Origin of the sequence: Micromonospora andamanensis, assembly GCF_016863495.1 — a bacterium.
Classification (GTDB): domain Bacteria; phylum Actinomycetota; class Actinomycetes; order Mycobacteriales; family Micromonosporaceae; genus Micromonospora; species Micromonospora andamanensis.
In genome coordinates this window covers 57672-114840 of sequence record NZ_BOOZ01000014.1, presented here as the reverse complement: position 1 = coordinate 114840, position 57169 = coordinate 57672, and the positions used below count along the sequence as shown (strand labels likewise).

Here is a 57169-nt window from a genome sequence, read left to right as displayed (position 1 = left end):
CACCGTTCAGGTGCACGACGAGGGCCGGGCCGCCGTTGAGCAGCGTGACGGCCGCGGTCAGCTGGCCCGGCACCTTGCGGAGACCACCGAGGATCATGCGGGCCACCTTGTCGGCGCCGACGATCGGGCGCGGCACCGCCTGCCGCACCCCACCGCCGTCGGCGACCAGGACGACCTCGGGGGCGAGCACGTCGAGCAGCTCCTGGAGATCGCCGGTCTCGACCGCCCGTCGGAACGACTCCAACGCCGCCCGGGTCTCACCCGGGGAGACCACCTCGCGGGGACGGCGGGCGCTGACGTGCTGCCGGGCCCGGTGCGCGATCTGGCGTACGGCCGCCGGGCTGCGGCCCATCGCAGCCAGGTCTCCTGAAGGACGTCCTCGGCGTCGGCGGCCGATCCGAGCATCTCGTACGCGACGGTGAACAGCAGGTTGCGGTGGGCGACGAAGGCTTCGGTCGCCGGGTCGGCGGCGGGGTCACACACTGCCTCGGCCTCTCCTTCGTGCGAGGTCGGTGCCCGGCCACGGCCCGGCCTGACCGTGCCGCGCACCGACGGACTAGACCGTCCGCTCCACTGTGGTCGGCGCGTTGTCACGCCCGGTCCGCAGCACCTGACGGCGCTTGTCATCCTTGAACGGCCAGCGGTACGAGCCGGGCTCGCGTGCCTCGTGCGCCAACTCCTTCAGCATGGACCTGATGGCGTACTCCTTGAGCGTGGCGGCGAGCCGGCCGCCGAGGTAGAACCCGTTAGCGGTGTCGTCCCTGCCGGCGACCTGCGCGGTGGCGGCCCGACGGCCCAGCCCGATGCACTGGCCGAAGAACCCGATGTTGATCGGCTCGGGTTGTGCACCGGCGATCCGACGGAGCACCGTGTCGGCGGCGTGCGCACCGAGCGGACGCGCGGACTGGCAGCTCATCCGCAACGGCCGGTCCGACGGCGCGACCGCGTCACCGGCCCCGACGATGCGCACGTCGTCGACGCTCGTCAGCGTCTCGTCGGTGAGCAGGCGACCCAGTGCGTCGGTGCGCAGCCCGCTGCGCACGGCCAGGTCCGGCACGCCGAACCCGGCCGCCCAGACGGTGACCGGGCTGACGAGTTCGCGGCCGTCGCCGAGCCGCACCGCGTCGGACGTCACAGCCGTCACCGTCGTGCCGGGGCCGTCGAGCACTGTCACCCCGAGTGCGGCCAGTCGCCTGGCGACCGACCGTCGACCCCGGGGATGCAGGTACGGTCCGAGCACACCGCCGCAGACCAGGGTCACCGCACGGCCCGTCTCCGCCAACTCGGCGGCGGTCTCGATGCCCGTCGCGCCGGCACCGACCACCGTCAGCGTGGCCGTCGGCGGCGCGGCGGCGATTGCCGTCGCCAGTCGCTGTGCCTCCTCCAGGGTGGCGACCGGGTAGGCGTGCTGCGCCGCCCCGGGGACTCCCGGGTCGCCGCTGCCACTGCCCACCGCGTAGATCAGATGGTCGTAGTCGATGGTCCGGCCGGATCCGGTGGTGATCCGTCGCCCCGCCGCGTCGATCCCGGTGGCGGCGTCGACCACGAGCCGGACGCGGTCGGCCAGGATGTCCCGGTAGTCGGCGACCGCCTCGGCGGATCCGCCGGCCACCTGGTGCAGGCGTAGCCGCTGGACGAAGTGCCGCCGGGGGTTGACGAGCGTCACCCGCACGTCGGCGCGCCGGGTCAGCCGGTTGGCGGCCATGACACCGGCGTACCCGCCGCCGATGACGACCACGTTCGTGTGCTGGTTCATGGTGTCTCCTTCGCGTCAGGGTTCGGCCTCAAGACACCGCAGGACCGACAGCTGTGATGTCGCGTGAGGCAGGTCACGTCGCCTGCGTGGAGGTGGACCGCTCGCGGGCACGTCCGCCCTCGGGCGGATTGACCGGCCCCACTACGCTCGCCGCATGTCACATCCGGCACCGGAAACGGGCTCCGACCGCGGGTTGGTGTGGGCCTCCGAAGAGGTGACCGACCGCATCGCGCAGGAGGTCAGCCCACAGCCGGGTCTGTCGAACAGGATCGCGCTGGCGGTGCCGACCGCCTTCGTCCTCGCGTGGCCGCCGGCCTTCCTCGGGCTCGCGCTGACCACCCTGGTCGCGCCGTCGGCGACCGACGACGCCAGTGTCTGGCGGGTGGCGTTCTGGGCCCTGCAGTTCGCCGGACTGACCGCGCTCGCGGCGGCGGTCAGCGCGGCGCTGCGGCGATCGGTCGAGCCCGAGGTGGACTCCTCACCCTGGCGGATCGCGCTGCGGATCGCGGGCCACGCGCTGGTCACCGTGGCGTGCGCGGGGCTCGTGCTGGCCCTGGCCGGGCTCTCCGCCGGTCAGATCGCCACGCTGGCGGCCGTGCTGGTGGTGGTGCTGCACCTGCTGCCGATGACCGTGGCCCGACTGCTGTTCCGGTTCCGTCGGCGCGGCGCGGCCGGCCCGGCGGCCTGACCGGGGTCAGCGTACGGGCAGGGTGGTGGCGAAGTCGGCGACCCGCGCGGCCAGCGGCCCGGCGGCGCGTACCCAGGTGAAATGGTCCAGGGCGGTGCCCGGCGCGCCGTAGCGCTCGCGCTCGACGGGTGCCGCGGTCAGCTTCGCGCAGAGGCGGTCCAGCGTCGGGTGCGGGGTGTACTGGTCGCCGTCGACGCTTATCGCCAGCACGGGCGTGCGGATCCGCCGCACCGCCGCCTCGGCGTCCACCCCGTCCACCTTGGGGAAGCGTCCGGTGCGGGCGGTGTGCGCCCAGTCGCGGATCACCCCGCGCGCCTGCCGGCCACCGAAGCCCCACCCGGGCCAGACCCCGAGCAACCGGGCCGTGGCGGCGATGCCCTGGGATACCGGCAGCAACCCGTACCGCCGGAGACCTGTGAAGTCACGCCAGTAGGGGATGCCGACCGCGATGAGGGCCAGCCCGTCCACCTCGTGCCCGCCGTGCAGGGCCAGGTGCAGCACGGCGGCCTGGCCGCCGAGGGAGTGCCCCAGCACCACCGTCCGCCGGCCGTCGAGCCGGGGCTTGAGCGCCGCCCGTACCGCCCCGATGTCGGCGGCCAGTTCCGCGTAGCCGTACCGGCAGGCGCGGCTGGGCGGGGGAGTGCTCTCGCCGGTGCCACGCAGGTCCGCCACGACCACGGCGAGTCCGGCGGCGCGCAGCGCGGCGGCGAACGGCCGGTAGTAGCGGGCCCGGACCCCCATCGCCGGGGCGATCAGCACCACCGGGGCGTCGGTCACCCCCTCGGGTTCCGGGTAGACCTGGACGCCGAGGCGGGCGCCGTCGACCTGGACGAACTCCTGCTGGTACTCCACCGCGTTCACGACCACAGGTTACCGGCGGGTAGGTAGTCGCCGGGGGCCGCCCCCGCGCGGGTCGTCGGCCCGCCACGCACGGATCGGAACGACGGTGCCCCGGAACCCGTTCGGGTTCCGGGGCACCACGACCCGGGTTCGGGCCGGTCAGGAAACGCCTATCGTGCCGTTCGAGGCGCGTACGCAGGCGACCGAGCGGGCCGTGGCGGTGGCCGCGCCGGAGAGGCACTGGCCCAGCACCTGGTGCCCGGCGGCGTTCGGGTGCCACGACTCCTGGCAGGTCTGGAAGTAGCTCACGCAGGTGTTGGCGATCCGCTGGATGGCGATCTTGTCCTTGCCGGAGAGGCTTGTCACGAAGGTCCCGTTCGGCGGGTTGTCCATCAGCCGGATCGGGGTGGCCAGGGTGCCGGTCGGGCTGTTCGTGTTCTCGCAGAGCCGGGCGCCGTCGAAGGCCCGCTGCACGTTGAGGTAGACCAGGTCGGTGCCGGTGAACTCGGCGGCCAGGGTGTCCCGGGCGGAGCGCACGATGCTCCCGAGGCCCTGCGAGAACCGGTGACCGGGCGCGAGACTCGCCCGGTGGATCGGGCAGCCGGACGCGTACCGCTCGGCGCCCAGCGCACGGAACTTGTCCCGGGTGTCGTCCCGGCTGTCCTCCGAGTGGTACGTCGGGGCCAGGTCCAGCGGCAGCGGGTTGGTGTAGTCCTGCAACACCACCCGGTGCTGGCCGTCGGCGTCCACCTCCCGCAGGGTGGTCAGGATCTGGCGTACCGCCGAGGTGGTCTCCGCCGTCGCGGCGGTGAGCTGCGCGGCGGTGGCCAGGTCGGCGTCCGTGCAGGGCTTCTGCTCCACCGGCCCGCCCAGGTACGCCCAGAACTCCCACCAGCCGGTCCAGGCGTCGGCGATGAACCGGTTGGCGCACTTCTCGGCGACCCCGCCGAAGGTGAACGAGCTGTTGTTCGAGCCGAGCCCGATCAGCACCAGGTCGATGTCGTGGGTCTGCGCGACCGCGCGGAGCTGGTCGAGCTGGGCGGCGACCTGCCGCCCGTTCGTCCGGGCCGACGAGGCGGCGGCGATGTCGTGCGGCTGGCCGCCGGAGCAGGCCAGATTGAACCGGTTCTGGATGCCGGGCAGCGTCGCCTGGTGCAGTGAGGCGTTGGCCGAGCGGTGGCAGAAGAAGGCGTCGTTGTTGGGGGCTGTCCATCCCGGGAAGCCCCGCGCGACGCCTGTCGCGTCGACCACCGGCTGGTAGGCGCCGGCGCCTTCGCCGCTGATGAAGCTGTCGCCGAGGGCCACCGCCGCGGTGGGTGGCGCGGCCGAGGCGGCGGGGGCCGCGACGGCGGGGGAGAGGGTCGCCGCGGCGACGGCCAGGGCCATCGCGGCGGCGGTACGACGCAACGCGGACATCGGCATCCCCATCCGTTCATGGAAATATGAAAGATCTTCTGGTGCGGTGATGAGATCACGCACGTGTGACGAACGTCAACAGTGGGAAACATCTGTGACGGGCGGTTCGGCAGGGGCCGACGGGGCTGCCGCGATCGGCCGTCCGGGGCGGACCCCGACCAGCGCCGGTGGGCATAAGGCCGGCGACCGGGGTGTTGACCGCAGCAGGTCCGCCAACAGCGGCCCTCGGCGTGCCGGGCGGGTGTCCGTACAGGTTGTCGGGGCGTGCGGCTACGCTCGCTGCGGCGTGTCCGCGCCGGGCCGACCGCCGACGGCGCGGGGAAGCACATCGCCGAGACCGGGGAGTACGACCAGTTGACCGCAGAGCCTGACACCCTGTATGGGGCCGACGACCTCACCCACCTCGAGGGGCTGGACGCCGTCCGCAAGCGGCCCGGCATGTACATCGGCTCCACCGACAGCCGTGGCGTGGGTCACCTCGTCAACGAGATCCTGGACAACTCGACAGACGAGGGTGTCGCCGGCCACGCCACGAGCGTCGAGGTCATCCTGCACGCCGACGGCTCGGTGCAGGTCGACGACAACGGCCGGGGCATCCCCACCGACGTGCACGCCCGCTCCGGCATCTCCGGCGTCGAGCTGGTGCTCACCCGCCTGCACGCCGGAGGCAAGTTCGGCGGCTCCGGTTACAAGACCTCCGGCGGCCTGCACGGTGTCGGCGCCTCGGCGGTGAACGCCCTGTCCCGCCGCTTCGACGTCACCGTGCGCCGGGGCGGCAAGGTGCACACCATGTCGTTCCGGCACGGCGTGCCCGGCATCTTCGACGGCGACGGCCCCGACGCGCCGTTCACCCCCGGCCCCGGGCTCCAGGTCGTCGGCGCGGTGAAGCGCGGTCAGCGCACCGGCACCTCGATCCGCTACTGGCACGACCCCCGCTACTTCGAGACCGGTGCCACGCTCGACCACGACGCGGTGCGGGCCAAGTTGCGGCACACCGCCTTCCTGGTCCCCGGCGTCGGCTACACGTTGCGCGACCGCACCACGGAGGAGCCCACCGAGGAGCGCTTCCACTATCCCAACGGCCTCACCGACATGGTGGAGTTCCTCGCCCCGGCCGGCGACCGACCGGTTTCCGGCACCCTCCTGGTCACCGGCGAGGGGACGTACCGGGAGAACGCCGCCGACGCCAACGGCGTGATGCAGTCGAACGTGCAGCGCCGGGCCGAGGTCGAGATCGCCTTCCGCTGGGGCACCGGCTACGAACGCACTGTCGAGTGCTTCACCAACACCATCCGCAACGCCCACGGCGGCACCCACCGCAAGGGTTTCGAGCGGGCGCTGGCGCGTACCCTCGCCGACGCCGTACGCAACACCCGGGGCCTGCTCAAGGCCAAAGAGGACGCGCCAACGCTGGACGACGTGCTGGAGGGCATGACGGCTGTGGTGCACGTGCGGGTGCCCGAGCCGCAGTTCACCTCGCAGACCAAGGACGAGCTCTCCACCGCCGGCATCACGAAGGTCGTGCAGAGCCTGGTCGAGCAGCACGTCAAGTCCTGGCTGGACGACCGCAAGACGCGCACCGAGGCGCGCACCGTCCTCCAGAAGATCGTCGACGCGTCCCGGGTACGCCTCACCCAGAAGCAGCAGAAGGACGCGGCCCGCCGCAAGACCGCCCTCGAAGGCGCGGCCATGCCCGCCAAGCTCGTCGACTGCCGCGCCTCGGGCATCGACAGGAGTGAATTGTTCATCGTGGAAGGGGACAGCGCCCTCGGGACAGGCCGACTTGCCCGTTCTGCGGAGTTTCAAGCGCTCCTTCCGATCCGAGGCAAGATCCTCAATGTGCAGAAGGCCAGCCTTCAGCAGGTGCTCGACAACGCCGAGTGCGCGGCGATCGTGCAGGTGCTCGGTGCCGGCTCCGGGCGCACCTTCGACCTGTCCGCGCTGCGCTACGGCCGGGTGCTGATCATGGCCGACGCCGATGTCGACGGCGCGCACATCCGGACGCTGCTGATCACCCTCTTCGCCAGGTACATGCGGCCGTTGATCGAGGCGGGCCGGCTCTACGCCGCCATGCCGCCGCTGCACAAGATCACGACCAAGGGGCGCAACCCGGAGACCATCTACACCTACACCCAGGTGGAGATGGAGACGACGGTGCGCAAGCTGGAGAAGGCCGGCAAGCAGATCGTCACGCCCATCCCGCGCTTCAAGGGTCTGGGCGAGATGGACGCCGACGAGTTGTGGGAGACCACGATGAACCCGGCCACCCGCGCGGTACGCCGGATCACCCTGGACGACGTCGACGCCGCCGAGCGGATCCTCGAACTGCTGATGGGGGAGAAGGTCGAGCCCCGCCGCAACTGGCTCATCGACTCCGCCGACCGGGTCGACCGTGCCGCCATCGACGCCTGACCATCGCGTCTCTCGGAAGGAAAGCTGAGCCATGGCACGCCGCAAGGAGACAAAGGTCGACCATTCCGCGTTCGACCTGGCCGGCGCGCGGATCATCGACAACCCGCTGACCACCGAGGTCTCCGACTCCTACCTGGAGTACGCCTTCTCGGTCATCCACTCCCGGGCACTGCCCGACGCGCGCGACGGCCTCAAGCCGGTGCACCGACGCATCCTCTGGTCGATGTACGAGCAGGGCCACCGCCCGGACCGGGCGCACGTGAAGTCCGCCCGGATCGTCGGCGACTGTTTCGTCGCGGGAACGCTAGTCTCCACACCCGAAGGTCTCAGGGCTATCGAGGACATAGAGATTGGTAACCTAGTGTTGGACGGGGATGGCGCCGCCACTCCGGTCACCCAGGTTTACCGAAATCCCGTGTCGGAACTGGTCCGAATCACCTGGAGCAATGGTCACACCATGGTCGTCACGCCCGGCCAACGGTTTCGGGTCGTAAATGATGATCTGACCATTGGCTGGACCGAAGCTCGGGACCTGAAGAATCACCTGACACTGGCTTACGGCGGACGTCGCTGGCAGGCCGCCATCCCGGGTGGGGACATCTACGACTACGTCCGCGGGCTCGTTGTAGCCGAGGGCTTCCCCGCCGATCGTGCACGAGCCGCAGACGGTCGTGTCCGACTACACATGTGCGACGAAGAGCCGCTCGATGCCGCGCACGGTTGGGCTATAGCCAATGGATTGAATGCCACTCGCGGCAAGCGCGAGGCAGCCAAGCCGGGCCATCGCGACCAGCACATCATCACGTTCGCCCGGCATCCGGGCCTGCTAGACGTTGCGACGCCGCTCAGCCGTGCCAAGCGGATCCCGGACGACATCATCGAAAACCGCTCCGCCTGGGCGCCGTTTCTCGCCGGCTTCTTCGACGGCGACGGCTATGTGCGGAAACGTTTTCGAGAGGTCGTCTTTGTGAGCACCAGCGAGACGTTGGTGCATCAGGTATACGCCATACTTGCTGATTTGGGAGTGCACGGCCACCACTGGACCAGCAACCGAGCCGGCGACCACCCGCTCTGCGGCCTTGCCGTTACTGGGCGGGACGCCGCTGCCGTTGCCGAGTTGCTTCTGCCCTGGGTGCGAATTCCATACAAGCACGAGGGGCTTCGGCGGGTGATGGAGCTTGGATATCCCTACGGCGGTAAACAGGGTAACGACCGTCTTCCTTGTGGTCCAGTGATGCAGGAGTTCACCAAGGCGCATCGAGGTGGCGGGTGGTTCCACGAGGTGGGCGGTAAAGCTTTTCGGGCGTCACTGTCGGGTGCTGGAAGCAAGGTGCGTTACGGCAAAGACCGGAATGGTGTGCACCTTTCGGAGCGGTCGTTCCCGCTGTGGCGCGCGGAACGCGACGGGTGGGTGCGCAAACTTCGGAGAATCGGCTCACCGCTTGCGAACCGGCTTGAGACGTTGTCCGGCCGCTCTTTCCTTCGCGTTGCCGCAGTTGAGGCCGTAGCCCCTGCCGTCACCTACGACATCCAGGTTGGAGCCGACGACCACGCGTTCGCCGCCGAGGGCTACATAGTCCACAACTGCATGGGCAAGTACCACCCGCACGGCGACACCGCGATCTACGACGCGATGGTCCGGCTGGCGCAGGACTTCTCGCTGAACGTGCCACTCATCGACGGGCATGGAAATTTTGGAAGCTCAGACGATGGACCGGCAGCGGCGAGATACACCGAGGCTCGGATGTCGCGGGAGGCGATGCTGCTCGTCGGTGAGCTGGGTGAGGACACCGTCGACGTCGAGCCCAACTACGACGGCTCGCTGACCCAGCCCACAGTGCTGCCGGCCGCCTTCCCGAACCTGCTTGTCAACGGCGCCGCCGGGATCGCGGTCGGGATGGCGACGAACATGATCCCGCACAACCTGGGCGAGGTGGTCGCCGCGGCCCGGTGGCTGATCCGGCACCCGAACGCCACCCTCGACAAGCTCATGGAGTTCGTGCCCGGCCCCGACCTGCCCACCGGCGGCATGCTGCTCGGCCTCGACGAGGTGCGCCGGGCGTACGAGACCGGCCGTGGTGTGGTGCGGATGCGGGGCAAGGTGGAGATCGGGCCGCTGGAGGGCAGCCGGGGTCGGCAGGCGATCACCGTTGTCGAGTTGCCGTACGGCATCGGCGCGGAGAAGGTCATCGCGGCCATCACCAACGAGGTGACCAAGACGAAGCGGCTCACCGGGATCGCCGATGTCAAGGACCTCACCGACCGCGAGAGCGGCACCCGGCTGGTCATCGAGTGCAAGGTAGGCGTGAACCCGCAGGCGCTGCTCGCCGACCTCTACCGGTTGACCCCGCTGGAGCAGTCCTTCGGCGTCAACAACCTGGTGCTTGTCGACGGGCAGCCGCGCACTCTGGGGCTCAAGGAGCTGCTGGAGGTGTTCCTGGCCCACCGGTACGAGGTGGTGACCCGGCGCAGCGCGTACCGCAAGCGCAAGCGGGAGGAGCGGCTGCACCTGGTCGACGGGCTGCTGATCGCCCTGCTCGACATCGACAAGGTGGTCAAGCTGATCCGGGCCAGCGAGGACGCCCAGGCGGCCCGGAGCGGCCTGATGCGCCAGTTCAAGCTCTCCGAGATCCAGGCCAACTACATCCTGGACACCCCGCTGCGCCGGTTGACGAAGTACGACCGGCTGGAGCTGGAGGCCGAGCAGCAGAAGCTGCGCGGCGAGATCGCCGAGCTGTCGACGATCCTGGACGACGAGAACGTGCTGAAGAAGGTCGTCTCGGACGAGCTGGCCGCCGTGGTCAAGCAGTTCGCCGCTCCCCGGCGGACCACGCTCGTCGACGGTGACCTCAAGGAGGTGCTCGCCGCTTCGGTGCCAGCGGGCCCGTTGGAGGTGGCCGACGACCCGTGCCAGGTGATCCTGTCGGCGACCGGGTTGGTGGCTCGTACTGCGGCCGAGTCGGAGGAGGCCGCCGAGGGACGTCGCCGGCACGGCAGGGTCAAGCACGACGCGGTACGCGCCGTGGTGCACTCCACGGCGCGGGGTCGGGTACTGCTCGTGACGAGTGCCGGCCGGGCGTTCAAGGTGGACGTGCTGCCGCTGCCGGTGCTGCCGGAGCAGGCCGGCACCGTGTCGTTGCGGGGCGGGATGTCGGCCGCCGAGCTGGTGCCGCTGGAGCCGGGGGAGACGGTGGTCGGCCTGGCACCGCTGGGCGCCTCCGCCGAGGGTTCGCCGGGCCTGGCGCTCGGTACCCGGCAGGGCGTGGTGAAGGTGTGCGCCCCGGACTGGCCGGTGCGGTCCGACGAGTTCGAGGTGATCGGGCTGCGGGACGGCGACGAGGTGGTCGGGGCGACCTGGCTGGTCGACGGCGGCGAGACCCTGGCCTTCCTGACCAGCGCGGCCTCGCTGCTGCGGTTCCCCGCCGGGACGATTCGCGCGCAGGGGCTGCGGGGTGGCGGGATGGCCGGCATCGCCCTGCCGTCCGGGGCGCGGGTGGTGTTCTTCGGCGCGGTCCGCACCGACGATCCGGCGCACGGTGAGCCGATGGTGGTCACGTCGACAGGCGCGACGGTCAAGGTGACGCCGCTTTCGGCGTACCCGGCGAAGGGGCGGGCGACCGGCGGGGTGCGTGCCCATCGGTTCCTCAAGGGTGAGACCGACGTGGTGGTCGGTTGGGTCGGCCCCCGGCCGGTGGGGTCGACGGCGAACGGTGAGGCGGTGGAGCTGCCCGCGGCTGATCCACGTCGCGACGGTTCGGGCTTCGCCGTCATGCTCGGCCCGGCCGTGGTGGGTCACCAGATCGACCGCCAGTAGGTAGCTGTCTGCTCAACGGCGGCGTGCCGGCCGCGACCGTCCGGCACGCCGCAATCCATCGACACCTGTCATTGACGTATGACGTATGACGACGATACGTTGAGGCTTGCTCGCTTGCGGCCCGACGTGTCGACACCGCCATCCACAACGTCGGTGCCTGCGACAACGCGCATCCTTCCCGATCGCGCGTGGTCCTAGTCGAAGGAGTGGATCAATGACTGGTGAGGTTCGTCCCGCCTCCCCGCCCAGGCGTCGGAAACGGTCGGTCGCGGCCGCGGTCGGTGCGGCGGTCCTGGTGGCAGGCAGCCTGGTCGCGGTGAACGCGGCACCCGCGGCGGCGGCGACAGTGGACACCAACGCCTGGTACGTGCTGGTCAACCGGAACAGTGGTAAGGCGCTTGACGTGTATGGCCTGGCCACCAGCGATGGTGCGCGGATCAGTCAGTGGACGCGCAACAACGGCGCGAATCAGCAGTGGCAGTTCGTGGACTCTGGTGGCGGCTATTACCGGTTGAAGTCCCGGCATTCCGGCAAGGTCCTGGATGTGTCGAACGCGTCGACTGCCGACGGTGCGGGGGTCGTGCAGTGGTCGGATCACAACGGCAGCAACCAGCAGTTCCGGTTGGCCGACTCGGACGGCGGTCACGTGCGGTTGATCAGCCGGCACAGCAGTAAGGTCGTCGAGGTACAGGGCGCTTCCACTGCTGACGGCGCGAACATCGTGCAGTACGCCGACTGGAACGGCACAAACCAGCAGTGGCAGCTCGCCCGGGTCGACGGCGGCGGTGACCCCACGTCGCCACCACCGACCGGTGAGCCGGGCGCGGGGTGCGGCCGGACGCCGACGCTGGGCAGCGGCTCGCACACCATCCAGAGCAGCGGCAAGAGCCGTAGCTTCATCCTGAGGCTGCCCGCCAACTACAACAGCAACACCCGCTACCGGTTGATGTTCGCGTTCCACTGGTTGGGGGGCACCTCCGGCGACGTCGCCTACGGCGGAGCCGACGGGGCCGCCTGGGCGTACTACGGCCAGCAGGAGCAGTCGAACAACAGCGCCATCCTGGTCGCGCCCCAGGGAATCGGCAACGGCTGGGCCAACTCCGGTGGTGAGGACGTCACGTTCGTCGACGACATGATCCGGCGGATCGAGAGTGACCTCTGCGTCAACACGGCGCAGCGCTTCGCTCTCGGATTCAGCTACGGCGGGGCCATGAGCTACGCCCTCGCCTGCGCCCGGCCGACCGTTTTCCGGGCGGTCGCGGTCTACGGCGCTCCCCGGGAACTCAGCGGGTGCAGCGGCGGTACCCAGCCGGTCGCGTACTTCGGCATTCACGGCATCTCGGACAACATCACGAGCGGGCGGTCGCTGCGCGACAGGTTCGTCCGCAACAACGGCTGCACCCCGCAGAACCCGCCGGAGCCGGCGGCGGGCAGCCGGACGCACATCACCACCGCCTACTCGGGATGCCGCGCCGGCTACCCGGTGCAGTGGGGCGCGTTCGACGGTGGTCACACCCCTGGCCCGGTCGACGGTGGCGGCGACAGCGGCGCCAGGACGTGGACCAAGGGCGAGGTGTGGCGGTTCTTCGCACAGTTCTGAGCGAGTGTCGGAGTCCTCGGCCGAGGCCGGGGACTCCGACGCGCGGGCGAGAGGCGAAGGCGGCGGCGTAACCTCGCTCGCGCATCAGGTATGAAGCCTGTCATGCCGCACCCGACTCACGATGCTGCCTAGCAGGGTGCCTGCCATGAGGCGGACCGTGCTGCCCCCGCCCCCGACCCGCCGACGTCTAGTCGAATTTACTTGTTTATTCCACTATCCTAGACTGGAGTTGTGAAGCGGGTAGACCTGATTGGCAAGATCGGCAAGGCGGCGGCTGAAGCGGGCGTGGTGTTCGAGAAAGTACGCGAAGGTGGCAGCCATACGATCTTCAGGTACGGCTCGCAGAACGTCGTCATACCTAGACACAAGGAGATCAACGAACTTACGGCGCGGGCGATCTTGCGCTCTCTCGGCTTGCGGTAGGAAGGGGCTGTCGCTGATGAGGTACACCGTTACGTGCGTGCGCTCGGGCGCGTGGTGGGCGATCACCGTGTTGGAACTCAAGGGCGTATTCTCGCAGGCCCGCCGCTTGGACCAGGTTGAACCGATGGCACGGGAGGCCATCGCTCTCATGCTCGACGTCGATCCGAGCAGCTTTGACGTCGAGGTGCGGCCCGAACTGCCGCAGGAGGTGACCCGGGCACGCAAAGCACGTAGTGCCCTGCGTAGGGCCGAGGAGTCCGCCGAAGAGGCGACGATCACTGCCGCGCGTGCACTGCTGGCCAAGGGTTACACGGTTCGCGACGCGGGCGCACTTCTGGGAATCTCTGCGCAACGAGTGTCGCAGCTGGCGCCAAGGAAGAGGGCTCGGCCGGTGGCGACGAACGGCTCGCCTGGCGGTGCCAGCGAGAGTGGTCAGGACGAGGCGGCAGCTGCGTGAGCTGAAGCTTGCGTGCCCCGCCTGGGTTCAGGCGACGCCGGCCGGGCGGAACTGGACGCTGACCCGGGGGCCGACGGGACGGGCGGTCTTGGGTAACGCGTGCTCCCAGGTGCGCTGGCAGGAGCCACCCATCACCACCAGGTCGCCGTGGCCCAGCGGGAACCGCAGGCTGGTGCCACCGCCACGGGGCCGCAGCAGCAGTTGGCGTGGCGAGCCGAAGGAGACGATGGCGACAAGGGTGTCGGTGTGCGCGGACCGGCCCTGGGTGTCGCCGTGCCAGGCGACGCTGTCCCGGCCGTCGCGGTAGAGGCACATGCCGGCGGTGACGAACGGCTCGCCCAACTCGTCGGCGTAGTGGCGGGTCAGCGCCGCGCGGGCGGCGGTCAGCACCGGGTGCGGCAACGGCCGGCCGGCACCGTACCAGCAGAGCAGCCGGGGCACGGCGACCTCGGTGTCGTACATGGTGCGGCGTTCGGCCCGCCACGGCACCTCGCGCAGCAGCACGTCGAGCACCTGGTCGGAACCGTGCACCCAGCCGGGCAGGTGGTCGATCCAGGCGCCCCGGCTCAGCGGGTGCCGACGCGGTCGCCCGGTCAGCGGGCTGAGGGTGGGTGCCGCGTCGGTGACCTCCAGCATCGACGGCTGGTACGCGGTCTGCGACATGCCCGCAGCCTAGCAGGGATTTAGCACACCAGTGCTACCGAGCCGACGGGCTGTGGAGTCATGTCGACGGGAGGATCCGGGTGGCCTGGACGGCGCGGCGCAGCCGGCCGTCGGCGGCCAACTCCCCGAACATGTAGATCTCCGTGGTGATGGTCCCGCCCTTGCGCAGTTCTGTGACGAGGTGGTACCGGGCCGCCAACTGGTCGCCGTCCACAAGCGCCTGCTGCACCTCGACGCGGAGACCGGCTGCCCGTTTGCGGGCCGGACGGATGTGCTCCAGCAACCGCTGCCGGTCCAGTGGTACGCCGTCGTTCACCAGTTCGTAGTCCGGCGTGTGGTAGCGGTCGAGCACTGTCGCCGGATCCTCGTCGCCAAGCCCTGCTTCCTGCGGATAGCGGATCAGATAGCTGGTCAGGTCGGCGCGCGGCGTCATCGGGGTCTCCCGGGTAGGCTTAACTTTGACAGCGTGTCCACTTTAATGTCGGGGGCAGTAAGTTGGACAACATGTCAGAGGTAGGCGGCGGTCGACGCCGACGACGGCGTTCCGACGCGGAGCGCAGCGCCGCCGCGGTGCTGGATGCCGCCGTGCGGGTGCTCGGTGCGCATCCGGACGCGAAGGTGGAGCAGGTCGCCGCCGCTGCCGGCGTCACCCGCCAGACGGTGTACGCCCACTACCCGTCCCGACAGTCGCTGGTGGCCGCCGTCGTCGACCGCATCACCGCCGAAGCCGTCGCCGCCCTGGACACGGCCGATGTCGACAGCGGCACCGCTACCGCGGCGCTGCTGCGCTGGCTGGACGTCACCTGGCGGCTGCTCGACAGGTTCCCGCTACTACTGCATCCCTCGGTGGCCGCGATCGACCAGGGGGACTCCGATCGTCAGCACGCCGTGGTGGTCGAGCGCCTGGCCCGGCTGATCGGCCACGGTCAGGCCGCCGGTGAGTTCGACGGCACCCTCGACCCGGCCTGGCTGGTGTCCGCGACCATCGCGCTCGGTCATGCGGCCGGCGGCGAGGTCGCTGCCGGCCGCATGACCACCGTGCGGGCGGCGGCGGTGCTGCGCCGCAGCATCCTGCGTCTCTACGGCGCCCGCGAGCCCTGATCGGCGCGGAAGATCAGCTCCGGTACAGGCAGAAGGAGTAGAGGGTGCGACCGGTGGTCGTGCTGTCACCCCTGGGCTCGAACCACAGCGTGCCCTTGCCCTTGGGGCGATAGCCCACGGCGACATCCTTCGTGACCTTCTTGCCCGAGGTGCCGAGCAGCGTGGTGGAGGTGCTGGTGCCGCCCTGGGACATCCGAACCCGGATCGACTTGACCGTGCCGGAGATCTTGTACGTGGCCTTCACCCGCGCATTTCCACCCGGCCATCCGGAGTAGCTGAACCCGAGTCCACTCCCGACTGAGTCGCCCGCCGAGGCACTCCAGGAGCGTACGCAGGTCGCTGCTTCCGCCTTCGTCGCCATCGGGGCCACCAGTGCGGCAGACGTCAGGACGGCGAGCGCCGGCATCAGCAGGGCCGCTCTTCGTACGGAAAAGATCACATGTGCTCCTTTGTGGCTACACGATGGCGAGTGGATCGGATCGCAGGAGCCGCCGAGAAACGGTCAACAGGCGGTCATCCACCTGGGCGCTGGTCACTGTAGTCAGGGCTTGCCGGCGACGGGTGGCCGGGCTGGCCCTGGCGCCGTGTGGGCGGAGCTGTGGGTGGGCAGGGGCGAGCCGAAGGAGACGTTGGCACCCCGGCGAAGCCTTGCGCGCCCCTCACAGGCTGTTCTATAACTCTAGACAGCAGTTATAGAACAGTTGGAGGTTGCCATGGAAGCTCTGGCACTGCGGGCGCCGACCGCCGCGCCGGTGGCCGGTCGGTTCGGGCGGCACGGTGGCCGGTACGTGCCCGAGCCGCTGATACCCGCGTGTGCGGAGGTGGAGGCGGCGTTCACCGAGGCGTGGGCGGATCCGGGCTTCCGGGGCGAGCTGGCGCGGCTGCTGTCGAGGTACGCCGGCCGGCCGACGCCGCTGACGTCGGCGTCGCGGCTCTCGGCCGAACTCGGCGTGACGGTGCTGCTCAAGCGGGAGGACCTCGCGCACACCGGCTCGCACAAGATCAACAATGTGCTCGGGCAGGCGTTGCTGGCCCGGCGGATGGGCAAGCGGCGGCTGATCGCCGAAACCGGCGCGGGGATGCACGGCGTCGCCACCGCCACCGCCGGTGCCCTGCTCGGCCTGCCGGTGACGGTGTTCATGGGCGAGCGGGACGTCGAGCGGCAGGCGCACAACGTGTTCCGGATGCGGCTGCTCGGCGCGCAGGTCGTGCCGGTGCGATCGGGCAGCCGGACCCTCAAGGACGCCACGAGCGAGGCGATGCGCCACTGGGTCGGCGTCACCGAGGACGCCTACTACTGCGTGGGCTCGGTGATCGGGCCGCACCCGTACCCGTGGATGGTGCGCGAGTTGCAGGCGGTCATCGGGCAGGAGGCCCGACACCAGTGCGCCGAGCAGCTGTCCACAGGCACACCGGACCAGGTGGTCGCCTGCGTCGGCGGTGGCTCCAACGCCGCCGGCACCTTCGCCGGCTTCGTCGACACACCGGCACGGCTGGTGGGGGTCGAGGCGGCGGGCGGTGCCAGCGCGGCGCGGGGTGAGGTCGGCGTGCTGCACGGATTCCAGTCGCTGTTCCTGCAGGACGAGCAGGGCCAGATCCGCGAGGCGCATTCCGTCGCGGCCGGCCTGGACTACCCGGGAGTCGGGCCGGAGCACGCCCACCTGCGCGACCTCGGCCGGGCCGAGTACGTCACCGCCTCCGACGAGGAGGCGCTGGCGGCGGCGGTCCGGCTGGCCCGCGCCGAGGGCATCGTCCCGGCGATCGAGTCGGCGCACGCGCTCGCCTGGGTCGTCCGGGCCGCCGGAACGGCCGAGCTGCCCACCGGCGGCAGTGTGCTCGTCACCCTCTCCGGGCGCGGCGACAAGGACATCCCGACGCTCATGACGTACCTGAATGACGAGGAGACGCGGTGACCATCCTGGAGACCCGGCTGCGGCTGCGGCGCGACAGTGGACGCAAGCTGCTCATGCCCTACCTCACCGGGGGCGTCACCCCGGACTGGACCGACCACCTGCGCGCCCTGGCCGACGCCGGAGCGGACGCGATCGAGGTCGGCATCCCCTTCTCCGACCCCACCCTCGACGGCGTCACCATCCAGGAGGCGTCCGACGTCGCGCTCGCCCGGGGCGCCACCACCGCCGGCATCCTCGCCGACCTGTCCAGAAGCCGGATCGAGGTGCCGGTCGTCGTCAGCACGTACGCCAATCTCGCCCTGCGGGGCGGTGCGGACCGGTTCTGCCGGGCCCTCGCCGAGGCGGGCGTGCGGGGCCTGATCGTGCCCGACCTGCCGCTCGAGGAGGCCGGATCGACGGGCGCGGCAGCGCGGGCCGCGAACGTCGACCTCGCGTTGCTGGCCTCGCCCGCCACCCCACCACGGCGACTGCGGGAGATCGCCGAGCGCAGCCGCGGCTTCGTCTACGCGGTCTCCCTGATGGGAATCACAGGCGAACGGGAGCACCTCGCCACCTCGGCCGCCGGGCTGGCGCGGCGCCTGCGGGGCGTCACCGACCGGCCCGTATTCTTGGGGTTCGGCATCTCGACACCGGCGCAGGCGGCTGCCGCGGCGCGGGACGCCGACGGTGTCATCGTCGGCGCGGCGCTGATGCGGCGCCTGCTCGACGGCGCGGACCCGGCGGCGACCGCCGGATTCGTCAGGTCGCTGCGGGCGGCGCTGGACGGTGTGCCGGCAGCGGCACCGGCGGACGCCGGAGGTTAGGGGGCGGGGCGGCGGCATGGCTACCGGGCAGGACGCGCCTGCGGCACGGTACCGCACCATCGCCGCGGACCTCGCCGCCAAGATCCGTGCCGGGGACTACCGGCCCGGCGAGGCGCTGCCCTCCCAGCGTGATCTCAGCGCCGCCTACGGCGTCACCCTGATGACGCTGCGGCAGGCGCTGCGGCAGCTCAGTGACGAGGGTCTGATCGAGCAGCAGCCCGGTCGGGGCACCTTCGTCGCCCCGCCCCACCTGGCCTACCGGCTCGGCTCGCTGCGCAGCTTCGCCGACGACCTGCGGGATCAGGGCCACGAGGTACGGACCACAGTCGTCGCCCGCGCGGTGCGCCGGCTGCCCGCGCGGATCGCCGGGGCGCTGCGAGCCAGCCCGGCCGACTCGGGGCTGCGGCTGGAACGGGTCCGCGCGTTCGCCGGACGCCGCGCCGTGCACCAGGTCTCCTGGGTACGCGCAGCACACGCCGACGGACTGCGCGAGGTGGACTTCACCGCGACCTCCCTGTACGAGGCGCTCGCGGCCCGGGGTGTCTCGGTGGCCCGGGCGACCGAGACGATCCGGCCCGGCATCCTCGAACCGGCGCTGGCGGCCCACCTCGACGACGCGCCGGGTGCCGCCGTGCTGATCAGTGACCGGACCACCTACACGCTTGACGGCATCGCCGTCATCGCCGACCGGGCGACGATCCTCGGCAGCATGATGGAGATCAACACTGACCGGGCCGCGCGTGGCCTGTCACTGCACTGGGGAGCCAGCCGCGACGTGTCGTAGCGCGTCCAGTACCGCGTCGACCACCCGTTCCCGTCCTCGTCCGTCCACTGCCGCCCAGGCTCGGGCGGACAGCGCCGCCCGTCGTGACCCGTCGTCCAGCAGTCCCGCCAGGGTGTGCGCGGCGGCGCGCGCCGCCGCCGCGTCGCCGGCCAGCGCGGGCAGCTCGCCGAGCCCGGCGGCCAGACCGGCCGCCACCACCCGGTGGTACGACTCGCGCTGGTTGTCCACCACGCAGACGAGCGCCGACGGCGCACCGAGGCAGCACAGTTCCCAGGTGGACGTGCCGGCCGCGCTGACCACCAGGTCCGCTGCGGCGATCAGGGCGGGCAGCGTACCTGTGGGTGGCACCGGCAGCAGCGACTGCCCCGGCCCCGGGGTCAACCGAGCCAGCCGCTCGGCCAGCTCCGGCCGGCCGACCACGACCGTGAGTTCCATCGGCCGGCCGGTGGAGAGCAGCACCTCGGTCAGCACCGGCGCCGCGCCGACCGCGTCGGTGCCGCCGAAGAAGGCGAGCACCGAGGGGGGCCGCACCGCCACCGCCGGGCGGGGGGCCGCCGGCCGAGCGGCCAGCACACCCGCCCGCAGCAGGGCGTACCCGCTGCCGGCGAGCAGCCGGCCCGCCGGCACCGCCAGGTCGGTGGCGAAGTTCTGGTCCAGGTAGAGGTCGGCGTCCTGTCCCCGGGTGTCCCCGTCGACGATGGCCAGGGTCAGCACCCCGGCGGCCCGCAGCGCGCCGGCTCCGGCCGGATCCAGTTCGTACGAGTCGAGCACCAGCACGTCGAGGCGGTGCCGGCGGGCCGTGGCGACCAGCTCGTCCGGGGTGTCCGGGCCGGGGTGCAGCGGGATGCCCCGGGCGGTGAGCTGGTCGGCCGCCCAGCCGACACCGTCGACGGTGCCGAAGACCTCGACCGTGGCGCCCCGGCCCTGGAACTCCTCTCCGAGGGCGAGACAACGGACCAGGTGCCCGACACCTCGCGACGGCCCGGCGTCGCAGCGCAGTCCGACGCGTACCGTGCTCAGCGCTCCTCCAACCGCTTCTGCCGGACGTCGGCGTTGAGCGCGCGCAGCGCCGGCTGCCCGTCCAGCCAGTCGGCGAGCTTGGCCAGCGGCACGCTGACGTCACCGAAGTGGTCGGCCACCGCGCGGACCAGCTCCCAGTCGCGCGTGGTGTCGAGAGTGAGGCGTAGCTGCGAACGGTCCGGGGTGAGGGTCACCCCGAGCACCCGGAACACCTCCGGATGCGCGTACGCGTACGAGGTCACGTGCACCCGGTGGTGCTCGGTGGCGAGCCGGTCGACGGTACGCAACGCGTCCGCCCGGATGATCTCGACGTCCAGCCCCCGGGGGAGGGTACGGGCGATGGAGGTGCTGGCGTAGTCCAGCCCCGGCACGGCGCGGTACACCGAGGCGACCAGGCTGACGATCTCCGGGTCCAGCAGCGGACAGTCGGCGGTGAACCGCATGACCGCCTCGGCGGGATGGGCGTCGAGGGCACCGACGAAGCGGGTCAGCACGTCGTCGACCGGGCCCCGGTGGCAGGCGACGCCGAGCCGTTCGCACTCGGCGACGACCGCGTCGTCGCTGGCGTCGCTGCTTGTCGCCACCACCAGGTCGGCGAGCACGCCGCTGTCCTGGGCGGCCCGGACCACCCGGCCGAGCACGCTGCGTCCGGCAAGCGGGCGCAGCACCTTGCCGGGCAGTCGGGACGAGCCCATCCGCGCCTGCACGATGCCGACGATCCGGTCGGTCACTTCTGTCCTCCCTGCTTCGAGGCGATGGCGGCACGGGCCCGGCGTTTGGCGGCGCGGGCGCCGCGCTTGGCCATCCGGGCCGGGGTGATGGCCAGCCGCCCGACCTTGTAGCTCAGCGAACCGCTCAGCAAGTTGATCTTCGCTTCGGCCCGGCGTAGCGCGCGTTCCCGCGAGGTGAGCAGGTTCTCGGTCCACCTGAGCAGCGCCGTCAGCCGGGTGTTCTCCTCCCGCTGGCGCAGCCACGCCTCGCGAAGCTGCTGGTAGCTGCGGGGGCCCGGCGGCGGGTCGGTAGGGGTGGCCGCCGTCTCCGTCTGCATCGCGGCCTCGACGACGGCCCGGTCGAGGTCGCGTCCGGCCACTCCGGCGAGCACCACGGTGAGCCCCGGCACGTCAAGTGTGGAGGTCCACGGGTGGGCGTATCCGCCGGTCAGCAGCTCGGTGGCGAAGCGTCCCAGGGCCCGGGCCAGCACCACGTCGACAGGTGACGGTGCGTCGGCCCGCCAGCCCCGGTCGAGCACCCCCCAGCGGTCACCGTCGACGACCAGGCTGTCCACCCCGGCCAGGGCCACCGCACCGGTGAGCCGTCCCTGCTCGGCCTGGCCGTCGAGCCAGTCGGCGTAGCCACGCAGCAGCCGGCGCAGCAGCGCCGTGTCGCGGCGCAGACATCCGTCGAGCAGCAGGCTGCGCAGCAGACGCCCGTCGGGCACCGGGCCGTCCGGGGCAGCCGGATCGAGGTGGGCCAGCGCCCGGCCGGCGTACGGTGCGTCGGCCGAGGAGCTGGGCACGGCGATGCCGGTACGGTGCCAGTGCCAGCCCTGCGGCCCGTGGAGTACCTCGACGACGGTGCCGCCCGCCGCCGGGTCGGCGACGAACGCCACAGGCAGCGGGGCGGGCCCGCCGAGCCCGGGTGCCGGGTTCTCCGGCCGGTCGACGCGCGGCAGCGGGCGGGCCGCGTCGCCGGTGTCGTCGGGCTCGTCGTCAGGGTCGTCGTCGGGGTCGGTCAGGTCGGCGGCCGGCCGTCGGGCCAGGACCAGCCAGGACGGGGCCAGGTCGGCGGCGCGGCCGGCGTGCAGGGCGTCCACGGCCAGCCGGGCCGGATCGGCGAGCACGAACCGGCCGGCGTACCCGTCGGTGCAGGCGGCGTGCAGCACCGCGTCGAACAGTCCGCTCGTGGTGTGCCGGGCAAGCTCGTCGACGGCCAGCAGCGCGGTGGTCAGGTCGGTCCGGGGGTAGCCGGCATAGCAGGAGCCGGCCCGCATCCCGGCGCTGGCCAGCCGTTCGCGTACCTGCTCCAGGTTGGCCGGGCGGGCGGAGTCGAGCACCCCGCCGACCGTCCACTCGGCATCGTCCCGACCGGCGTACCAGCTCCCGGCGGCGACCAGGCGGTGCAGGCCGATCGGGTTGTCCAGGCGCAGCAGCAGGTCACCGCCGGGACGCACAGCCGCCACCAGGCGGGCCAGCAGCCCGTCCCAGCCGAGCCGCTCACCCTCGACGGACTCGACAGCGTCCAGCCCGGCACCGGCGATCACCACGTCGTACTCCTCGCCGGCGGGCAGGCCGTGCGGGCCGGCCACCAGCACCCGGTCCACCCGGCCGGCGACCACCGCCGCGTCCGGGTAACCGCGCAGCAGGCAGGTGAGTCGAGCGTGGGCCAGCGCGTCGAGCAGCGCCGGGCCGTGCGGTCCGGCCAGCAGCACCCGGGCCCCGGCCGGCACCAGGCGGGCGGCCAGCGCCGCGAGGGGGCCGTCGCCGGCTGGGTCCGTCCGGTCGGACCAGGCGAGCATCTCGCCGCCGGGCAGCGTCACCGCTGACGCCGTCTCGGTTGTCACGTCGTCTCCTCCTGCGGGTACGCCCACCCCAGCAGCTCCCGCAGCGCGGCGGGCGGGTGGCGGTGGTCGGTGCCCAGTTCGGCGTGGGCGATCGCGACGGCGGTCGGCAGGTGCACCTGTTCGCCGTGCAGCTGCGGCCACTGCCGGCGGATGCGGGCGGTGCCGCCGAAAGTCGGGTCCTCGTCGGCAAGCACCATCGGGTCGCCGTACACCGCCGGTTCGCAGCCGGCCGCGACGCCGTAGAAGATGGCGCTTGTCAGCCGGTTGGACGCGACCCGGCGGTGCCGGCGCAGCTCGGCGAGCTGGTGGTCCAGGAACTGCGGGTCGGTGTCTTTCCACCAGTGCCCGCGGTAGCCGTGGCAGATGACCCGGAAGCCGGCGTTCTCGTAGAGCCGGCGTACCCGCCGCATCCGGTGCTCGTGCCAGTACAGGCAGACGGTGACCGGGCCGGGCTCGGTGTCCCGGATGCGGGCGATCAGTTCCTTGTGGTCACCCTTGACGTGCTGGCCCTCCCAGCCGTGGAACGGGTACCAGATGGTGCCCTCCCGGTCCGGCGGGGACTTCTCCTCCGGCTGCATGGCCAGCAGGTAGACGAAGGGTGCCCCGATCACCGTGACGTTGCGTCGCCCGACCGACCAGGCCCGCCGCCGGGTCTGCTCCGACCAGAGCAGACTCGGCGTGCGCTCCGCGTACGGGTGGCCGGGGGCCAGACCGTCGCCGATGTTCCAGCCGTGCTGGACGTACCCGTTGATCCGGGGCGGATGGCCGTCACCCAGACCCGCGTAGCGGGCCAGCACGTGGGCGTGACCGTAGAAGTGGTTCGCGTGGTGCATCGGGGATTCCCTCAGGCGGCGGGCCGGAGCGAGACGCCGCGCAGGGCCGCAGCCAACGCGTCGATGACGCGGTCCTGGTCGGCGTCGCGCAGTCCAGGGTAGAGCGGCAGCGACAACTGCTGGGCGTAGAAGGCTTCCGACACCGGACAACTGCCCCGCCGGTAGCCGAGATCGGCGAAGGCCGGGTGCCAGTGCGCGGGGATGTAGTTGACCTGGACACCGATCCCGGCCGCGCGCATCCGCTCGTAGATCTCGCGGCGGCGGCCGTCGAGGACCCGGATCGGGTACAGGTGCCAGGCCGGTGCCGCCCACTGCCGCCGACCGGGAACGAGCACGCCGGGCAGGTCCGCGAGGGCCGCGTCGTAGCGGGCCACCAGTTCGGCGCGGCGGGCGAGGAAGTCACCGAGCCGACGCAACTGGCTGCGGCCGAGCGCGCACAGCACGTCCGGCAGCCGGTAGTTCAGGCCGAACTCGTGCACCTCCTGGTGCCAGCCGCCCTCGTCCGGCCAGCGCAGCTCGTCGGGTTCCCGGACCAGCCCGATGTTGCGGAACCGGCGGGCCCGCTTGAGCAACTCCGGGTCGGTGGTGGCGACCGCGCCGCCCTCGGCGGTGGTCAGGTTCTTCGTCGGAAAGAACGAGAACGTGGTCAGATCGGCGAGCGATCCCACCGGCCGGCCCCGGTAGGTGGCACCTATCGAGTGGGCCGCGTCGGCGAGCAGCAGCGCGTCGCTGCCGTCGAGCGCGGTGCGCAGCGCGTCGTAGTCGGCCGGGTGGCCGGCGTAGTCCACAGCGGCGACGACAGTCGTCCGCTCGGTGGTCGCCTCGGCCACCGCCGCCGGGTCCAGGGTGAACGTTTCCTCCGTCACGTCGGCGAAGACGACCCGCGCGCCGAGGGCGACAGCGCTGCTGGCGGTGGCCACGAATGTCATCGGCGGCACGATCACCTCGTCGCCGGGGCCGACACCGGCGGCGGCGTACGCCACGTGCAGCGCGGCGGTGCCGTTGGAGACCGTCGCCACCCCGGCCCCACCGGCCCACGCCGAGATGTCCGCTTCGAACGCGGCGACCTCCGGGCCGGTGGTGAGCCAGTCGCTGCGCAGGGCGGCGACCACCGCGGCCACGTCGTCGTCGGTGACCGACTGCCGCCCGTACGGGAGAAAAGACGTCATGCCGCGATGCCGAGCATCTCACGCAGCTGGGGCACGGTGAGCCAGTCGTCGTTGGTGTCCGACTGGTACGCGAAGCCGTCCGCCACCGGCTCACAGTCGACGGGCGGCTGGTAGCCCCAGGTGGCGATCGTCGGCTGCACGATGAACCGGTCCTTGGCGATGAGCGTCCGGCGGCTGTCGTCCGGAGCGATCATCTCCTCGTGCAGCTTCTCGCCGGGACGGATGCCGATCTCGTGGGTGGTGGCGTCCGGGGCGACCGCCTCGACCAGATCCAGGATGCGCATGCTCGGGATGCGGGGGACGAACAGCTCGCCGCCCTGCATCTGGTCGAACGAGTCGATGACGAACTGCACAGCCTGGTCGAGGGTGATCCAGAAGCGGGTCATCCGCTTGTCCGTGATCGGCAGGCTCCTACCTTCGGCGGCGAGCCGGCGGAACAGCGGCACCACCGAGCCGCGGCTGCCGACCACGTTGCCGTAGCGCACCACCGCGAAGCGGGTCGGGTGCTGTGCCGCGTAGTGGTTGGCGGAGATGAACAGCTTGTCGCCGACCAGCTTCGTCGCGCCGTACAGGTTGATCGGGCTGGACGCCTTGTCGGTGGAGAGGGCCACCACCTTCTTCACGCCCGCCTCGATCGCCGCGTCCACCACGTGCTGCGAGCCGGTGATGTTCGTGGCGATGAACTCCGACGGGTTGTACTCCGCGGTGTCGACCTGCTTGAGGGCGGCGGCGTGCACGACGTGGTCGACGCCGTGCATGGCCCGGGTCAGCCGGTGCCGGTCCCGGATGTCGCCGATGAACCAGCGCAGCCGGGGGTCATCGCCGAGCTGCTGGCGCAGCTCGTACTGCTTGAGCTCGTCACGGGAGAAAACCACCACCCGGGCCGGATCGGTCTCGGCGAGTAGGTGCCGCAGGAAGGTCCTGCCGAAGGAACCCGTTCCCCCGGTGACGAGGATGGACGATCCGTTCAGCTCGCTCAACTGGTGCTCCCGTGTGTGTCGGATTCGCGGTCGGCCTCGGCCGGCCGGGTGGGAACGCTAAACGCGGCGGGTTAACGGTCCCGAGCCCTGCGGTTAACCACGTGCCGTGCGGCGGTGAATGGCGAGCACCCGGTTGGCGAACACCTGCCGTCGTCGCGGCGTGCCCGCCGACCTGCGTCGACCAGGTCGTTAGGGTCTCGACCCGACCGGGCACCGGGGCGCGTCCGACCGAGGCTGCGGCCCGGACGCGTCAGGGGAGGGACGATGACCATCGAGGCCGAGGCGACCCGAGCCGACGACACCGGCGGGTCGGCGGACCCGCGTGGATCTGCGTCGCCCGACCGTCGACGTCTGTTGCTGCCCCTGCTGCTGGTCGGCGGCTGGCTGCTCGGGACCGCCTGGCGGATCTGGTTGGCCCGGCACGCCAGCATGCCGTTCGCGCACACCGACGAGGACAGCTACCTCAACACCGCCCGTGCCCTGGTCGGCGGTCCGGGCGGCTTCAGCAGTGAGAACGAGACACTGCGCCGGATCGGCTATCCGCTGCTGATCGCACCGGCCTTCCTCCTCGACCGGGACTTCCTCGACACCTACCTGGCTGTACGGGTGATCAACGCGGCGTTGAACGCGACGGTCCTGCCGTTGGCGTACCTGCTCGGTCGCCGGCTGCTGGGACTGCGGCCCGGCCCGGCCCTGGCGGCGGCGGCCGGCGCGGCCACGCTGCCGGCGGTGGCCTTCCACGCCACGGTGGCGATGACCGACGCGGTACTCGGACCCCTGCTGCTGGCCTGGTTGCTCGCCGTGCACCGGCTGGTCGAGCGGCCCGGTCCGGCAAGCGCGGCGCTCTGCGGTGCCCTCGCGGGCGCGACGCATCTGGTGCACTCGCGCGGAGTGGTGATCGTCGCCGGATCCGCGCTGCTGGTCCTGGCGCTCGTGGTCCGCCGTCGGCTGGGCCCGGCGGGGCTGCTGGCGGCGGTGCTGCCGGTGCTGGCCGCCGCGCTCGGCAACGAGGTGGGTGTGCGGCTGCTCGGCGAGACGGTGCACCTGCTCGGTGAACCGGCCGGTGGCAACGTCGTGCGGGCGGTCACCTCGGTCCGGGGACTGTCGCAGGTGCTGGCATCCGTCGGCACGCAGCTCTGGTACCTGGTGGTCGTCACCTTCGGGCTGGCCGGGCTGGCCGGTGCCGAGGCGGTGGTCCGGCTGTGCCGTCGCAGTGGTGGTGCCGCCGGGTGGACGTCCGGCGTGGCGCTGCTCAGCACCGTCGGGGTCGCCGTCGGTGCGGAGCTCGTCCTGGCCGGCGTGCCGGACCGGGTGCCGGACGCCATCTACGCCCGGTACGTGCAGATGTTCGCCCCGTTCTGGCTGCTTGTCGGCATCGGGGTGCTGTTCGGTACGGCGTACCGTCCGCTGCTGCGGCGGGCCGCGGTGGCGGTGCTGCTGCTTGCGGTCGGCGGCGTACTGATCCGGCTTCGCCTGGACCGCGCGGAGGCCGAGGGCACGCCGTTGCGCTGGGGCGGGTTCAGCGCGCCGGATCTGGTGGCGCTGACCGACGGATGGCGACAGATGCGGCCCCTGGTCGGGTCCGCGATCGGGATCGCCGGCTGCCTGCTGCTCGTGCTCGTGCTCGCGATCCGCCACCGGGCCGTGGGTACCCGCCTGTTGGCGGTGCTGCTCACGGCGTTGGTGGTGGCCAACGTGGCGACCATGCAGGTGCTCGCGTGGCGGCTGATCCGTCCGCTGGCAGTGGCCGGCACGCCGATGCCCAGCGTGCCCGAGCTGGGGATCCGGCCACCGGAACGGGTCGCCGCCTCCACAGGCGTGCCCTACCAGCTCAGGTTCAACCTCAGCCACCAGGTCACCTGGACCGAGGTGCGCTGGTTCGGTGACCGGCCGCCGGCACACGCCCAGGTGGTCTTCGCGCGCTGGGCGCCCGGCGAACCCGACGACTGGGACGGTGCCCGACACGGATTCGTCCGGCTGGGCGGCGACCCGGAGCGGAAGTGGGCCGGCTGGCGGCGGCGGTGACCACGGCCTTCCGGAATCGACGGAAACCCTACCCGTCGACTACGTGAACAATGCGTGGACAAAATGCCAAGAATCAGCGAACGCGACGGTTGGCGCGCTCCAGGGAAATGGGGATGACCGTGATTTCCCGACCGTCGTGCGTTTCCTGGCGACCGGGCCCCTCGACAAAACGGAGACGACTGTTCATCTGGCGCACCACCGTGTTGTGGGCCAGCACCTCACCGTCGAGCCGGTCGAGGTCCAGCACGTCGAAGGCGTGGTCGACCGCCTCCCGCATCACCTCCAGCCAGGCGGGCAGCGTCTCACCCCGCTCGGCCAGCCCCTCGGCGTCCAGGTAGAAACCCCACCCGCCGGTACGCGGGCCGGACAACCGCAGGTCGAAGTAGGTGACCGCACCGCTGGGCACCCCGTCGCGCAGGTAGGTCAGCACCCGACGGGTGGGGTCCTGGCGCACCGCCGACCACCACCGTCGGTGCTCCTCGGCGGTGATGACGTGACTGGTCTTGCTGACCTGTCGGTTGATTTCCTGATTACGCCAGGACAACATCAGGTTAACGTCGTCCTCGGTGGCGTCACGCAACACGTACCGCTCGCTTTCCACTCCGTTTACCTCGTCACCGGGCACCCTAATCACGATTCACCTGGCTGTACACTCCGCCGCATGAAGGAATTGAGTCGGGCGCAGATTCGCGACCTCATGGGCGAGGTTCTCAAGAACCAGGGCAAGGCGTTGCCCGCCGACGACGCCGCCGACCTGCGCGAGGTTGGTTTCCGGTCGCTGGACTTCTCCGAGTTGGCGCTGCGCGTCGAGGACGCCACGGGGGAGGAGTTGAACTTCGACGCACCCGGGCTGCGCCGGATCGCCACGGTCGGGGACGTGCTGGACTTCCTCGTCGAGTTGCAGCGGCAGTGAGCGTCGAGACCGCCTCGCCGGCCCCCGCACAGCCGGCGGGGGCGGACAACCGGATCGTCGTCGACGGTGCCGTGCTGACCTGGCGTGACCTGCCGGAGCTGACCCTGCCGGAGCCCGTCGCCGCGCTCGCCCACTCGGCCCGGTACGCGCTAGCGGCCGCCCGGCACCACGCCGTGCACGGCACCGAACTACTGCTCAGCACGGCCAGCCGGGTCGACGCGGTGCTGCGCGAGGAACTACGCGCCGCCGGGTTCGCGGTGGCCGAACTGGGTCCCGGCACGGCCGGGGACGGCGCGACGCCAGGTGCCCGGGCCGCCGAGCCCGGCCGCCTGTGGCTGCTGACCTCGGGCTCCACCGGTCGGCCCAAGCGGGTGGGGCACACCCTCGAATCCCTGACCACCGTCCGGGGCGAGCAGCCCGCCCGGACCTGGCTCTGCCCGTACGCCCCCGGCACGTACGCCTGGTGGCAGGTGGTCACGCTGTCGCTGACCCAGCCGGGGCAGAACCTGGTGGTGGTGGAGCCGGACCAGCTCGACGACTGGCCGGCGCTGGCGGCCGAGCACGGTGTGGACGCCGCCTCCGGTACGCCCACCTTCTGGCGGCGCGCCCTGCACCGCGATCCGGCCGGGCTGGCCCGGGTGCCGCTGCGTCAGCTGACCCTCGGTGGCGAACCTGTCGACCAGACGATCCTGGACCGGCTGCGGGAGGTGTTCCCGACCGCCCGGATCTCCTGGATCTACGCCTCCTCCGAGGTCGGCGCGGCCATCGTGGTGCACGACGGGCGGGCCGGATTCCCGGTCCAGTGGCTGGACCGGGCGGCGCCGGGCCGCCCCACCATCGGGGTGCGCGACGGGGAGCTGGTGATCACCTCGCCGTACCACGGTGCCGGGCTGGACGGTCCGGTCCGCACCGGTGACCGGGCGCAGCTCGTCGACGACCGGGTGCTGATCACCGGCCGGCTCGACGCGGACGAGATAAACGTCGGCGGCAGCAAGGTCTCCGCCGGTGTGGTCCGCGACGTGCTGACCGCGAACCCGCAGGTGGCCTGGGCGCGGGTGACCGGCCGGCGTGCCCCGCTGCTCGGCCACATGGTCGTCGCCGAGGTGGTACCGATCGGCGCCGGCACCGTGCTGGACGAGGCGACGTTGGTCCGCTGGTGCGCCGACCAGCTGCCCGAGTACGCGGTCCCGCGGCGGATCCGCGTGCTTACCGAGATTCCCGTCAAGGAGACCCTGAAGAGCGATGTCTGACCCCACCACCCCCGCCCAGCCCGTGCCGCCCAGCTCCGTGGTGCTCGTCTCCGGCGGCTCCCGCGGCCTCGGCCTGGCCATCGTCACCGACCTGCTCGAATCGGGCCTGAAGGTGGCCGCCTTCGCCCGTACCGTCACCCCTGAGCTGGCCAAGCTCGCCGGCGCTCATCCGGAGCGGGCGCACGTCGGCCCGGTCGACGTCACCGACCTCGCCGCGGCGCAGGCGTTCGTCCGGGCGGCCGAGGAGCGGCTCGGCCCGATCGACGGCGTGGTGAACAACGCGGCTGTCGGGCAGGACTCGCTGCACGTGCACACCGCCACCACGGACATCGCCCGGATCATCGAGACCAACCTGACCGCGCCGTTGCAGCTCACCCGGCTGGCGATCCGGCGGATGCTGGCCCAGGGTCGGCGCGGACGGATCGTCAACATCACCTCGATCTGCGCGCAGCGCGGCTTTCCGGGCCTGGTGGCGTACTCCGCCACCAAGGGCGGGATGGACGCGGCGACCCGCTCGCTGGCCCGGGAACTGGGCGGGCGGGTGCTCGTCAACGCGGTCGCCCCGGGCTTCTTCGCCTCGGAGATGTCGGCGGTGCTCGGCCAGACCCAGCTCGACCAGATCGTGCGTCGCACGCCGACCGGTCACCTGACCGAGCCGGTGGAGGTGGTGCCTGTGGTGCGGCTGCTGCTGCGTGACCAGACGAACATCAACGGCCAGGTCATCGTGGTCGACGGTGCCGCCTCGATCTGATCCGCCGCACCCGTTGTCCCGCACCGTCGACGGGGCGGGACAACGGGTGTCCGCCCTGCTCGCCGCCGCGCAACGACATCTGCGGGTGGCCCCGGTGGCCGAGTCGGGCGACGCCGTCACCCGCAGCCACCTCGACGACGGGCGTTGTGTCGGCTGGTACGCCCCGCCGGTACCCGGCTGGCGGGTGGCCATCGACGCCGAGCGCGCCGACGCCGCGCCCCCGGTCGCGCTTGCCGGCCGGTTCGGGTCCACCGACTTCTGGGGCCGGTGGACCCGCGTCGAGTGTCTGGCCAAACTCGCCGACGTGCCGGTGGCGACCTGGTGGCATCGGCACGGTCTGGAGGTGCCGCCCGGCACCGCCTGGCTGTGGCGCACCATGCCGCTGGCGGACCTGGTGGTCACCGTCGCCTTCACCCCGACCGACCGCGTGGGCCGGCAGAGCGTCGGCCGGGAGCTGCGCGGTTTCCCCGATGTTGCCGTGTCCGGCCCCGGCTGAGACCGCACCATCAGCGACGTTGTGCGGGCTCCGGCGTTTCCGACCCGGCGCTGGTGCTGCGCAGGCTCCAGGCGATCGACACCGCGATCGTCGCCATGATGACGCCCAGGGTCACCGGGATGGGCAGCTTGCCGACCGGGGTCTCGGACAGGATCAGTTTGACCCCGGCGAAGGCCAGCAGGACGGCCAGGCCGTAGTGCAGGTGCACGAAACGGCGCAGTAGCCCGGCGAGGCAGAAGTACAGGCTGCGCAGTCCGAGGATCGCGAACGCGTTGGCGGTCCAGACGATGAACGTGCTCGTGGTGATGGCCAGGATCGCCGCCACCGAGTCGATCGCGAAGATCAGGTCGGTGGTCTCGACCGCGATCAGGACCACGAACAGCAGGGTGGCGACCCGCTTGCCGTCGATCCGGACGAAGAACCGGTCGCCGTGGTACGCCGGGTCGGTCGGCAGGATCCGGCGTACCAGGCGCACCACCAGGTTGCGGTCCGGATCGGTCTGCTCGCCGTGGCGGAACGCCATCTTGTAGGCGGTGTAGACGAGGAACGCGCCGAACAGGTACGCGGTCCAGAAGAACCTGTCAAGCAGCTCCGCGCCGACGAAGATGAACACGAACCGGAACACCAGCGCGCCGATGACGCCCCAGAACAGGACCTTGTGCTGGTACGCGGCGGGGACCGCGAAGTACGTGAAGATCAGCGCGAAGACGAAGACGTTGTCGATGGACAGCGCCTTCTCCATCAGGTAGCCGGCGAAGTAGGTGCCGGCCACGTCACCGCCCTGCCACACCCACAGGAGCACGCCGAACAGCAGACCGGCGGCGATCCAGATGCCGGACCAGGTGGCGGCCTCGCGGAAACCGATGACGTGGTTGTCGCGGTGCAGGAACAGGTCGACGGCGAGCATCACGGCGATGGCCAGCATCAGCAGGGCCCAGACCCACCAGGAGACAGACACCGGCAAGACCTCTCGTCCGGCCGGGCCACGCCGGGCCCGGCACTGCTGGACGAAGGTCTCCCCGTCCACCGGCGTGGTGACCGCGTCACCGGGGCCCCGGATGGGCCGGGCCCGTACTGACGGCGACGCGCGTTACGTCGGGTACTCCCCCTCGAACTGCGTACCAGTATTCACGAAGTGTGCTTCGTTAGTCAAGGGCCTCAGATCAGGTCCCAGGTGAGCGCGGTGCCGCGCGCCACGTCGGCGGTGAAGCGGCGGCCCAGCACCCTGTCGATCTCCACCGGAGGCAGCCCGCCGGCCGGCCGGATCGAGCGGACGTTGCGCACCGTCACCTCGTCGCCGGCGCGCACGTCCGCCACCACGTACAGCGAACGCCGGAAGCGCAGGCCCTCCTGTTCGGCCGGGGTGGGCCCGACCGCCGTGCCGCCCAGCGCCGCGTACGCCCGCTCGGACTCGACCACCAGGGCGGCCAGCTCGGTGGGGTTCAGGGAGAAGTCGGAGTCCACGCCGCCGTCGGCGCGGTCCAGCGTCACGTGCTTCTCGATGAAGCAGGCGCCGAGGGCCACCGAGGCGACGGGTACACCGATGCCCGGCGTGTGGTCGGACAGTCCCACAGGTACGCCGAAGGCGTCGGCAAGCACCGGGATGCGGCGCAGGTTGCTGTCCGCGGGCGGTGCCGGGTAGGAGGCGGTGCAGGCCAACAGGATGATCCCGCTCGCGCCACCGTCGCGGGCGGTGCGTACCGCGGCGTCGATCTCGGCGAGGGTGGCCATCCCGGTCGAGATGACAATCGGTTTGCCGGTCGCCGCGACCAACCGGATCAGCGGCAGGTCGACAAGCTCCGACGAGGCGATCTTGTACGCCGGCGCGTCGAGATCCTCCAACAGTTCCACAGCGGTGGCGTCGAACGGGGAGGAGAAGACCGTCAGCCCCTGGGCGCGGGCCCGCTCGAAGATCGGCCGGTGCCACTCGTACGGCGTGTGCGCCTTCTCGTAGAGCCGGTACAGGTTCTCCCCGCCCCACAGCTCGTGCCCGCCGGAGATGCGGAAGTCCGGGGTGTCCACGTCGATGGTGATGGTGTCCGGCCGGTACGTCTGGAGCTTCAGCGCGTGCGCGCCACTGGCCGCCACGGCATCCACGATGGACAGTGCGCGGTCGAGGTCTCCGTTGTGGTTGCCGGACATCTCGGCCACCACGAAGGGGCGCTCTCCGGTGCCGACCAGGTGCGACCCGATCTTGAACGTCATTCCGATCCGTTTCCGTGCGTGCTTACCAATGTGTGGTCCCGTGTCGGGCTTCCCGGTGTCGGCTGCACCCCGCCAACGGGCACCCCGCCGCTGCTGCCGCGCACCCGGCCGGCGAGCCGGTGCGCCCGCCGCAGCGCCGCGTACGCCAGGTAGCTGTCGCGGCCGACAAGTCGGTGCTTGAGTCCCGACACCCCGCCCGGCCGGGGGTAGCCGCCGCTGGGCAGGTACGTGCGGTAGTGCGCGGCGACCCGACGGAAGAACTCCCGGCGCAGGTGCGGATGCAGCCGGTCGTCGTTGCCCACCACCACCAGGAAGTGGTTGACCATCAGGTCGAACAGTTCGGCGTGCCAGCGCCCGTCGGGATGCCGTTGGCGCAGCCAGGCGAAAAGGCGGTCGTACTGTTCGAAGGAGTCGAAGTGCCGACCGCTGCGCGTCGAGGTGATCGCGCCCTGGCGGCCCTGACGGTACAGATAACAGACCCGGTCCAGCACGCTTATCCGCTCCGCGCCGATCAGCAGCGGGTGGCTGAACGGGATGTCCTCGTACCAGCCGGGATGGAAGCGCAGGCCCAGCTCGGCCATGAACTCCCGGCGTACCACCTTGTTCCAGGCGGTGTGCTGCACCCGCAGCAGGTGCGGTCGGTCGGCCAGCCGCACCACGCCGGGGGTGCCGCGCAGCAGCCGGCTGCTGGCGTCCACCTCCTCGCGCCCGCACTCGTGCACCCGCAGGTGGTCGACCATCATCACGTCGGGGCGGTCACTGCGCAGCCGGTCCAGCACGGCCGGGATCGTCCCGGCCGGCAACCAGTCGTCGCTGTCGACGAACCACACGTACCGGCCGGTGGCCACGTCCAGGCCCGCGTTGCGGGCCGGCCCGAGGCCGACGTTGCGGTCCAGGTGCAGCACGCGCAGCGCAGGATGCTCGGCGGCGTACCCGCGCAGCAGGTCACCGCACCGGTCCGGTGAGGCGTCGTCGACGGCGACGACCTCCACAGGCGTCGCCTCGACGACCGGGATGTCGGCGTGGATGGAGTCCAGGCACTGGCGCAGGTACGCCTCGACGCGGTACACCGGCACGACGATGCTCAGCAGCGGCGTTGGCGTCGGCTCTGTGACCACCCGGAAACAATTGGCCACCCGGGTGGACAGACCTGGAACCTGACGTGACCGGCGACGGTTCAGTGATTGAACAGCCGGGCCCGATCAGGTTAACGGTTCAGGACGTGGCTCATCGGCTGAGGATGCGGCGTACCGGTGCCGGGACGGCCTTCTTGATCCGGGCCTTGAACCGGTCCGGGCGCTGCTGCTGGAGCTGCTCGCGAAGCTCGGCCTCCCGGTCGTACAGCCACTGGATCCGGTGCAGCAGCACCTCCGGCGAGGTCGCCAGCGCCGGACGCACGGCCGGCGGGAAGGTCGTCGCGCGGACCTGGGCGTCGAACGCCGCCGGGGGGTCCGCGTCGGCGAAGGCGTTGCCCAGGTCGTGCTTGGCGAGGAAGGCCAGCATGGTCTCGAAGCGCGCCTTGTGCCCGTTGATCATCCCGGAGTAGTCGGCCTCGTCGTACAACTGGGCGGCGTCGACGTCCTTCGGCACGTCCCGCATCACCCGGTGCGGGATCTCGAAGTACCTGGCAAGTTCCAGGGTGCGGGAGTCGTGGGCGAACAGGTAGCCGGGCGTGCCGGCCAGCAGGGAGACGATGGTGCCGTGGATGCGGGTACCGAAGTTGAAGTCGAAGCCGGTGAGGTAGTCGATCCACGTCCACGGGTCGACGAACATCCGCACCTTGTCCTCGGTGAACAGCGGATGCGAGGTGTGCAGCGGGATCGGGCTGGTCTTGCCCCGGTCCTCCGGCGCGTCGCCGTAGAGCAGGGTGCCCAGGGTCTTGAGGTCCTGCGGGATGTAGCGCAGGTTCGGGTAGCGCTGCTGATGCGACTGGATGATCTTCGCCATCGACTTCACGTACGGCGAGACGGTCAACGCGATCCGGTCGTCCGTGCCGAGCGCGGCCTTGCGCTTCTCCACCGGCAGGGTGTCGCCGTGCAGGAACATCGACGGGCAGCCGATCTCGTCGACGGCGGAGAAACCGAGCGTCCGCAGGTAGCTCGCGGTGATCTCGCCGCGTACCCCGATGCTGTGCGAGCGGTCGAGCACCGCGCGGCAGAAGCGGGTGACCGACTCGTCGATCGGTCGCAGGTACTCCCGGTCGCCGTCGACATTCGTCTGCACGCCCACGCCGAGCACCACGACCGGGATCTTCAGCCGCTCGATGAGGTTCGTCATCGCGTCGACCCGGTGTGCGTAGCTGCGTCGGAACGCGTTGGCCAGCGGTACCACGAACACGTCGTACTGCTCGTTGATCCGGTCCGCGGCGCGCGGGTTGACCACGAACCGGTTGGAGGTGATCTCGACGCCGGGTGCCCCCAGCAGCTTGTGCGCGGCGTGGCTGAACACCAGGTTGCCGACGTTGTCACCGATCAGGTTCCGGTCGAACGTCTCCTCCGGGGAGTTGACCTCGAAGGGCTCCTTGCGGGCTCGCATCAGGATCCGCTGGTGCATCGCTGGCTCTGCCTCTCGTCGGTGCGTCAGCCGCCACGCCCCGCCGGTCGGTCGGGTAACGGGGGGTGTCCCTGCCGGGTCTGGGAATAGTAGGCCACCAGACCGGCAGATGACACATGGTGGTGGTTCCGAGAGGTATGGCCTGGTTCGGGGTGGAGTGCCCCACCGGGTCGACAGGCCGCGAGGTCGACGCAGGGTGCCGGCCTGCCTACGCGGGCCAGGCGGAAGTCGGGCAGGTGGATAGGGTGCCCGGATGACCAGCACCACCACCGCCACCGCCGTCGACCGACCTACCTCCGGGGCCGGAAGTGGGCAGGCGAGTCGCCTGCCATCGCTGACCGGCCTGCGGTGGGTCGCCGCGATGCTGGTTTTCGGTTTCCACGTCGGCACCATGCGGATCATCGCCGATCCCGGCCCCCAGGCCGTGGTGGGCGAGATCTTCACCCTGGGCCTGTCCGGTGTGCAGTTCTTCTTCATCCTCAGCGGCTTCGTGCTGGTCTGGTCGATGCGCCCCGGCGCCTCCCGGCGTCGGTTCTGGCGACGTCGGTTCGCCAAGATCTATCCGAACCACGTGGTGCTGTGGGCGCTGGCCATGCTGGCGATGCTCTGGTTCGCCGACCCGATCAACCCGGTGGCCGCGCTGGAGAACCTCTTCCTGGTACAGGCGTGGGACCCCCGGCCGGGCTACTTCTACAGCATCAACAACGTCAGCTGGTCGCTCTCCTGCGAGCTGTTCTTCTACCTGTGCCTGCCGCTGGCGCTGCCGGCGGTGCGGCGGGCCCGGCCGTGGCTGCTGTGGGCCGTGGTGATCGCGGTGCCACTGCTGATCCTGGCGCTCTGGCCCGGTCAGGCGCTGGTGCCGGAGAACTATCGCTGGTGGTTCGCCCAGGTCTTCCCGCTGGTCCGCTCGCTGGAGTTCTGGATGGGTGTGGCCGCTGCCGAACTCATGCTGCGTGGCCGCTGGCGGGGCCCTCGGCTGCCCCTGGCGAGTCTGTTCTTCGTGCTGACCTGGGTGGCCGCCTCCCAGTGGATCCGGGCCGAGTTCTGGTCCGCGCTGCTGTCGGTGGCGTACGTCCTGGTCATCGCCGCGGCGGCGGACGCGGACGTGCACGGGCGGCGCTCGCCGCTGCGCTCCCGGCCGATGGTCTGGCTCGGCGAGGTCTCGTTCGCCTTCTACCTGGTGCACGTCTTTGTGATCATGACGATTCTCCGGTTGACAGGTGACTGGGGGACGGGCCTGCCCGGGTGGTGGGGCCCGCTCGCGGTGATCGGCTTCCTGCTGCTCACCCTGGGGCTGGCCGCACTGTTGCACAGGTACGTGGAGCAGCCGATGATGCGGCGCCTGGCACCGTCACGGCCGGCCCGAGCGGCGGGGCCGGGCGACGCGGCGCGACCCGGGGGACCGTCCACCGACGGGCTACCCCGACAGCGGACGCCACCCGACGGTACGGGTCCCGCCACGGCCACCGGACCGGCCCGTCCGTCCACCGGAGACAGTGCTTCCGCAGTGTCCTGACCTGCGATAAGCGGCGGTGACGGCGACGCGCCGGTCGGTACGACACGCCCGGTGGCTGGTGCGTCCGGGCGGTCGTGACGGGTAGCGTGGCGAGGTGCACTCCGCCGCGCCCACCCGTCCTCTGTGGTGGTTGGCGCGCTGGGCCGCGCGGCTGTTGACCGGGTTCGCGGTCGCCGCCGCCTTCACCCTCGGTGCCTGGGCACTGCCCGGCGAGGCGGCCCCGGCCGAGCAGCTCGCGGCCCCGCCGGTTGTGGCCGCCGCACCGCAGGCATCCGTCGAACGGGACCTGACCGCCCCCTTCGACCTCGCCGTCGTCCCCGACCTGGCCGCCACTCTGGGGCTGGTCGGCCCCGCGACGCCGACCGTGCGCGGAGTTGGTGACGCCGCCGACCTGGTCGGGGTGTCCGCGACGCAGCCGACCATCTCGGGCCGGCCCGGGCTGACGGCGCTCGGCACCGTCGCCGCGGCCACCACACCGACGCCCGCGGCCCGTGTCGACGGCGTCCAGGCGGCCCGCGCCCCACCGCACGCCTGATCGGCGACCTTCCGCCGCATCCGCCCGCCCGGTGGCGCACCGCGCCCCCGCATCCGCCAGCCCGCTGTCGCCCGCCAGGGCCGCGGCGCTTGCCGTGACGATCCGTTGCCGGTACGGCCACCGGCGTCGTACCGATCTTCCCGAGGTGTCGACATGGAGAAGACAGTTCTCTACCAGTTCCTGATCGAGGTGCCCCGCGCCGCCGCGATCTGGTCGGTCCTGCTGGTGCTCGCGTTCGGCGTACTCACCGTGCTCGTCGCGCGCCCCGAACCGTCCGGGCCGGTGGAGCAGCCCGCCGATCCGGACGCGGCCGGCGCCGCGATCGAGCAGGCCGACCTGCACCGATACGCCGGGGAGGTGGCGGTCGCGGCGGCCGGCGCGGCGCAGAACGCCGACCGGCGGCGTGCGGCATGGCGGGTCGCCCAGGCGGAACTCGACAGGGCCTGGGCCGCCTACGACGAGGCGGAGTCCGCCGCCCGTCGGCTGGCCGGCGTCACCGGGCTGCCGACCCCACGCACCCCCCGGACCCCGGCCGAGTACGCGGCCCGGGAACGCTGGCTGCGCCGAGCGGCGATGGCCGCCCACTGGCGTGGGGATCTGACCGCCCGGCAGCTCAGCGACGTGCTGGCGCGCCGGCCCGGCTGGGATCCCCGGCGTCACCCGGCCGAGCAGGAAGTGGTCCTCGCCCGGGTGGTACGCGACAACCGCCTGGCCGCCTACCGGTCGGCGGCCGAGCGGGAGCGTGACCTGTGGCGGGCGGCGGAACTGGCAGGGGAGGCGGCCCGCGCCCTCTCCGCCGAGGCGTACGCTGCCGCTGAGCGGCTCCGACCGGACCTGCTGCCCGCCCCCGGCCGGGCCGCCGTCAGGCGCTCCGGGCCGGTGCTGCGCTGGCGACCAGCCCGGCTCGGCTGAAATTCCGTGAGCTGGGTCACATGGGATGGAAATTCGGTCACTGCTCGTAGTTGATGCGATTACCGCAGCAAATTCCGTGGACATTGTCCACGAGCCGTCCGGTTGTCACCCGAAGGTGCCCGGAATGCCGTCGGTCCCATTGAGCGACGACAGTTCTCAGGTACCCGAAAATCGCCGCACTGGATCATGTTTAAGCAGCTCAGAGTGGGTTGGCTTCGAGGTGACCGACCAGTAGTGTCAGCCCGTCCGGTGCGGTAACCGATCGCAGGAAGCGACGCCGTACCGACCCGCTCAATCGTGATCTCACGAACCGGGGACCCACTGCACCACTGGGGTGAATCCGCGAGCCTCGGCCCGCGGTAGGGCGTCTTCCCGCCCGAATCCGTCAGCTAACCCGGTCGGCGGTGACGGAAGGAGTTCCAGCCCTCGTGCGGTTCGACGTGATCCCCCTGTTCCCCCGCCTCCACGGCACCGCGGTGCCCGTCCTCGCCGGCCTGACCGCCGCGAGCTGACCCGGTCATCGCCACCGCCCGGGTTTCCCGGGCGTACCCCTGAACGGCCCGTCCCGCTCACCCCGGGTGGTCGTCGGTGTCCTGACGCCGAGCTGACCGCCGGTGCCCGACGTGCCGTTCCCCCTCAGCCCGTGGAGGAATCCGTGAAGCACGCCCTCTCCCGCCGGCTCCGCCGGCTGGTCACCGAACGTCCCTACCAGATCGTTGCCGGCTCGGCCGTCGCGCTCGTCCTGGCCACCGGCACCGGTGCCGCGCTCGCCGGCACCGGCAACACCCCGGCCACCACACCTGCCGCTACCGCCGCCGCCGAACTGCGCGACGACGCCGCGGTGGCGCCGAGCCCGGTAGCGGTCGCGCCGTCGACCGCCACACCCAGCAGTGCCGCGCCGAGCAGTGCCGCACCGGCCAGTCCGGTGCCGGCCCGCGCCGCCGCGCCGTCGCCGAAGCCCAGCTCGGCCACCCCGGACCCGGACCTGACGAGCAAGAAGGCGGCACCGAAGCCGCCCACGTCGAAGGTCCTCGAGTACGACCACCAGGCCCAGATCAACGGCTACTACTGCGGTCCCGCCGCAGTACGCAACGCGCTGAGCGCCGCCGGTGTCACGCGTAGCCAGGACGCCCTGGCCAGCCAGCTCGGCACCACCTTCGCCGGCACCAACTCGGCCGAGGACACCACCCGCGTCCTCAACGCCGTCGTCAAGGGCGACCCGTACGAGACCACGATGATCCGTGGCGGTGCGGCCACCCCGGCCCAGATGGACCAGCTCCAGGCGGATGTCGTCGCCGCCGTCACCGACGGACGGGGCGTCGTGGTGAACGTCGCCGGCACCGCCACCGACACCGACGGTCGCTGGCACTCCTTCCCCGGCGGGCACTACGTCGCCGTGGTCGGCTACCAGGACTCCGGTCGGCTGGTGAAGATCGCCGACTCGGCCGACGCCTCGTACCCGTCGTACTGGCTCAGCACCATCGACCTCGCCAACTGGGCCGCCACCCGCGGCTACTCGGCCTGATCACGCCTGTCCCACGGCACACGGATGCCCTCGGCCAACCGGCCGAGGGCTTCCGTGTCGGGTACGTCAGGCGTACCTGCCGTGCTGCCGCGCCGACGGGCAGCCCTGGCCCTGCGGTCAGGCCCGGCTGCCGCTGCGGGTCGCGTACGACGGGAACCTGCCCGGCCTGTCCATCTACCTCGCCGGCCTGATGTACGAGGCGATGCGCGACCTCTACCGCCTCAACCCGCACGAGGGCCCGACACCCACCACCCTCTTCATAGCCTGGACCCGCCGCCCACCTAGCGCGCCCTGTCGCCGCCCAGCACGAGAACCCGAGATCTTGGAAAGTTTCCGTTTTTCGCGAACGGGAACTTTCCAAGATCTCGGAGGTTCAGCCACTGCGCGAGGGGCGATCGGTGAGGGGTGGGGCGATGGGCGACGATCACCTGTGACATCGACCGCGTCTGACACCTGTGCGAGGGGACATCATGGGGGAGCAGGAACCGTACGCGGGGCTGGCCACCACGTTCGACACGGCCGCGGAGCTGTACGAGCAGGCCCGCCCGGGCTATCCGGAGCGGCTGTTCGCCGACCTGGCCGCGACGACCGGCCTGACGAGCGGGTCGGCCAGGGTGCTGGAGATCGGCACGGGCACCGGCCAGGCCACCCGTGGTCTGCTCGCGCGTGGCTGGCAGGTGGTAAGCCTGGAACCGGGACGCGAACTGGCCACTGTGGCGCGTCGCGTGCTCGCCGGCCGGGGTGACGTACGCGTCGTGGGGTCGCCGTTCGAGTGGTGGGAGGCGGGCGACCTGGCGCCGTTCGACCTCGTCTTCGCCGCGACGTCGTGGCACTGGCTGGACCCGGCTGTCGCTTACCGCCGGGCCGCCGAACTGCTGCGCCCCGGTGGGCACCTGGCGATCGTCGCCACCGAGCACGTCTCGCCACCCGACGGCGACGACTTCTTCCGGCGGGTCGAGCGGATCTACGACGAGGTCGGCATGGGCGACGGGCAGGGTGGCCCGAAGCCACCCGAGGCGATCGTGGCCCCCGACGTGGCGGCGATGGCGGGCAGTGGGTTCTTCGACCAACCGACCGTGCACCGGTACCAGTGGAGCCGCGACTACACCGCCGAGGAGTATCTGAGCCTGCTCTCCACCTACTCCGGCCATATCGCCGCCTCGCCCGGGCAGCGGCGGACGTTGTTCGACGGGATCCGGGAGATGATCGCCGCGCGTCCGGCCGGGACGGTACGCAAGCACTACCTGAACACCCTCCAGATCGCCGCACGCCTCGACTGACGGCAGTTCCCTTCTGGCAGCATGGCGACGTGCTGATCTACAAGATCCTGCTGCCGGGCGAATGGGCCGAGTTCCAGGCCGCGGGCCGGTTCGACGGTTCACCGTTCGATCGGGACAGCGGCTTCATCCACTGCTCGTCGCGATCCCAACTGCCCGCCACGGCGGCGCGGGTCTTCGGCGACCAGCCGCAACTTGTCGTCGTCGCGCTCGACACGTCGCTGCTCGGTGGGGTGCTGCGATGGGAGGACGCCCCGAACGGCGGCCCGTTCCCACACGTCTACGCGGCACTGCCGGCGGCAGCGGTTCGCGGGGTCCACGAGGTCGCCGGTGCGGCCCGGGTGGACGAGGAGGTTCCGGTGGCATGACTGGGTGCGTTCGTTGTCGCGGGGGCGACAACAAACGCACCGAGAACCGGCGGGCGGGTCGTCCACCGCGCCCGCCGGGTGGCTCGACGTCGTGGTGAGGCCGGATCAGGGCGTCAGCACCGTTCCCACTTGAGATTGAACAGGGTGTCGACGTCGCCCTCGGTCGTGGTCATCGACATGCTGGCGATCGAGCTGGCGGTGCCGGCGTCCACTCTCAGCTCGGTGTTGACGTTGAGCACCCGTTGCTGTCCGCAGGGCGTGTAGACAAGCACGGGTGCGATGTCCGAGGTGCCCCAGAAGCCGTTGTAGGGCCCGGTGAAGGTGGCGTCGGTGCGGCTGGTCTCGGATGAGCCCTGCCAGTAGTAACTCGTCCGCTGGCGACCTGTCGCGCCGGTGGGGATCCGGGCCCGGCCCCGGTAGTCGGCCGCGGCGACGGCGATGGTCCAGCCTGCCGGCACGTTGACGAGCACGCCGAGCTGGCAGTTCCTGCGGCTGTCGGTGACGTCCACGCCCCGACCGGCCGAGGCGACGAAGTCGTGGTACCGGATGCGGAAGCCGGTGTTGTCGGGATAGGGCACCACCCGGGCGGTGCCGGGTGCGCAGCCGGAGCCGTTGGCGGCCACCACCTCGACGGTGATCTCGCTTTCCGGGGCAGTTGTGGATTCGGCGGGGGCGGCGTGGGCCGGTGCGGACAGGGACAGCGCGAGAACCGTGCCGAGTACGGCGAAGATTCCGTTTCTCGCGCCGACGAGGTTCTTTGTCATTCCGTTCCTCTCGGATGCAGTAGATGGTCACCGAATTCAACGCGTGTTTCTTCGCCGAACGGCCCGTCGGGTGCTCGTCCGTCAGCCCAATGCTTGAGGTGGTGGTGAGCACTAGGGCGGTGTTCTGCGAGAGGATGCTAGCGATGTGGGACGAGGCCCGCAAGCATCAGCCTACGTCTATGTGATCGATTGCCGGCCAACTCTTGATCGGAATTGTCGTGAGGCGAGATCAACCCCTATAACTGTTGCTGCATAACGGGTGTGCGCCCGATCAAGGTGTCGCGCAGATCAGCTTCTGGAGCGATCTCCATCCTGTGGGACGTCGCGAAGCAGCCACGTGAAGCCGAATAACATTCGGCTCGTGACCGATTTTTGGGAAAGCGGGATTACGTTGACATCCATCTATGTCTGTACGTAGCTTGTTCCGCATGTGGCGTCGTTTCCTGTATCGGAGGAGGATTCATGCGTAAACTGCTGACGCGTGGCGGCGTGGTACTTGCGCTACTCGCTTCATCGTTGATCGTGGGGGCACCGGCGTCCGCTAGGGGAATCATGGATGACCCGCCCACCGACAAGGTCGTCATCGACCTGGTGGCGATGGCCGGCTCCGGATGTCGACCGGGCACTGCCGATGTCGCGGTCTCCCCGGACAACACCGCCTTCACCACCATCTACAGCGACTACCTGGTGCAGGCGGGTCCGGGCATCCCGGTCACCGATGGTCGCCGGAACTGCCAGCTCAACGTCCTGGTCCACGCCCCGGCCGGTTACACCTTCGCGATCGTCAAGGTGGACTACCGCGGCTACGGTCTGCTCAACCGCGGCGCCATCGCCTCGGCCCGGGCGAACTACTACTTCCAGGGCATGACGCAGAGCACCTTCAGCAACCACCCGATCGCCGCGCCGCTCGACGACAACTGGATGGTGAGCGACGAGGTGCCGATCGCCTCGGTGGTCTGGCACCCCTGCGGCGAGCTGCGCAACCTGAACATCAACACCGAGTTGCGCCTCAGCCGGGGAAGCTCGTCGGGAACCAACTTCCTCACGATGGACTCGACCGACGGCAGCATCCAGACCATGTACCACCTCGCCTGGCAGCCCTGCCCGTGAGCTGACCACCACACGCTACGGCCGAGGGCCTACCGCGGGTGGTCGACGTTACCGGCCACCCGCTCGGGTGAACGGGGTGCGGCGCATCCGGGCGCGCCGCACCCCGTTTACCTCAGGTGGCGGCGGAGAAGGGGGCGCCGGCTGCGGCCCGTGGCGCCGGTGGGGTCCACGCCGGATCCAGTTCGCGTCGGGCGGCGGCCAGGAACACCTCGGCGTACGAGTCGGCCGGGAAGTCGCCCAGGTAGCGGCGGCGGGTGGCCCAGCGGGCCTCGGCCAGCGGGTCGGTGTCGAGCAGCCGGATCAACACCTCGTCCAGGTTGGCCATGTCGCGGCGCAGCACGTAGCCGGCAGCGGCCAGCGGGAAACGCTCGACGAACCGGTCACCGTCGGTGCCCATGTCGGTCACCGCGTACGGCTTGCCCGAGTAGAGCCAGTCGGAGACCACTCCGGAAACGTCGGAGACCAGCGCGTCCGCGCGGTTGACCGAGTCGGTCAGGGTGAGCCGGCTCGCCGCGGCACCGTAGAGGTGCCCCCGGCCGGTGCGCGCCCGGTCGGCGGCGAGCAGGTCGTGCAGCCGGGCCAGCTGCCGGGCCGACGCCGGGTTCTGCGCGGTGTAGGGGTGGGCCCGCAGGATGACAGTGGCCCCACGGTCCAGCAGACGCCGCAGCAGCGTCTCCGCCACCGGCAGCGAACAGTAGTCGGCGTCGGCGTTGTGCCCGGTCCAGGTGGGGGTGTAGAGCACCGTCGGGTTCGTCAGGCCCCGCGCGGGCCGCGAACATACCTCGATCGCCTCGACCTGGGGGCGGCCGACCACCACGAACTTCTCGGCGGGGATGTCGATCCCGGCCCGCGCGTACCGCTCGATGGCCGCCTCACCGGCGACGAAGATCCGGTCGAAGATGGCCGAGACCGGGTTGGCGCTGGGCGCCTTGTCGCTGTCACCGTGATGCAACTGCACGTGGGTGAGCTGCGTGAACCTGATGCAGTGGCTGTTCTTCGCGCCGTGGTTGACATAGAACGCCACCCGCAGGCTCGGCACCAGCACCTCGTCCATGCTCCGGGTGGTGGGGCAGTAGACGACCGGGGCGGTGGTGGCCGCCGCGACGGGAGCCAGGAACTCCGGCTCCCGCACCATCACCACGAACGGTCGACCGATCCGTTCCAAGTACGGCAGCCACATGGTGACCTGGTAATCCGAGCCGGGCGGGGCGGAGAAGTGCAGGACGAACTCGGGCTGGTGCCGGCGCAGCGCCCGAGCCACCGCCGACCCGCCCGGGGACGGCCGGAACCGCCGCCGGGCCAGGTCGAGGGCGACGGCTGCGGCGGTGGCCCCCACCAGCAGCGTCGCCGCCAGGGCCACGGCCGCCGGAAGCCCCGCCAGGGCAGCCAGGGCCAGGAGCCCGACAAGTGCCGCCACGGCGTCGCCGAGAGCTGCCGCGACCTGCGGCACCCAGGCGCGTACCGGCAGGTTGGCGGCGCGGATCTCCAGATTCCCGGCCTGGCGCAGCGGACCGGTGACCAGCACCAGGCCCAGCAGCACCAGGGCGGTCGCGGCCAGGGCCGGATCGAAGCCGGCGTCGAGCTGCCGGGCGTAGCCGACAAGCACTCCGCCCGCGATCAGCGTGGTCTCCGCGACGTTGTCGGCGCCGGGGCGTACCCGGCGTTCCCAGGCCGTGGCGGCAAGCGCCGCCACGGCCAGGCAGAGCCCCCAGGCCGTCGCGCCGGTGAGGGCGACCACCAGGAACGCCAGGACCGCCCCACCGGTGGCCAGGCCCCGTGCGGTCAACTTGCGGACCAGCTCACCACGCATCTCGGTGTCGCTTTCGCGGTCGTGTGGGTCGGAGGGGGTCAGCCGACGGGTGCGGCGCTGGCCGACCGGTCGGTCTGGGCGGGTACCGCGACAGCGACAGGCGCCTCACCTGGCGGCCGGCGGACGTCGATCACCTGGCCGGTGAGATCGGAGATCAGCACGTCAAGCGACGACTGGGCGACGGTCTCGGCGGCGAGCAGCGTGTGCTCGGGTTCCGCGCCGAAGGCCTTCGTCCGCATCGGGGTGGCGGTCCGCTCCGGGTTGATGACATTGACCCGTACGCCGAACTCCGCCCACTCGTCCGCGAGCGCCTGGGTGAGGTTGACCAGGGCGGCCTTGGTGGCCGAGTACAGCGCGTAGTCGGCCCGACCACGGGTGTACGAGCTGGACGTGTAGAGCAGCAGCTGGCCCTTGGTCTGCTGGAGGTAGGGCAGCGCCTGGCGGGCGACGGTGACCGGGCCGACGAAGTTGACCTGGAGCACCCGGTCGATGGTCTCCTGGTCCATCTCGGCGAGCGCGCCCTTCTCCAGGATCCCGGCGGTGACCACGACGTGGTCGATCCGGCCGGTGGCCTCGAAGGCGGTCCGCAGCGCGGCCTCGACGTCCGCCGGGCGCTCCACGTGGGTGCCGGTGCTGGAGCGGCTGAACGGGAAGACCTGGGCGCCGTAGCTGCGGGCCAGCTCCGCCAGGTCGTGGCCGATGCCGTAGCTGCCGCCGAAGACGACGATCGTGCGGCCGGAGACCTCCTCGCTGTAGGCGCGGTGGTCGGTCAGCCGGGGCACCTTGGCGGCGGCGAGCTGGAACAGCTTGTCGGCCAGGTGCACGTCGACCGGGTGGGTGACCTTGATGTTCTCGTCCGAACCGTCGATCACCTTGATCGGGGTCTCCGGGAGGTAGCGCAGCACCACACCGCAGTCGTCGGTGGCGGCGAAGTTCGGGTCACCCTCGGCCCGGCGGTACGCCTCCCGGATGGTGCCGGAGCGGAACGCCTGCGGGGTCTGACCGCGACGCAGGGTGGCCCGCACCGGGATGTCGGTGATGCACTCGTTCTCGTCGACCTGGATGATCGTGTCGGCGGACGGGATGGCCACGTCGACGGCCGAGTAGGTCCAGAGGGCGTTCACGCACTCCCGGACGATGCGACCGCTGAGCAGCGGGCGTACCGCGTCGTGGAAGAGGATGTTGCAGTCGCCCTCACCTACCGCGTCCAGGGCGACGCGGGTGGTGTCGTTGCGGGTGTCGCCACCCTCGATCACCTTGGTGACCTTGCGGAAGCCGGCCTTGTCGACGATCTTCTGCGCCTCGGCGACGTGCCCGGTGGCCATCAGCACGATGATCTCGTCGATCTCGGGCGCGGCCTCGAAGACGGCGAGCGTGTGCTCGATGATCGGCTTACCGGCGATCTTGAGCAGCTGCTTGGGGATGCCCAGACCCAGCCGGGTGCCGGTGCCACCGGCCAGCACCACCGCCACCGTCCGTGAGGGTCGCCACGGCGCTCGGTTGTCCGGCGTGGTGCCCGGATCGGTGGTCTGGTCCTGCGTCATTGCCGGTCCTCGCTCTCGGGGGTGCATGACTGTGGTGAGTACGTGAACGGAAGGTTCCGCCGACACGGCGACGGAGTGAACCATAACGCGCGGGCCGCGTCGCCCCAACGGGACAACGCGGCCCAGGACGCCGCTGGTTCGCCCAGACTCTACTTGCCGTTCGTAAATGCCTCGTAGGCCGCCAGCACCTCGGGAGTCGGGCCGTCCATCCTGATTTCGCCGGACTCCAGCCAGATGGTCCGTTCGCAGGTGTCCCGTACCGAGGAGAGCTGGTGACTGACCAGGAACACCGTGCCGGCGCTCTCCCGCAGCTCCCGGACCCGCTGCTCGCTGCGCTTGCGGAACGCCTTGTCCCCGGTGGCGAGGGCCTCGTCGATGAGCAGCACGTCGTGCTGCTTCGCCGCGGCGATGGAGAAGCGCAGCCGGGCCGACATGCCGGAGGAGTAGGTACGCATCGGCAGCGAGGCGAAGTCACCGCGCTGGTTGATGCCGGAGAACTCGATGATCTCCGGGAGCTTGCGTCGGACCTCGGCCGGGGACATCCCCATGGCCAGGCAGCCGAGCGTGACGTTGCGCTCACCCGGCAGGTCGTTGAGCAGGGCGGCGTTCACCCCCAGCAGCGACGGCTGCCCCTGGGTGTAGACCGCGCCCTGCTCCACCGGCAGCAGTCCGGCGATGGCCCGCAGGAGTGTCGACTTGCCGGAGCCGTTGGTGCCGATCAGCCCGATGGCCTCGCCCCGGTACGCGGTGAAGGTGACGCCACGGACCGCGTGCACCACGCGGACGTTCGGCGCGTTGGTGCGGGTGACCATCCGCTTGAAGGCGGCCACCGGGCTGGTGTTGCCGGCGGCGCCCTTGTGCACCCGGTAGACGACGTGCGCGTCGTCCACCACCACTGTGGGGATCCGCTCCTGGATCCGGGGGAAGGTCACCGTCACATCATTGGACATTTCAAGATTAACCACGGCCGTACTCCTGTTCGCCGCGCCAGAAGTAGAAGTAGCCGCCGAGTCCCGCGACGGCCGCCCAGCCGAGCGCGATCAGCCAGGTCAGCGGCAGCGAGTCGTTGAGCAGGTGGGTGTTCTCCAGGAGGGAGATGCGGGCCAGCTCGATGTAGACGAGCATCGGGTTGAACTGCACCACGGCTGTCGCCCAGCCCGGCAGGTTCTCGGCAAACAGGTTGACGCTGTAGAGCACCCCGGAGCCGTACATCCAGGCCCGCAGCACGAACGGCATGACCTGCTTCAGGTCGGTGGCCTTCGCGCCCAGCCGGGCCACCACCATGGTCAACCCGGCGTTGAAGACCGTCTGGAGCAGCACCGCCGGCACCAGCATCAGCCACATCAGGGTGATCGGCTCACCGGTGGCCACCACGATGGCCAGCAGCACCACGATCGAGCCGAGCAGTTGCTGGAACTGGGTGGCGGTGATGGCCAGCGGCAGGCAGGCCCGGGGGAAGTGCAGCGCGCGGATCAGCCCGAGGTTGCCACTTATCGCCTGGGTGCCCTGCTGCACGCTGACCTGGGTGAAGTTGAAGATGAACAGCCCGGTGGTCAGGTAGGCGATGAAGTTGTCCATGCCCCGGTTCTGCTCGAGCACCAGACCGAAGATCAGGTAGTAGACCGCCGCGTTTGTCAGCGGGGTGAGTACCTGCCAGAGCTGCCCGAGCCGGGCGTTGCTGAACGACGCGGTCAGCTTCGCGTGGGCGTACGCGGAGATGAAGTGCCGGTAGCGCCACAGTTGGCCGCTGTAGCGGCCGATCGAGGGCCGCTCGCCGGCCACCCGCAGCCCGTGTCGGGCGGCCAGCTGCGCTGGGGTGAGGCCGGAGTCGGGGTCGGCCAGCAGGTTGGCCATGGGGATTGGCGCTCCGATCTGTCGTGCCGGCGTTTTGTCTCGCGACGAGAGAATCTAGCGTGGCCAGTGCGGGAGCGCCGCCCCCGGTCGCTGGCTGGACAGTAGTCGGAAATACGTCGGGACGCAACCGTAGCGTCGTTGCGCTACGCTGTCCCTCGTGACAGTCGAGAAGAGTCCCAGGTGACGGCCGAGAAGAGGCGCACACCAGCCGGTGCGGCGGTGCTCCGTGGCGATATCACCGCAGCCATCCGTCGCGCCCTCATGCAGGAACTCGCCGCGGTCGGCTACGGCCGGCTCTCCATCGAGGCGGTGGCCCGCCGGGCCGGGGTCAGCAAGACCGCGGTCTACCGCCGCTGGAACTCCAAGCTCGACCTCGTGCTGGAGGTGGTGGCCGCCGCCGCTGGCCGTCGGCTGCCCGCGCTGGACACCGGCAGCCTGCGTACCGACCTGTCCCTGCTGTTCCAGGTGGTGACCCACGCACTGCGACACCCGCTGGCCGCGCAGATCATCCCCGACCTGCTGGCCGAGGCCGCTCGCAACCCGACGATCGACGAGACCCTCCAGCGCGTGCTGCGGGCCCAGCAGCAGGAGGTGGTCGGTCAGTTGATCACTCGGGCGGTGCGGCGTGGCGACCTTCCCGCCGACACCGACCCGGACACGGCTGTCGACCTGATCGTCGGGCCGCTGTACTGGCGGATCGCCATCGCCCGTACCCCGGTCACCGACAGCTACCTGGAAACGCTCGTCGAGTCGGTGGCGCTGGGTCTCGGTGCCCAGGACGCCGTCCCCCGGCAACGGTCGGCGACCAGCCCTGGTTGAGTGCCGAACGCAGTGGGTAGGGCTACCGAACCGGCCTCGGCGGGTCGGTGCTCCGCGCGTCGGCTCGACGCGGTGGCCCAGAGACGACTACTACTCTCGGTGGATCGTGCCGCAGCGGCACCGTCGCGCATGAGCAGCGCGCAGCCCCGCCCGTACGACGACAAGGACGCCCGTGTCGATGACCGACCAGACCGTCGCCGTCGCCGTCGCCGAGCCGGCGACGGCCGATGAGGTGACAGTCCCCACGCCGGCCCGGCCGAGTCGGGCACGAGTGGTGGCGGGCCGCATCCGGGCCGGCTTCGCCGCGATACCCGCCGTCCTGACCGACGGCGCGGTACTCGCATTCGCCCTCTGGACAGTGCTCTACCACGCCGCGCTGCCGTTGGACCTCGCCCCGTCGCTGACGCTGCGGATCTGGCTGGTGAGCGGCCCGGCGCTGGCCCTGCTGGCGTTGGCCGTCCGGCTCGCCGTGCGGTGGTTTCGCCGCCGCGCCGCCCGGCCCGGCGCCACCACCGCGTCATCGACCGATCCCCCCGACGGTGCTCCCGCTGCCGCCGCACCGCCGGACCGGAACACCGACACAGACGACACGGCGTCGGACGCCGACACCGACGCGACGGCCCCTGCCGACGCGGCGGCGGACCCGGCGAGCGGCGATGCCCCGACGGTGGCCCAGGGCGGTGACCGGGCGACCGGCACCGACGCGACAGGCGCGCCGGACCCGGCGGAGCGGGACCCGGGCCGACCGGCCGCTTCGGGCGCGGCCGTCCCGGCGGCCCACGCCGGGCGGATGCCGGTGGTCCAGCGGTGGTTGACGGCCCTGGTCCTGCTGATCGGCACCGGTGCGGCGATCACCGCGGGGGTGGCAGGCACCCCGGCCGGTGACGGCCTGTCCTGGTGGGTGCCGGCCTCCGCCGGCGTCGTGGCGGCCGTCGGCGCGGTGCTGCTGACCTGGCGCACGTGGCGGGTCACCCCACCGACCACCCCGGCGGCGCCGTCGCCGGGCGCCTGGCAGTCGGCGTACGCGCTGCTGATCGCCGGTGGAGCCGCGGTCGCCTCGCTCTACCTCGCCCGCAACACCCCCGACGACATCTACTACGTGGGCCGGTCCGTGTGGGTGGCGGAGCGGGACGTGGTGCCGCTCAACGACTTCCTGTTCAGCGAGAACGTGCTGCCGCCGATGGCCTCGCAGCCCCCGGTCGCCAGCATCGAGGTCCTCGCGGGTGCGCTGGCCCGGTTCCTCTCCCTCTCGGCCGCCTCGGCGACCTGGTACGTGCTGCTGCCGATCATGGCGGTACTCGCCGTACTGGCGCTGTGGCGGTTGGTGCAGCGCTGGGCTCCCCGGCGTCCGGTGCTCGCCTTCACCGTGGCGGTGACCTTCCTCGCCCTGGTCTGTGGACCGGACGCCGCCCTGGGCACCTTCCACCTGCCCCGGCTCTACCAGGGCAAGGGGATGTTCGTCTCCGCAGTGGTACCGCTGATGTGGCTCTACCTGACCCGCTGGTTCGACGACCGCTCCCGCCGGTCCCTGGTGCTGATCGCCGCGCTGTCGATCACCGCGATCGGGCTGACCACCACCGCCGCGATCATCCTGCCGCTGCTTGTCGGTGGGGCGGCCCTGATGATGCTGCTGGTGGGGCGATGGAAGTCGGCGCTGGTGGCGGGCGTCGCGGCTCTCGCGTACCCGGTAGGGGTGGTCGCCGTCGCCCAGATGCTCGTCGGATCCGCCAGCGAGGCCGCGGCGGACGTCAACGTCTGGGGTGCCGAGCGGACCTATCAGCGCACGTTCGCGATAGGCATCGTGGGTGTGATCGGTGGCCTGGCCCTGTGGTGCGGCCCGTTGCTGGCCCGTCGCCGCACCCCGGCGTTGCTCGCGGCCGGTGGCGGACTCACGCTCAGTGTGCTGCTGCTGCCGGGTGTGCTGGAGTGGCTCGGTGCGCTCACCGGCGTCTCGGTGGTGCTCTGGCGGGTGCCGTGGCTGCTCGCCCTGCCGGCGCTGATCGGGCTGCTGTGCACCGTCTGGCTGCCGACCCGGCTGCGCAGCGTACGGGCGCTCGTCGGGGTGGTGCTGGCCGGGGCGATGGTGGCCTCGTTCGCCGTCTACGCCACTCCGATGTGGTCCGATCGCAGCTGGGTGCAGGTGCACGCCACCCCCGCCTGGAAGATCCCGGAGCAGCGGCTGCGCATCGCGCAGTGGATCACCACGCTCGACCGCCCGGACGGGCTCGTGCTCGCGCCGGAGACCGCCATGCGCGCGATGCCGATGCTGACCACCCGGGTGCGGGTGGTCCTGCCCCGCGACTTCTACCTGGTGGAGTATGACCTCAACTCGCAGTTCGCCCAGGACCGGCTGCTGCTGACCCGCTTCGCCAACAGCGGCGCGGCCGAGGGCCGGCCGACCCGTGAGCAGGTGGCCGGGGCGCTGGAACGGCTGGACGTGGGAACCATCTGTGTCTACAGCGGCAACCGCTTCGCCCGTCGGACGGCGCAGCGGTTGGGTTACACCGAATTCGCCGAGCGGCCCCCGCCGGTACCCGACCAGCCCGGCGGCGTGACCTGCCTGCGCCGAGTCTGACCAGGCCGGGACCGCAGCGCGGGTGGTTTCCACCCGGTGGACGCTGCTCGTCCCGTCCCGACAGGCCTGTGGTTTGGGGGAAAGATGCCGGATACCCGAGCGTTGTCCCGGAGACGTTTCGCGTTAAGGTCGCAGCTACGCTGGCGGCCGTCGAGGCGTATCCAGCCGGTCATCGATCTCTTTAGGGAGCGTTCTCGTTGTTCGGCACGTTGACTGCACGCGTCGGGGTCGCCGCGCGCGGCGCCCTGCTGGTGGCGTCCTATCTGATCCTCCTGGCCGCTGCCGCCTTCGGCTGGGTCGGTCTCTTCGCGGTCGCCGCCCTGGCGGCGGTCCTGGGGGAGTACGCGGTCGAGCGGTGGTCACCGGCGACTGTGAGCCTGCTCGGGAAGGTCGGCATCAGCCGGGTCTACCGCCAGCTGAGCCGCGACCTGTCGGCCGTGCTGCTGGTCGCCGCCGAGGTGCCGCTCATCGACAGTGAGCTGACCCTGCTGCTCCTGCTGCCCGCCGCCGTGTGGGTGATCGCGGTCTTCGCCGGCGCGTTCAACCGCATGATCGACCGACGCAACCCCATCTCGGCCCAGGTGCGCAACATCGAGCTGGGGCCGGTCTCCTTGGCGCCCCGCCCGCCCGAGTGGGCCACCCGCTTCGTCGGCGACCGGCTGCCCCGGGTGAACATCCTGCTATTGCCGGGGGCGGTCGTCACGGCCGTCGCCGGTGCGGTGACGCCGGTCTTCGTGGCCGGTGCGGTGGCCGTGGGACTTGCCGCGCTTGTCGGCGGCGTGGTCGCGGTGACCTGGCTGCGCGGACGGGGCACGGGGCAGAGCCCGCTGCTGCCCGCAGTGCAGCGCTGGCTGGACCGCGACCGCCCGGAGGTGGCGCTGTACTTCGCCGGTCCGGCCAAGGACGTGTACCAGGCGAACATGTGGCTGGCCCCGATCGAGGCGCTCGGCCGGCGTGCGGTGGTGCTGATGCGCAGCAAAGAGGCGTTCAACGAACTGGCCGACACCCGACTGCCGGTGGTCTGCGTACCTGCCGCAGCGGACTTCATGAATCTCGACAAGAGCAGCATCCGGACGACCCTGTACGCGGCGAACGTCGGCCCGAACATCCACATGCTGCGCGAGCCCGGCATGAAGCACGTCTTCGTCGGCCACGGCGACAGCGACAAGGCGGCGAGCGTCAACCCGTACAGCAAGGTCTACGACGAGGTATGGGTCGCCGGCCTGGCCGGTCGGGAGCGTTACGCCCGGGCCGGGGTGGGCGTCCTCGACGCCGACATCGTGGAGATCGGCCGGCCGCAGCTGGCCGGCGTACACACCTTCGGCTCGGAGTCGGTGCAGCGACCCTTCACGGTGCTCTACGCGCCCACCTGGGAGGGCTGGCTCGACGACGATCCGTACCACACCTCGCTGGTGCTGATGGGTGAGCGGATCGTGGCCGGGCTGCTGGCGGTCCGGCCGGCGGTACGACTTGTCTACAAGCCGCACCCGTTGACCGGCAGCCGGTCCAAGCAGGCCAAGGCGGTGCACGACCGGATCGTGGCGATGATCCGGGCGGCCGGTGGCGATGTCGACGCGAGCAACCTGGACGGACCCGCGCACCGGGTGGTCACCGGGCGGGTACCCGCGCTGTTCGACTGCTTCAACCAGACCGACCTGCTGGTCAGCGACGTCTCCAGCGTGGTGTCCGACTTCGTGCAGAGCCAGCGGCCGTACGTGGTGGCCAACCCCGCCGGGCTGCCCGAGGACGAGTTCCGCCGGTCCTTCCCGACCTCCCGGGCGGCGTACCTGCTGGCCGCCGACTGCGGGGAGTTGGAGAAGATCGTGGCGGTGACCCGGGCGGGCGACGACCCGATGACCGAGGCCCGCCGGGAGCTGAAGACCTACCTGCTCGGCCCGGCCGACGCCAACCCGATGGACCGCTTCGCCGAGGAGATCGGCCGGCTCTGCCGCTGACCCCGACACGGTACGCGCCCGGGACGAGGCTCTCGTCCCGGGCGCGTTGCCGTGGAACCGGTTTTGTCCGGTACCGGCCCGGCCTGACGCCCCGGCGGGCATGCTCGAAGGGCAGGCCGCCGGTGAGGGGATGGGCATGGAGAGCTACCACGAGGACTGGACCGACAGCCAGCGCGCACTCTACGACGAGTGCTACCGCGCCGGCGCCGACTGGGCCGACGACCCCGACACGCCGTCCGAGGACGTGCAACACGTGATCAACCTGGCGGAGGCCGACGACGACACCCTCGCCGACGCCGAGATCGACTTCGCGCCGCTTGTCGACGCGGTCACCGAGGCCACCGGCGAGGTCGTCGCCACCGTGCCGGCCAGCCATGACGACCCCGGCTTCAAGGGATTCGTCGACGGGGTGCGCGACGGCACCTCCGACGAGACCTTCGGGATCTGAGCGGCTGAGCCGCCCCCGACGGCCCCCGGGCCTGTGCACCAGGCCGCTCGTCTGCCACCATCTAGTGCGGTTGAGCAGACCGAACGGGGAGGCCGGGTGCGGATCCTGCTGGTCGAGGACGACCGACGGGTGGCCGCCGCGCTCTCGTCGGCGCTGACCCGACGCGGGTACGAGGTGGAGCACGCCGCCACCGTCGCCGCCGCGCTCTCCGCCGCCCCCTGCGACCTGGTGCTGCTCGACCTCACCCTGCCCGACGGGGACGGCACCGACCTGTGCCGACAGTTGCGGCGGCGCAGCAGCCAACTCGGCATCATCGCCGTGACCGCCCGGGGCGAGGAGCGGGACCGGGTGCTCGGCCTGCGGCTCGGCGCGGACGACTACGTGGTCAAGCCCTTCTCGATGGTGGAACTCCAGGCCCGCATCGAGGCGGTGCTGCGGCGGGCATCGCACGCCGCGCCGGAGCGCAACCTGATCGAGGTCGGCCCGGTCCACATCGACGTGGCCGCCCGGACCGTCGCCGTGGCCGGGCGGGCGGTGTCGTTGACCCGCAAGGAGTTCGACGTGCTGCTCTCCCTGGCCCGGCAACCCGGCGTCGCGGTGCCCCGCGACCGGATCCTGCTCGACGCCTGGGGCACCACGTTCACCGATCGGCACACGGTCGAGGTGCACGTCGGTTCGCTGCGCGGCAAGCTCGGTGACGCGCGCCTGGTGGAGACCGTCCGCGGCGTCGGGTACCGGCTCCGGGGCGAGTGAGGAGCCCACGGTGCGACGGCGGCTGGTGATCAGCTATCTGCTGCTGATGGTGCTGGTGGTGGTGGCGCTGGGTACGCCGCTGGCGGTGACGCTCACCACCCGGGAGACCGACCGGGTCCGCGCCGACCGGCTCGCCGACGCCACCCGCTTCGCCTCGCTGGCCGGGCCGGCGTTGCGCGACGGCACACCCGGCCCACTCGATCACGAACTGGGCAGCTACGACGAGTTGTACGGCATCGGTGCCGCGGTGGTGGACCGGGACCGGCGGGAGGTGGTGGCCTCGGTGAGCTGGCGGCCGGCCCCGGGCACCAGCGAGGCGCTCGACGTCGCGCTCTCCGGGCAGCAGGCCAGCGGACCTGACTCGGTCTGGCCGTGGGTGGACGGGCCGATCGTGGTGGCGGTGCCGATCAACGACGGGGGTGAGGTCCTCGGCGCGGTGGTCACCGCCACCCCGGCCGACGGTGTCCGTCGTACCGTCGCCACCTGGTGGACGCTCGTCGCCGCGCTGGGCCTGCTCGCCGTGCTGGCCTGCGTGCTCACCGCGTTCGGGCTGGCCGGCTGGGTGCTGCGTCCGGTCACCGAGCTGGACGCGGTCACCCACGAGATCGCCGAGGGCGATCGGGGTGCCCGGGTGCAGCACCGGCTGGGGCCGCCGGAGCTACGTCGACTGGCGAAGAGCTTCAACCACATGGCCGACGTGGTCTCCGACGTGATGGACCGGCAGCGCGCCTTCGTCGCGCACGCCAGCCACCAGCTCCGCAATCCGTTGACCGCGCTGCGGCTGCGGGTGGAGGAGCTGGGGCCGAGCGTCAGCGACGAGCAGGGCCGGGTCGAGCACCGGCTGGCGTTGGAGGAGACCGACCGGCTGGCGCTGCTCCTGGACGCGTTGCTCACCCTCGCCCGGGCGGAGCGCCGCGAGAACCAGCGGGTCACCGTCGACGCGACGGCCGCGGCCGTGTCCCGGGTCGCGGCCTGGGAGCCGCTGGCCCGGCACCGGTCGGTCACGCTGCGGTTGGCGGCCGATCCCGGGCCGGTGTACGCCTCTACCGTGCCGACCGCCATCGACCAGGCGCTGGACGCCCTGATCGACAACGCGGTGAAGTTCAGCGGTGCGGGCGGCGAGGTGACGGTGACCGTCGAGGCCCGCGACGGCGGGACGACCCTTGAGGTACGCGACACCGGTCCGGGGATGACCCGTAGCCAGCTCGGTCGGGCCACCGAACGGTTCTGGCGGGCGCCGGAGGTGCAGAACGTCGACGGGGCCGGACTGGGGCTGACCATCGCCGCCGTGCTCGTCGACGCCTCCGACGGCCGGCTCACCATGCACCCGAACTCGCCGCGCGGCCTGGTCGCCGCGCTGTGGTTCCCGCAGCCGGCGGAGCCCGCCGACCCGGCCGACCCGGGCGCGCCGGCAGATCCGGGCGACCCGACCGGTCCGGGCACGGTGGCCGGACCACGGGCGCCCACCGATCCGGCGTCGTCCGCGCCCGCGCCGGCCTGAGCGCAGCAGTGTGTCGGGGCAGCCGACGCTTGCTCCAATCCGTAGTATGAATGCTATCTTCCAACGCACAGATCGTACGGAGGTAGTGGTCCATGGCTGTCACTGCCGGGGTGGACACCCCGACCAGTACCGCGTCGCCCACCGACCGGGGCGTCACGCTTGACGTGCGCGACCTGCGGATGCGGTACGGCTCAACCGATGTGCTCACAGGTGTGTCGTTCACCGCGCGGCGGGGTGAGGTGCTGGCCCTGTTGGGTCCGAACGGCGCCGGCAAGACGACCACTATCGAGATCCTGGAAGGCTTCCGGATGCGTTCCGGCGGCGAGGTCACCGTGCTGGGGACCGACCCGGCGCGCGGCGACGAGCGGTGGCGGTCCCGCCTCGGCGTGGTGCTCCAGTCCTGGCGCGACCACAGCCGATGGCGGGTACGGGAGCTGCTGGCACACCTCGGCTCCTTCTACGCGCCCTACTCGACCGA

General features: G+C 71.3%; 52 protein-coding genes, 2 pseudogenes and 1 riboswitch (2 of these 55 only partly in view). Of the genes and pseudogenes, 31 read left to right on the top strand and 23 right to left on the bottom strand.

Going from position 1 to position 57169, the window contains the following annotated elements:
- A protein-coding gene (locus Van01_RS33025; protein ID WP_239099089.1) for a sigma-70 family RNA polymerase sigma factor family protein crosses the window boundary here: on the bottom strand, positions 1–352 show its 5' portion. It extends 119 nt beyond the left edge of the window; the window shows 352 of its 471 coding nt (coding positions 1–352); its start codon is at positions 350–352; the stop codon falls past the left edge of the window.
- A gap of 204 nt (positions 353–556) precedes the next feature.
- On the bottom strand, positions 557–1756 hold the full coding sequence (locus tag Van01_RS14285; RefSeq protein WP_204006961.1) for an NAD(P)/FAD-dependent oxidoreductase: 1200 nt from the start codon (positions 1754–1756) through the stop codon (positions 557–559).
- 154 nt (positions 1757–1910) lie between these two features.
- Here Van01_RS14285 and Van01_RS14280 point away from each other — a divergent pair, with 154 nt between their 5' ends.
- On the top strand, positions 1911–2444 hold the full coding sequence (locus Van01_RS14280) for a hypothetical protein (protein ID WP_204006960.1): 534 nt from the start codon (positions 1911–1913) through the stop codon (positions 2442–2444).
- 6 nt (positions 2445–2450) lie between these two features.
- On the opposite strand, the gene Van01_RS14275 is transcribed toward Van01_RS14280, so the two are convergent.
- Positions 2451–3305: an alpha/beta hydrolase family protein gene (locus tag Van01_RS14275; protein WP_204006958.1), complete on the bottom strand. Its 855-nt coding sequence runs from the start codon at positions 3303–3305 to the stop codon at positions 2451–2453.
- Positions 3306–3443: 138 nt separating this feature from the next.
- Positions 3444–4700 carry an SGNH/GDSL hydrolase family protein gene (locus Van01_RS14270; RefSeq protein WP_204007216.1) on the bottom strand — a complete coding sequence of 419 codons (1257 nt, stop codon included), beginning with the start codon at positions 4698–4700 and terminating at the stop codon, positions 3444–3446.
- Between the two features lie 354 nt (positions 4701–5054).
- Between Van01_RS14270 and Van01_RS14265 the strand changes: the two genes are divergently transcribed.
- The 7 genes and pseudogenes from Van01_RS14265 to Van01_RS14245 all read left to right on the top strand — a co-directional run bounded on the left by Van01_RS14265 (position 5055) and on the right by Van01_RS14245 (position 13406).
- Positions 5055–7112, top strand: a complete 2058-nt coding sequence (locus tag Van01_RS14265; protein ID WP_204007214.1) for a DNA gyrase/topoisomerase IV subunit B — start codon at positions 5055–5057, stop codon at positions 7110–7112.
- 31 nt (positions 7113–7143) lie between these two features.
- Positions 7144–7401: pseudogene (locus Van01_RS33775) on the top strand (DNA gyrase subunit A); the annotation flags it as partial.
- Positions 7387–8199, top strand: a pseudogene (locus Van01_RS33635) (LAGLIDADG family homing endonuclease); the annotation flags it as partial. The pseudogenes Van01_RS33775 and Van01_RS33635, both read left to right, overlap by 15 nt.
- A gap of 84 nt (positions 8200–8283) precedes the next feature.
- Positions 8284–10926: a DNA gyrase/topoisomerase IV subunit A gene (locus Van01_RS33630; protein ID WP_373306260.1), complete on the top strand. Its 2643-nt coding sequence runs from the start codon at positions 8284–8286 to the stop codon at positions 10924–10926.
- 214 nt (positions 10927–11140) lie between these two features.
- Positions 11141–12526 (top strand): RICIN domain-containing protein, encoded by a 1386-nt coding sequence (locus Van01_RS14255; protein ID WP_204006954.1) that lies wholly within the window; start codon positions 11141–11143, stop codon positions 12524–12526.
- Between the two features lie 231 nt (positions 12527–12757).
- A complete protein-coding gene (locus Van01_RS14250; RefSeq protein ID WP_204006952.1) occupies positions 12758–12949 on the top strand; it encodes a type II toxin-antitoxin system HicA family toxin in 192 nt (63 codons plus the stop codon).
- Between the two features lie 37 nt (positions 12950–12986).
- Complete coding sequence (locus Van01_RS14245) at positions 12987–13406, top strand: type II toxin-antitoxin system HicB family antitoxin (RefSeq protein ID WP_204006950.1); 420 nt, start codon at positions 12987–12989, stop codon at positions 13404–13406.
- 27 nt (positions 13407–13433) lie between these two features.
- Here the strand turns inward: Van01_RS14245 and Van01_RS14240 are convergent, their stop codons facing one another.
- Positions 13434–14069 (bottom strand): alpha-ketoglutarate-dependent dioxygenase AlkB, encoded by a 636-nt coding sequence (locus Van01_RS14240; protein WP_204006948.1) that lies wholly within the window; start codon positions 14067–14069, stop codon positions 13434–13436.
- A 58-nt stretch (positions 14070–14127) separates the two neighbouring features.
- Complete coding sequence (locus Van01_RS14235) at positions 14128–14502, bottom strand: nuclear transport factor 2 family protein (RefSeq protein ID WP_204006946.1); 375 nt, start codon at positions 14500–14502, stop codon at positions 14128–14130.
- A 71-nt stretch (positions 14503–14573) separates the two neighbouring features.
- Between Van01_RS14235 and Van01_RS14230 the strand changes: the two genes are divergently transcribed.
- On the top strand, positions 14574–15170 hold the full coding sequence (locus tag Van01_RS14230; protein WP_204006944.1) for a TetR/AcrR family transcriptional regulator: 597 nt from the start codon (positions 14574–14576) through the stop codon (positions 15168–15170).
- A gap of 13 nt (positions 15171–15183) precedes the next feature.
- Here Van01_RS14230 and Van01_RS14225 read toward each other — a convergent pair whose 3' ends face one another.
- Positions 15184–15414 (bottom strand): hypothetical protein, encoded by a 231-nt coding sequence (locus tag Van01_RS14225; RefSeq protein ID WP_204006942.1) that lies wholly within the window; start codon positions 15412–15414, stop codon positions 15184–15186.
- Positions 15415–15883: 469 nt separating this feature from the next.
- Between Van01_RS14225 and trpB the strand changes: the two genes are divergently transcribed.
- From trpB to Van01_RS14210, 3 genes are read left to right on the top strand one after another with little or no spacing between them, the layout of a single operon-like run.
- Complete coding sequence (gene trpB, locus Van01_RS14220) at positions 15884–17083, top strand: tryptophan synthase subunit beta (RefSeq protein ID WP_204006940.1); 1200 nt, start codon at positions 15884–15886, stop codon at positions 17081–17083.
- Positions 17080–17886 (top strand): tryptophan synthase subunit alpha, encoded by an 807-nt coding sequence (gene trpA / locus Van01_RS14215; protein WP_239099071.1) that lies wholly within the window; start codon positions 17080–17082, stop codon positions 17884–17886. The genes trpB and trpA overlap by 4 nt, the downstream gene beginning before the upstream one ends.
- A gap of 16 nt (positions 17887–17902) precedes the next feature.
- A complete protein-coding gene (locus Van01_RS14210; RefSeq protein ID WP_204006938.1) occupies positions 17903–18670 on the top strand; it encodes a GntR family transcriptional regulator in 768 nt (255 codons plus the stop codon).
- Here Van01_RS14210 and Van01_RS14205 read toward each other — a convergent pair.
- Genes Van01_RS14205 through pseB form a run of 6 tightly spaced genes read right to left on the bottom strand, consistent with a single transcriptional unit; the run spans position 18635 to position 25232 of the window.
- Positions 18635–19690, bottom strand: coding sequence for a PseG/SpsG family protein (locus Van01_RS14205; protein ID WP_204007210.1), 1056 nt, complete (start codon positions 19688–19690; stop codon positions 18635–18637). The genes Van01_RS14210 and Van01_RS14205 overlap by 36 nt on opposite strands.
- Positions 19687–20421 (bottom strand): cytidylyltransferase domain-containing protein, encoded by a 735-nt coding sequence (locus tag Van01_RS14200; RefSeq protein ID WP_204006936.1) that lies wholly within the window; start codon positions 20419–20421, stop codon positions 19687–19689. The genes Van01_RS14205 and Van01_RS14200 overlap by 4 nt, the downstream gene beginning before the upstream one ends.
- Positions 20418–22250, bottom strand: a complete 1833-nt coding sequence (locus Van01_RS14195) for an amino acid adenylation domain-containing protein (protein ID WP_204006934.1) — start codon at positions 22248–22250, stop codon at positions 20418–20420. Before Van01_RS14195 ends, Van01_RS14200 begins: the two co-directional genes overlap by 4 nt.
- On the bottom strand, positions 22247–23083 hold the full coding sequence (locus Van01_RS14190; protein WP_204006932.1) for a hypothetical protein: 837 nt from the start codon (positions 23081–23083) through the stop codon (positions 22247–22249). The genes Van01_RS14195 and Van01_RS14190 overlap by 4 nt, the downstream gene beginning before the upstream one ends.
- A gap of 11 nt (positions 23084–23094) precedes the next feature.
- A complete protein-coding gene (locus Van01_RS14185; protein ID WP_204006930.1) occupies positions 23095–24252 on the bottom strand; it encodes a DegT/DnrJ/EryC1/StrS family aminotransferase in 1158 nt (385 codons plus the stop codon).
- Positions 24249–25232: a UDP-N-acetylglucosamine 4,6-dehydratase (inverting) gene (gene pseB, locus Van01_RS14180; RefSeq protein WP_204006928.1), complete on the bottom strand. Its 984-nt coding sequence runs from the start codon at positions 25230–25232 to the stop codon at positions 24249–24251. The genes Van01_RS14185 and pseB overlap by 4 nt, the downstream gene beginning before the upstream one ends.
- A gap of 264 nt (positions 25233–25496) precedes the next feature.
- Between pseB and Van01_RS14175 the strand changes: the two genes are divergently transcribed.
- Positions 25497–27257, top strand: a complete 1761-nt coding sequence (locus tag Van01_RS14175) for a glycosyltransferase family 39 protein (protein WP_204006918.1) — start codon at positions 25497–25499, stop codon at positions 27255–27257.
- A 73-nt stretch (positions 27258–27330) separates the two neighbouring features.
- Here the strand turns inward: Van01_RS14175 and Van01_RS14170 are convergent, their stop codons facing one another.
- Positions 27331–27858, bottom strand: a complete 528-nt coding sequence (locus tag Van01_RS14170) for a GNAT family N-acetyltransferase (protein WP_239099070.1) — start codon at positions 27856–27858, stop codon at positions 27331–27333.
- Positions 27859–27918: 60 nt separating this feature from the next.
- Here Van01_RS14170 and Van01_RS14165 point away from each other — a divergent pair, with 60 nt between their 5' ends.
- Genes Van01_RS14165 through Van01_RS14150 form a run of 4 tightly spaced genes read left to right on the top strand, consistent with a single transcriptional unit; the run spans position 27919 to position 30667 of the window.
- Positions 27919–28170, top strand: a complete 252-nt coding sequence (locus tag Van01_RS14165; RefSeq protein ID WP_093403117.1) for an acyl carrier protein — start codon at positions 27919–27921, stop codon at positions 28168–28170.
- Positions 28167–29420: an AMP-binding protein gene (locus Van01_RS14160; protein WP_204006916.1), complete on the top strand. Its 1254-nt coding sequence runs from the start codon at positions 28167–28169 to the stop codon at positions 29418–29420. The genes Van01_RS14165 and Van01_RS14160 overlap by 4 nt, the downstream gene beginning before the upstream one ends.
- Complete coding sequence (locus tag Van01_RS14155) at positions 29413–30171, top strand: SDR family NAD(P)-dependent oxidoreductase (protein WP_204006914.1); 759 nt, start codon at positions 29413–29415, stop codon at positions 30169–30171. Before Van01_RS14160 ends, Van01_RS14155 begins: the two co-directional genes overlap by 8 nt.
- The gene (locus Van01_RS14150; RefSeq protein WP_204006912.1) at positions 30155–30667 is read left to right on the top strand and encodes a hypothetical protein; all 513 of its coding nucleotides are present in this window, start codon (positions 30155–30157) and stop codon (positions 30665–30667) included. The genes Van01_RS14155 and Van01_RS14150 overlap by 17 nt, the downstream gene beginning before the upstream one ends.
- 10 nt (positions 30668–30677) lie before the next feature.
- Here Van01_RS14150 and Van01_RS14145 read toward each other — a convergent pair whose 3' ends face one another.
- The 4 genes from Van01_RS14145 to Van01_RS14130 form a co-directional block, all read right to left on the bottom strand.
- Positions 30678–31625 (bottom strand): TerC family protein, encoded by a 948-nt coding sequence (locus Van01_RS14145; protein WP_204006910.1) that lies wholly within the window; start codon positions 31623–31625, stop codon positions 30678–30680.
- A gap of 200 nt (positions 31626–31825) precedes the next feature.
- Complete coding sequence (gene pseI, locus Van01_RS14140; protein ID WP_204007206.1) at positions 31826–32878, bottom strand: pseudaminic acid synthase; 1053 nt, start codon at positions 32876–32878, stop codon at positions 31826–31828.
- A complete protein-coding gene (locus tag Van01_RS14135) occupies positions 32869–33990 on the bottom strand; it encodes a glycosyltransferase family 2 protein (RefSeq protein ID WP_204006909.1) in 1122 nt (373 codons plus the stop codon). The genes pseI and Van01_RS14135 overlap by 10 nt, the downstream gene beginning before the upstream one ends.
- Positions 33991–34099: 109 nt before the next feature.
- On the bottom strand, positions 34100–35425 hold the full coding sequence (locus tag Van01_RS14130) for a polysaccharide pyruvyl transferase family protein (protein ID WP_204006907.1): 1326 nt from the start codon (positions 35423–35425) through the stop codon (positions 34100–34102).
- 253 nt (positions 35426–35678) lie between these two features.
- Between Van01_RS14130 and Van01_RS14125 the strand changes: the two genes are divergently transcribed.
- The 6 genes from Van01_RS14125 to Van01_RS14100 all read left to right on the top strand — a co-directional run bounded on the left by Van01_RS14125 (position 35679) and on the right by Van01_RS14100 (position 41558).
- A complete protein-coding gene (locus Van01_RS14125; RefSeq protein ID WP_204006905.1) occupies positions 35679–36941 on the top strand; it encodes an acyltransferase family protein in 1263 nt (420 codons plus the stop codon).
- A gap of 94 nt (positions 36942–37035) precedes the next feature.
- Entirely contained in the window at positions 37036–37476 is a 441-nt protein-coding gene (locus tag Van01_RS14120; RefSeq protein WP_204006903.1) for a hypothetical protein, read from the top strand.
- A 153-nt stretch (positions 37477–37629) separates the two neighbouring features.
- Positions 37630–38388: a hypothetical protein gene (locus tag Van01_RS14115; protein WP_204006901.1), complete on the top strand. Its 759-nt coding sequence runs from the start codon at positions 37630–37632 to the stop codon at positions 38386–38388.
- A gap of 278 nt (positions 38389–38666) precedes the next feature.
- Positions 38667–38807, top strand: a riboswitch (cyclic di-AMP (ydaO/yuaA leader).
- A 224-nt stretch (positions 38808–39031) separates the two neighbouring features.
- Positions 39032–39913: a C39 family peptidase gene (locus tag Van01_RS14110; protein ID WP_204006899.1), complete on the top strand. Its 882-nt coding sequence runs from the start codon at positions 39032–39034 to the stop codon at positions 39911–39913.
- Between the two features lie 470 nt (positions 39914–40383).
- Complete coding sequence (locus tag Van01_RS14105) at positions 40384–41193, top strand: class I SAM-dependent methyltransferase (protein WP_204006897.1); 810 nt, start codon at positions 40384–40386, stop codon at positions 41191–41193.
- A gap of 29 nt (positions 41194–41222) precedes the next feature.
- Positions 41223–41558 carry a DUF952 domain-containing protein gene (locus tag Van01_RS14100; RefSeq protein ID WP_204006895.1) on the top strand — a complete coding sequence of 112 codons (336 nt, stop codon included), beginning with the start codon at positions 41223–41225 and terminating at the stop codon, positions 41556–41558.
- A 113-nt stretch (positions 41559–41671) separates the two neighbouring features.
- Here the strand turns inward: Van01_RS14100 and Van01_RS14095 are convergent, their stop codons facing one another.
- Positions 41672–42322, bottom strand: a complete 651-nt coding sequence (locus Van01_RS14095) for a DUF4360 domain-containing protein (RefSeq protein ID WP_239099069.1) — start codon at positions 42320–42322, stop codon at positions 41672–41674.
- A gap of 462 nt (positions 42323–42784) precedes the next feature.
- On the opposite strand from Van01_RS14095, the gene Van01_RS14090 reads away from it, so the two are divergent.
- On the top strand, positions 42785–43432 hold the full coding sequence (locus Van01_RS14090) for a DUF4360 domain-containing protein (protein ID WP_204006893.1): 648 nt from the start codon (positions 42785–42787) through the stop codon (positions 43430–43432).
- 112 nt (positions 43433–43544) lie between these two features.
- Here Van01_RS14090 and Van01_RS14085 read toward each other — a convergent pair whose 3' ends face one another.
- From Van01_RS14085 to Van01_RS14070, 4 genes are all read right to left on the bottom strand, one after another.
- Entirely contained in the window at positions 43545–45242 is a 1698-nt protein-coding gene (locus Van01_RS14085; RefSeq protein WP_204006891.1) for a CDP-glycerol glycerophosphotransferase family protein, read from the bottom strand.
- 38 nt (positions 45243–45280) lie between these two features.
- A complete protein-coding gene (locus tag Van01_RS14080) occupies positions 45281–46786 on the bottom strand; it encodes a bifunctional cytidylyltransferase/SDR family oxidoreductase (RefSeq protein ID WP_204006889.1) in 1506 nt (501 codons plus the stop codon).
- Between the two features lie 149 nt (positions 46787–46935).
- Positions 46936–47736 carry an ABC transporter ATP-binding protein gene (locus tag Van01_RS14075; protein ID WP_204006887.1) on the bottom strand — a complete coding sequence of 267 codons (801 nt, stop codon included), beginning with the start codon at positions 47734–47736 and terminating at the stop codon, positions 46936–46938.
- 7 nt (positions 47737–47743) lie between these two features.
- On the bottom strand, positions 47744–48640 hold the full coding sequence (locus tag Van01_RS14070) for an ABC transporter permease (RefSeq protein WP_204006885.1): 897 nt from the start codon (positions 48638–48640) through the stop codon (positions 47744–47746).
- Between the two features lie 219 nt (positions 48641–48859).
- Here Van01_RS14070 and Van01_RS14065 point away from each other — a divergent pair, with 219 nt between their 5' ends.
- From Van01_RS14065 to Van01_RS14035, 7 genes are all read left to right on the top strand, one after another.
- Entirely contained in the window at positions 48860–49459 is a 600-nt protein-coding gene (locus Van01_RS14065; RefSeq protein ID WP_204007202.1) for a TetR/AcrR family transcriptional regulator, read from the top strand.
- A 178-nt stretch (positions 49460–49637) separates the two neighbouring features.
- The gene (locus tag Van01_RS14060; RefSeq protein ID WP_239099068.1) at positions 49638–52034 is read left to right on the top strand and encodes a DUF6077 domain-containing protein; all 2397 of its coding nucleotides are present in this window, start codon (positions 49638–49640) and stop codon (positions 52032–52034) included.
- Between the two features lie 197 nt (positions 52035–52231).
- Positions 52232–53989 carry a CDP-glycerol glycerophosphotransferase family protein gene (locus tag Van01_RS14055; protein WP_204006881.1) on the top strand — a complete coding sequence of 586 codons (1758 nt, stop codon included), beginning with the start codon at positions 52232–52234 and terminating at the stop codon, positions 53987–53989.
- Between the two features lie 100 nt (positions 53990–54089).
- The gene (locus Van01_RS14050; protein WP_239099067.1) at positions 54090–54437 is read left to right on the top strand and encodes a hypothetical protein; all 348 of its coding nucleotides are present in this window, start codon (positions 54090–54092) and stop codon (positions 54435–54437) included.
- A 96-nt stretch (positions 54438–54533) separates the two neighbouring features.
- Positions 54534–55190 carry a response regulator transcription factor gene (locus Van01_RS14045; RefSeq protein WP_204006879.1) on the top strand — a complete coding sequence of 219 codons (657 nt, stop codon included), beginning with the start codon at positions 54534–54536 and terminating at the stop codon, positions 55188–55190.
- A 10-nt stretch (positions 55191–55200) separates the two neighbouring features.
- Positions 55201–56691, top strand: a complete 1491-nt coding sequence (locus tag Van01_RS14040) for a sensor histidine kinase (RefSeq protein ID WP_204006877.1) — start codon at positions 55201–55203, stop codon at positions 56689–56691.
- Positions 56692–56783: 92 nt separating this feature from the next.
- Positions 56784–57169, top strand: partial view of an ABC transporter ATP-binding protein gene (locus tag Van01_RS14035; RefSeq protein WP_239093181.1) — the 5' end (the start) only. 586 nt of this gene lie beyond the right edge of the window; only the first 386 of its 972 coding nucleotides appear in the window; its start codon is at positions 56784–56786; its stop codon lies off the right edge, out of view.

Excerpts from the sequence above, each read along its gene's own strand:
- Van01_RS14285 (WP_204006961.1), bottom strand. The coding sequence starts at position 1,756 with ATGAACCAGCACACGAACGTGGTCGTCATCGGCGGCGGGTACGCCGGT.
- Van01_RS14280 (WP_204006960.1), top strand. The coding sequence starts at position 1,911 with ATGTCACATCCGGCACCGGAAACGGGCTCCGACCGCGGGTTGGTGTGG.
- Van01_RS14270 (WP_204007216.1), bottom strand. The coding sequence starts at position 4,700 with ATGTCCGCGTTGCGTCGTACCGCCGCCGCGATGGCCCTGGCCGTCGCC.
- Van01_RS33630 (WP_373306260.1), top strand. The coding sequence starts at position 8,284 with ATGGAGCTTGGATATCCCTACGGCGGTAAACAGGGTAACGACCGTCTT.
- Van01_RS14255 (WP_204006954.1), top strand. The coding sequence starts at position 11,141 with ATGACTGGTGAGGTTCGTCCCGCCTCCCCGCCCAGGCGTCGGAAACGG.
- Van01_RS14240 (WP_204006948.1), bottom strand. The coding sequence starts at position 14,069 with ATGTCGCAGACCGCGTACCAGCCGTCGATGCTGGAGGTCACCGACGCG.
- Van01_RS14235 (WP_204006946.1), bottom strand. The coding sequence starts at position 14,502 with ATGACGCCGCGCGCCGACCTGACCAGCTATCTGATCCGCTATCCGCAG.
- Van01_RS14230 (WP_204006944.1), top strand. The coding sequence starts at position 14,574 with ATGTCAGAGGTAGGCGGCGGTCGACGCCGACGACGGCGTTCCGACGCG.
- trpB (WP_204006940.1), top strand. The coding sequence starts at position 15,884 with ATGGAAGCTCTGGCACTGCGGGCGCCGACCGCCGCGCCGGTGGCCGGT.
- Van01_RS14210 (WP_204006938.1), top strand. The coding sequence starts at position 17,903 with ATGGCTACCGGGCAGGACGCGCCTGCGGCACGGTACCGCACCATCGCC.
- Van01_RS14190 (WP_204006932.1), bottom strand. The coding sequence starts at position 23,083 with ATGCACCACGCGAACCACTTCTACGGTCACGCCCACGTGCTGGCCCGC.
- Van01_RS14185 (WP_204006930.1), bottom strand. The coding sequence starts at position 24,252 with ATGACGTCTTTTCTCCCGTACGGGCGGCAGTCGGTCACCGACGACGAC.
- Van01_RS14175 (WP_204006918.1), top strand. The coding sequence starts at position 25,497 with ATGACCATCGAGGCCGAGGCGACCCGAGCCGACGACACCGGCGGGTCG.
- Van01_RS14165 (WP_093403117.1), top strand. The coding sequence starts at position 27,919 with ATGAAGGAATTGAGTCGGGCGCAGATTCGCGACCTCATGGGCGAGGTT.
- Van01_RS14155 (WP_204006914.1), top strand. The coding sequence starts at position 29,413 with ATGTCTGACCCCACCACCCCCGCCCAGCCCGTGCCGCCCAGCTCCGTG.
- Van01_RS14130 (WP_204006907.1), bottom strand. The coding sequence starts at position 35,425 with ATGCACCAGCGGATCCTGATGCGAGCCCGCAAGGAGCCCTTCGAGGTC.
- Van01_RS14125 (WP_204006905.1), top strand. The coding sequence starts at position 35,679 with ATGACCAGCACCACCACCGCCACCGCCGTCGACCGACCTACCTCCGGG.
- Van01_RS14115 (WP_204006901.1), top strand. The coding sequence starts at position 37,630 with ATGGAGAAGACAGTTCTCTACCAGTTCCTGATCGAGGTGCCCCGCGCC.
- Van01_RS14105 (WP_204006897.1), top strand. The coding sequence starts at position 40,384 with ATGGGGGAGCAGGAACCGTACGCGGGGCTGGCCACCACGTTCGACACG.
- Van01_RS14095 (WP_239099069.1), bottom strand. The coding sequence starts at position 42,322 with ATGACAAAGAACCTCGTCGGCGCGAGAAACGGAATCTTCGCCGTACTC.
- Van01_RS14090 (WP_204006893.1), top strand. The coding sequence starts at position 42,785 with ATGCGTAAACTGCTGACGCGTGGCGGCGTGGTACTTGCGCTACTCGCT.
- Van01_RS14085 (WP_204006891.1), bottom strand. The coding sequence starts at position 45,242 with ATGCGTGGTGAGCTGGTCCGCAAGTTGACCGCACGGGGCCTGGCCACC.
- Van01_RS14080 (WP_204006889.1), bottom strand. The coding sequence starts at position 46,786 with ATGACGCAGGACCAGACCACCGATCCGGGCACCACGCCGGACAACCGA.
- Van01_RS14075 (WP_204006887.1), bottom strand. The coding sequence starts at position 47,736 with ATGTCCAATGATGTGACGGTGACCTTCCCCCGGATCCAGGAGCGGATC.
- Van01_RS14070 (WP_204006885.1), bottom strand. The coding sequence starts at position 48,640 with ATGGCCAACCTGCTGGCCGACCCCGACTCCGGCCTCACCCCAGCGCAG.
- Van01_RS14060 (WP_239099068.1), top strand. The coding sequence starts at position 49,638 with ATGACCGACCAGACCGTCGCCGTCGCCGTCGCCGAGCCGGCGACGGCC.
- Van01_RS14050 (WP_239099067.1), top strand. The coding sequence starts at position 54,090 with ATGCTCGAAGGGCAGGCCGCCGGTGAGGGGATGGGCATGGAGAGCTAC.